This is a genomic window from Bradyrhizobium sp. (assembly GCF_047605465.1).
GTDB lineage: Bacteria > Pseudomonadota > Alphaproteobacteria > Rhizobiales > Xanthobacteraceae > Bradyrhizobium.
Map to the genome: position 1 here is coordinate 57,672 of NZ_JASGFS010000006.1, position 57,001 is coordinate 114,672.

General features: G+C 65.6%; 53 protein-coding genes, 1 tRNA gene and 1 pseudogene (2 of these 55 only partly in view). 30 read left to right on the plus strand and 25 right to left on the minus strand.

Annotated features, from left to right (window positions below; all coding sequences use genetic code 11):
* Positions 1-805, plus strand: partial view of an EAL domain-containing protein gene (locus tag QM712_RS08465; RefSeq protein ID WP_415022622.1) — the end only. The gene continues 1,862 nt to the left of window position 1, outside the view; 805 of the gene's 2,667 nt are visible here — the last part of the coding sequence; the start codon falls outside the window, past its left edge; its stop codon occupies positions 803-805.
* A 21-nt stretch (positions 806-826) separates the two neighbouring features.
* Here QM712_RS08465 and QM712_RS08470 read toward each other — a convergent pair whose 3' ends face one another.
* Positions 827-1,198, minus strand: coding sequence for a hypothetical protein (locus tag QM712_RS08470; RefSeq protein WP_415022623.1), 372 nt, complete (start codon positions 1,196-1,198; stop codon positions 827-829).
* Between the two features lie 353 nt (positions 1,199-1,551).
* Here QM712_RS08470 and QM712_RS08475 point away from each other — a divergent pair, with 353 nt between their 5' ends.
* On the plus strand, positions 1,552-2,151 hold the full coding sequence (locus QM712_RS08475) for a YqaA family protein (protein ID WP_415022624.1): 600 nt from the start codon (positions 1,552-1,554) through the stop codon (positions 2,149-2,151).
* A 48-nt stretch (positions 2,152-2,199) separates the two neighbouring features.
* On the opposite strand, the gene QM712_RS08480 is transcribed toward QM712_RS08475, so the two are convergent.
* From QM712_RS08480 to QM712_RS08490, 3 genes are all read right to left on the minus strand, one after another.
* On the minus strand, positions 2,200-3,060 hold the full coding sequence (locus QM712_RS08480) for a DMT family transporter (RefSeq protein ID WP_415022625.1): 861 nt from the start codon (positions 3,058-3,060) through the stop codon (positions 2,200-2,202).
* 75 nt (positions 3,061-3,135) lie between these two features.
* The gene (locus QM712_RS08485; protein ID WP_415022626.1) at positions 3,136-3,750 is read right to left on the minus strand and encodes a TetR/AcrR family transcriptional regulator; all 615 of its coding nucleotides are present in this window, start codon (positions 3,748-3,750) and stop codon (positions 3,136-3,138) included.
* 236 nt (positions 3,751-3,986) lie between these two features.
* Positions 3,987-4,109, minus strand: a complete 123-nt coding sequence (locus QM712_RS08490; protein WP_415022627.1) for a hypothetical protein — start codon at positions 4,107-4,109, stop codon at positions 3,987-3,989.
* A 342-nt stretch (positions 4,110-4,451) separates the two neighbouring features.
* On the opposite strand from QM712_RS08490, the gene QM712_RS08495 reads away from it, so the two are divergent.
* The 3 genes from QM712_RS08495 to QM712_RS08505 all read left to right on the plus strand — a co-directional run bounded on the left by QM712_RS08495 (position 4,452) and on the right by QM712_RS08505 (position 7,008).
* Entirely contained in the window at positions 4,452-4,589 is a 138-nt protein-coding gene (locus QM712_RS08495; protein ID WP_415022628.1) for a hypothetical protein, read from the plus strand.
* 115 nt (positions 4,590-4,704) lie between these two features.
* On the plus strand, positions 4,705-5,817 hold the full coding sequence (locus QM712_RS08500) for a lactonase family protein (protein ID WP_415022629.1): 1,113 nt from the start codon (positions 4,705-4,707) through the stop codon (positions 5,815-5,817).
* A gap of 300 nt (positions 5,818-6,117) precedes the next feature.
* Positions 6,118-7,008, plus strand: coding sequence for an efflux RND transporter periplasmic adaptor subunit (locus QM712_RS08505; protein WP_415022630.1), 891 nt, complete (start codon positions 6,118-6,120; stop codon positions 7,006-7,008).
* A 262-nt stretch (positions 7,009-7,270) separates the two neighbouring features.
* Here the strand turns inward: QM712_RS08505 and QM712_RS08510 are convergent, their stop codons facing one another.
* Positions 7,271-8,119, minus strand: a complete 849-nt coding sequence (locus tag QM712_RS08510) for a caspase family protein (protein ID WP_415022631.1) — start codon at positions 8,117-8,119, stop codon at positions 7,271-7,273.
* A 424-nt stretch (positions 8,120-8,543) separates the two neighbouring features.
* Here QM712_RS08510 and QM712_RS08515 point away from each other — a divergent pair, with 424 nt between their 5' ends.
* From QM712_RS08515 to QM712_RS08525, 3 genes are all read left to right on the plus strand, one after another.
* Positions 8,544-10,271, plus strand: coding sequence for a hypothetical protein (locus tag QM712_RS08515; protein ID WP_415022632.1), 1,728 nt, complete (start codon positions 8,544-8,546; stop codon positions 10,269-10,271).
* A 171-nt stretch (positions 10,272-10,442) separates the two neighbouring features.
* Positions 10,443-11,183, plus strand: coding sequence for a thermonuclease family protein (locus tag QM712_RS08520; protein ID WP_415022633.1), 741 nt, complete (start codon positions 10,443-10,445; stop codon positions 11,181-11,183).
* A 108-nt stretch (positions 11,184-11,291) separates the two neighbouring features.
* Positions 11,292-12,479 (plus strand): pyridoxal-phosphate-dependent aminotransferase family protein, encoded by a 1,188-nt coding sequence (locus QM712_RS08525; RefSeq protein WP_415022634.1) that lies wholly within the window; start codon positions 11,292-11,294, stop codon positions 12,477-12,479.
* 52 nt (positions 12,480-12,531) lie between these two features.
* On the opposite strand, the gene QM712_RS08530 is transcribed toward QM712_RS08525, so the two are convergent.
* A complete protein-coding gene (locus QM712_RS08530; protein ID WP_415022635.1) occupies positions 12,532-14,130 on the minus strand; it encodes an alpha-amylase family glycosyl hydrolase in 1,599 nt (532 codons plus the stop codon).
* Positions 14,131-14,303: 173 nt separating this feature from the next.
* On the opposite strand from QM712_RS08530, the gene QM712_RS08535 reads away from it, so the two are divergent.
* Complete coding sequence (locus tag QM712_RS08535; protein WP_415022636.1) at positions 14,304-14,984, plus strand: MBL fold metallo-hydrolase; 681 nt, start codon at positions 14,304-14,306, stop codon at positions 14,982-14,984.
* A gap of 81 nt (positions 14,985-15,065) precedes the next feature.
* On the opposite strand, the gene QM712_RS08540 is transcribed toward QM712_RS08535, so the two are convergent.
* Both QM712_RS08540 and QM712_RS08545 read right to left on the minus strand, forming a co-directional pair.
* The gene (locus QM712_RS08540; protein ID WP_415022637.1) at positions 15,066-16,247 is read right to left on the minus strand and encodes a PHB depolymerase family esterase; all 1,182 of its coding nucleotides are present in this window, start codon (positions 16,245-16,247) and stop codon (positions 15,066-15,068) included.
* Positions 16,248-16,386: 139 nt separating this feature from the next.
* A complete protein-coding gene (locus QM712_RS08545; RefSeq protein WP_415022638.1) occupies positions 16,387-17,799 on the minus strand; it encodes an MFS transporter in 1,413 nt (470 codons plus the stop codon).
* A gap of 146 nt (positions 17,800-17,945) precedes the next feature.
* Here QM712_RS08545 and sthA point away from each other — a divergent pair, with 146 nt between their 5' ends.
* From sthA to QM712_RS08560, 3 genes are all read left to right on the plus strand, one after another.
* On the plus strand, positions 17,946-19,337 hold the full coding sequence (gene sthA, locus QM712_RS08550) for a Si-specific NAD(P)(+) transhydrogenase (protein ID WP_415022639.1): 1,392 nt from the start codon (positions 17,946-17,948) through the stop codon (positions 19,335-19,337).
* 261 nt (positions 19,338-19,598) lie between these two features.
* Positions 19,599-20,834, plus strand: a complete 1,236-nt coding sequence (locus QM712_RS08555) for an LLM class flavin-dependent oxidoreductase (RefSeq protein WP_415022640.1) — start codon at positions 19,599-19,601, stop codon at positions 20,832-20,834.
* A gap of 132 nt (positions 20,835-20,966) precedes the next feature.
* A complete protein-coding gene (locus QM712_RS08560; RefSeq protein WP_415022641.1) occupies positions 20,967-22,316 on the plus strand; it encodes a cytochrome P450 in 1,350 nt (449 codons plus the stop codon).
* 74 nt (positions 22,317-22,390) lie between these two features.
* Here the strand turns inward: QM712_RS08560 and QM712_RS08565 are convergent.
* Positions 22,391-22,632: pseudogene (locus QM712_RS08565) on the minus strand (SDR family NAD(P)-dependent oxidoreductase); the annotation flags it as partial.
* Positions 22,633-22,811: 179 nt separating this feature from the next.
* On the opposite strand from QM712_RS08565, the gene QM712_RS08570 reads away from it, so the two are divergent.
* The 11 genes from QM712_RS08570 (at position 22,812) to QM712_RS08620 (ending at position 37,126) form a co-directional block, all read left to right on the plus strand.
* Positions 22,812-23,777, plus strand: a complete 966-nt coding sequence (locus tag QM712_RS08570) for a sensor histidine kinase (protein WP_415022642.1) — start codon at positions 22,812-22,814, stop codon at positions 23,775-23,777.
* Between the two features lie 219 nt (positions 23,778-23,996).
* Complete coding sequence (locus QM712_RS08575) at positions 23,997-25,733, plus strand: putative bifunctional diguanylate cyclase/phosphodiesterase (protein WP_415022643.1); 1,737 nt, start codon at positions 23,997-23,999, stop codon at positions 25,731-25,733.
* A 147-nt stretch (positions 25,734-25,880) separates the two neighbouring features.
* Positions 25,881-27,323 carry a sigma-54 interaction domain-containing protein gene (locus QM712_RS08580; protein ID WP_415022644.1) on the plus strand — a complete coding sequence of 481 codons (1,443 nt, stop codon included), beginning with the start codon at positions 25,881-25,883 and terminating at the stop codon, positions 27,321-27,323.
* A gap of 388 nt (positions 27,324-27,711) precedes the next feature.
* Positions 27,712-28,896, plus strand: a complete 1,185-nt coding sequence (locus tag QM712_RS08585) for a substrate-binding domain-containing protein (protein WP_415022645.1) — start codon at positions 27,712-27,714, stop codon at positions 28,894-28,896.
* A 170-nt stretch (positions 28,897-29,066) separates the two neighbouring features.
* Complete coding sequence (locus QM712_RS08590) at positions 29,067-29,843, plus strand: ABC transporter ATP-binding protein (RefSeq protein WP_415022646.1); 777 nt, start codon at positions 29,067-29,069, stop codon at positions 29,841-29,843.
* Positions 29,840-30,562 (plus strand): ABC transporter ATP-binding protein, encoded by a 723-nt coding sequence (locus QM712_RS08595; RefSeq protein WP_415022647.1) that lies wholly within the window; start codon positions 29,840-29,842, stop codon positions 30,560-30,562. Before QM712_RS08590 ends, QM712_RS08595 begins: the two co-directional genes overlap by 4 nt.
* On the plus strand, positions 30,559-31,569 hold the full coding sequence (locus QM712_RS08600) for a branched-chain amino acid ABC transporter permease (protein ID WP_415022648.1): 1,011 nt from the start codon (positions 30,559-30,561) through the stop codon (positions 31,567-31,569). The genes QM712_RS08595 and QM712_RS08600 overlap by 4 nt, the downstream gene beginning before the upstream one ends.
* A complete protein-coding gene (locus QM712_RS08605) occupies positions 31,566-32,651 on the plus strand; it encodes a branched-chain amino acid ABC transporter permease (protein WP_415022649.1) in 1,086 nt (361 codons plus the stop codon). The genes QM712_RS08600 and QM712_RS08605 overlap by 4 nt, the downstream gene beginning before the upstream one ends.
* 184 nt (positions 32,652-32,835) lie before the next feature.
* A complete protein-coding gene (locus tag QM712_RS08610; protein ID WP_415022650.1) occupies positions 32,836-35,946 on the plus strand; it encodes an EAL domain-containing protein in 3,111 nt (1,036 codons plus the stop codon).
* 1 nt (position 35,947) lies between these two features.
* Complete coding sequence (locus QM712_RS08615; protein WP_415022651.1) at positions 35,948-36,991, plus strand: diguanylate cyclase; 1,044 nt, start codon at positions 35,948-35,950, stop codon at positions 36,989-36,991.
* A gap of 58 nt (positions 36,992-37,049) precedes the next feature.
* Positions 37,050-37,126: transfer RNA gene (locus tag QM712_RS08620), tRNA-Arg, on the plus strand.
* A gap of 220 nt (positions 37,127-37,346) precedes the next feature.
* On the opposite strand, the gene QM712_RS08625 is transcribed toward QM712_RS08620, so the two are convergent.
* Both QM712_RS08625 and QM712_RS08630 read right to left on the minus strand, forming a co-directional pair.
* Positions 37,347-37,640 carry a hypothetical protein gene (locus QM712_RS08625; RefSeq protein ID WP_415022652.1) on the minus strand — a complete coding sequence of 98 codons (294 nt, stop codon included), beginning with the start codon at positions 37,638-37,640 and terminating at the stop codon, positions 37,347-37,349.
* Between the two features lie 214 nt (positions 37,641-37,854).
* Entirely contained in the window at positions 37,855-38,541 is a 687-nt protein-coding gene (locus tag QM712_RS08630) for a DNA-3-methyladenine glycosylase I (RefSeq protein ID WP_415022653.1), read from the minus strand.
* Between the two features lie 212 nt (positions 38,542-38,753).
* Between QM712_RS08630 and QM712_RS08635 the strand changes: the two genes are divergently transcribed.
* A complete protein-coding gene (locus tag QM712_RS08635) occupies positions 38,754-39,581 on the plus strand; it encodes a metallophosphoesterase family protein (protein WP_415022654.1) in 828 nt (275 codons plus the stop codon).
* Here QM712_RS08635 and QM712_RS08640 read toward each other — a convergent pair.
* The 5 genes from QM712_RS08640 to QM712_RS08660 all read right to left on the minus strand — a co-directional run bounded on the left by QM712_RS08640 (position 39,520) and on the right by QM712_RS08660 (position 42,566).
* On the minus strand, positions 39,520-40,005 hold the full coding sequence (locus tag QM712_RS08640) for a Crp/Fnr family transcriptional regulator (protein WP_415022655.1): 486 nt from the start codon (positions 40,003-40,005) through the stop codon (positions 39,520-39,522). The genes QM712_RS08635 and QM712_RS08640 overlap by 62 nt on opposite strands.
* Positions 40,006-40,127: 122 nt before the next feature.
* Positions 40,128-40,700, minus strand: a complete 573-nt coding sequence (locus QM712_RS08645) for a GNAT family N-acetyltransferase (RefSeq protein ID WP_415022656.1) — start codon at positions 40,698-40,700, stop codon at positions 40,128-40,130.
* A 116-nt stretch (positions 40,701-40,816) separates the two neighbouring features.
* Positions 40,817-41,557, minus strand: a complete 741-nt coding sequence (locus QM712_RS08650; RefSeq protein WP_415022657.1) for a di-trans,poly-cis-decaprenylcistransferase — start codon at positions 41,555-41,557, stop codon at positions 40,817-40,819.
* A 30-nt stretch (positions 41,558-41,587) separates the two neighbouring features.
* Complete coding sequence (locus QM712_RS08655) at positions 41,588-41,962, minus strand: transcriptional regulator (protein WP_415022658.1); 375 nt, start codon at positions 41,960-41,962, stop codon at positions 41,588-41,590.
* The gene (locus QM712_RS08660; RefSeq protein ID WP_415022741.1) at positions 41,949-42,566 is read right to left on the minus strand and encodes a hypothetical protein; all 618 of its coding nucleotides are present in this window, start codon (positions 42,564-42,566) and stop codon (positions 41,949-41,951) included. Before QM712_RS08660 ends, QM712_RS08655 begins: the two co-directional genes overlap by 14 nt.
* 200 nt (positions 42,567-42,766) lie before the next feature.
* Here QM712_RS08660 and QM712_RS08665 point away from each other — a divergent pair, with 200 nt between their 5' ends.
* Complete coding sequence (locus QM712_RS08665; RefSeq protein WP_415022659.1) at positions 42,767-44,014, plus strand: S1C family serine protease; 1,248 nt, start codon at positions 42,767-42,769, stop codon at positions 44,012-44,014.
* 187 nt (positions 44,015-44,201) lie between these two features.
* Here QM712_RS08665 and QM712_RS08670 read toward each other — a convergent pair whose 3' ends face one another.
* The 5 genes from QM712_RS08670 to QM712_RS08690 form a co-directional block, all read right to left on the minus strand.
* Positions 44,202-44,939: a DUF899 domain-containing protein gene (locus QM712_RS08670; protein WP_415022660.1), complete on the minus strand. Its 738-nt coding sequence runs from the start codon at positions 44,937-44,939 to the stop codon at positions 44,202-44,204.
* Positions 44,940-44,960: 21 nt separating this feature from the next.
* Positions 44,961-45,305: an SRPBCC family protein gene (locus QM712_RS08675; RefSeq protein ID WP_415022661.1), complete on the minus strand. Its 345-nt coding sequence runs from the start codon at positions 45,303-45,305 to the stop codon at positions 44,961-44,963.
* Entirely contained in the window at positions 45,305-45,748 is a 444-nt protein-coding gene (locus QM712_RS08680) for an ArsR/SmtB family transcription factor (RefSeq protein ID WP_415022662.1), read from the minus strand. Before QM712_RS08680 ends, QM712_RS08675 begins: the two co-directional genes overlap by 1 nt.
* A gap of 146 nt (positions 45,749-45,894) precedes the next feature.
* On the minus strand, positions 45,895-46,173 hold the full coding sequence (locus QM712_RS08685) for a DUF3551 domain-containing protein (RefSeq protein WP_415022663.1): 279 nt from the start codon (positions 46,171-46,173) through the stop codon (positions 45,895-45,897).
* Positions 46,174-46,367: 194 nt separating this feature from the next.
* Positions 46,368-47,342 carry a Bug family tripartite tricarboxylate transporter substrate binding protein gene (locus QM712_RS08690; protein WP_415022664.1) on the minus strand — a complete coding sequence of 325 codons (975 nt, stop codon included), beginning with the start codon at positions 47,340-47,342 and terminating at the stop codon, positions 46,368-46,370.
* Positions 47,343-47,452: 110 nt separating this feature from the next.
* Here QM712_RS08690 and QM712_RS08695 point away from each other — a divergent pair, with 110 nt between their 5' ends.
* Positions 47,453-47,863, plus strand: a complete 411-nt coding sequence (locus QM712_RS08695) for a VOC family protein (RefSeq protein ID WP_415022665.1) — start codon at positions 47,453-47,455, stop codon at positions 47,861-47,863.
* A 231-nt stretch (positions 47,864-48,094) separates the two neighbouring features.
* Entirely contained in the window at positions 48,095-49,675 is a 1,581-nt protein-coding gene (locus QM712_RS08700) for an AMP-binding protein (RefSeq protein ID WP_415022666.1), read from the plus strand.
* Between the two features lie 160 nt (positions 49,676-49,835).
* Here QM712_RS08700 and QM712_RS08705 read toward each other — a convergent pair whose 3' ends face one another.
* From QM712_RS08705 to QM712_RS08715, 3 genes are all read right to left on the minus strand, one after another.
* On the minus strand, positions 49,836-50,927 hold the full coding sequence (locus QM712_RS08705; protein ID WP_415022667.1) for an HD-GYP domain-containing protein: 1,092 nt from the start codon (positions 50,925-50,927) through the stop codon (positions 49,836-49,838).
* Positions 50,928-51,318: 391 nt separating this feature from the next.
* Positions 51,319-53,604 (minus strand): molybdopterin cofactor-binding domain-containing protein, encoded by a 2,286-nt coding sequence (locus tag QM712_RS08710; protein WP_415022668.1) that lies wholly within the window; start codon positions 53,602-53,604, stop codon positions 51,319-51,321.
* Entirely contained in the window at positions 53,601-54,092 is a 492-nt protein-coding gene (locus QM712_RS08715) for a (2Fe-2S)-binding protein (protein WP_415022669.1), read from the minus strand. The genes QM712_RS08710 and QM712_RS08715 overlap by 4 nt, the downstream gene beginning before the upstream one ends.
* Before the next feature lie 462 nt (positions 54,093-54,554).
* On the opposite strand from QM712_RS08715, the gene QM712_RS08720 reads away from it, so the two are divergent.
* The 3 genes from QM712_RS08720 (at position 54,555) to QM712_RS08730 (ending at position 56,515) form a co-directional block, all read left to right on the plus strand.
* Positions 54,555-55,319 carry an alpha/beta fold hydrolase gene (locus tag QM712_RS08720; RefSeq protein WP_415022670.1) on the plus strand — a complete coding sequence of 255 codons (765 nt, stop codon included), beginning with the start codon at positions 54,555-54,557 and terminating at the stop codon, positions 55,317-55,319.
* A 24-nt stretch (positions 55,320-55,343) separates the two neighbouring features.
* Positions 55,344-55,685, plus strand: a complete 342-nt coding sequence (locus QM712_RS08725) for a hypothetical protein (RefSeq protein ID WP_415022671.1) — start codon at positions 55,344-55,346, stop codon at positions 55,683-55,685.
* Between the two features lie 158 nt (positions 55,686-55,843).
* Positions 55,844-56,515 carry a dienelactone hydrolase family protein gene (locus tag QM712_RS08730; RefSeq protein ID WP_415022672.1) on the plus strand — a complete coding sequence of 224 codons (672 nt, stop codon included), beginning with the start codon at positions 55,844-55,846 and terminating at the stop codon, positions 56,513-56,515.
* Between the two features lie 151 nt (positions 56,516-56,666).
* Here the strand turns inward: QM712_RS08730 and QM712_RS08735 are convergent, their stop codons facing one another.
* Positions 56,667-57,001: the 3' portion of a polysaccharide biosynthesis/export family protein gene (locus tag QM712_RS08735; protein WP_415022673.1), read on the minus strand. The gene runs 367 nt beyond the window's last position; 335 of the gene's 702 nt are visible here — the last part of the coding sequence; its start codon lies beyond the right edge, outside the window — the gene reads right to left on this strand; its stop codon occupies positions 56,667-56,669.

The following is a 57,001-nucleotide window of genomic DNA, read 5'->3' on the forward strand; positions in this document are numbered from 1 at the left end:
CATCTTCATCCCCGAATACGACGCCAAGGCGCGGCAACGCCGGCAGCTCGAACTCGACCTGCGGCAGGCGCTCGCGCGCGGCGAATTCGAGGTGCACTACCAGCCGCTGGTCGACCTCGCCGCCAATGTCGTGACCGGCTGCGAAGCGCTGCTGCGGTGGCGCCATCCGGAGCGCGGCATGATTTCGCCGGCCGACTTCATCCCGGTCGCGGAAGAGACCGGCATGATCGGCGAGATCGGCGAATGGGTGCTCAAACAGGCCTGCACCGAAGCGGCAGGCTGGCCCGGCCAGATCCACGTCGCGGTGAACGTCTCGCCAGTCCAGTTCCGCGCCAAGACGCTGGCGCTCAAGGTCGCGGCGGCGCTTGCCGAGTCAGGCCTCGCGCCGGGACGGCTCGAGCTCGAGGTCACCGAGACCGTGCTGATCCGCGACGACGAGGAAGCTCTGACGATCCTGCAGCAGCTTCGCGAGCTCGGCGTGCGCATCGCGCTCGACGATTTCGGCACCGGCTATTCGTCGCTGAGCTATCTACACCGCTTCCCGTTCGACAAGATCAAGATCGACCGCAGCTTCATCAGCGACATCGGCGAGCCCGAGGATTCCTCTCCGATCGTCCAGGCCGTGGTGCATATGGCGGCTGCCCGCCACATGGCGACGACGGCGGAAGGCGTCGAGACGGAGGCGCAGCGCGAGGTGCTGCGGCAGCTCGGATGCAGCCAGATGCAGGGCTGGCTGTTCAGCCCCGCCGTGCCCGCGGCGAAGTTGAAGCAATTGCTGACGGCGCAAGCGGCAGCGGCCGCCTAGCTGACGCATCCGCTTCAGGCTTCATCGACTTTCGGCCGGCGCCTGCTCGCATCCAGCGCCGGCTCCCGGCCGCCATCCGACATCGACGACCGACATTTGTGCCTGCCGGTTGAACGCGATCGCATGGTCACGCATGGCCAGAATACCGCGCTCGTCGCTGCCGCGCGGACATTGCACGGAATCGACCGAGACGCCCGCGCGTGTGAGCGAGTTGCGGAGCATGCGCTCCAGCTTCGACATGTCGACGGCGCATTGAAACGGGCTGGACATGTAGACCCTGCGCGCGGCCTCGGACAGCGCGAGGCAATAGCGCCACTCTTCCGCCCGTGCCGAGCCTGCGAACATCATCAAGCCCAAAGACAGGAGGCAGGCCTTCAGTATCCCGATTCGCATGTCAGCTTCGCCGCGCGCTTTCGATCCGGCAGCGCTGCGCGACGCACGCCGCATCAATCTCATCCGCGCGGTGCGGCGCGGACGTGCGAGCGTGCCGCATCGGCGGCGGCTGCCACGCTTGCTCTCATACGCCCGGCGACTTACACCGTCCTTACCTGCGGCCGAATTTCGTGCGCCCCTATGCCGCAACATCGCGCTGCGTCTGCGGGCCTGTCGCGGCCGCGTCCGGACTATCATAGCTCCGATGATCGCGCCGGTTTCACCGCGAACGGGATGGCTGTAGGCTGGACGCGCCCGTCGTTTCTCGAGAGCGGCTGTCGCTGGCCGAGTCCGGCGAGCCGCGGGATCGGTGGATGATGCTTCTTCTGTCGGGGAGTCGCGACGTCTGGCGGCGCCGCGCCGAGGCCTTCTCGGACAGCCCGTGGGGGCTGGCCCTGCTCGCGTTGATCGCGTTTGCGGACAGCTCTGTCCTGCCCGTCTTGCCCGACCTGCTGCTGGTACCGATGTTGCTGATCCGGCCGGAGCGGAGCGTGCTTCTGTGCACGGTCTGCGTCGCCGCGTCGTCCATCGGAGCTCTCGTCGGCTATGGCATCGGCCATCTCGCCTGGGCCGCGGCCGGACAAAGGCTGGTCGAGATCTATGGGCAAGCCGACAATTTTCGGCGCTATCAGCAGCTCGTCGAGAATTGGGGCGTGTGGATCATCATCGCCAAGAGCTTCACGCCGATCCCGTTCAAGTTCATTGCCATTGCCGCCGGCGTCGCGTCGATGAACTTGTTCAGCTTCACGGTCGCGGCCGTGCTGGGCCGTTTCCTGCATTTCGCGATTGTCACCGCGCTCGTCGTGCTCTGGGGAACGCGGTTCGTGCGATGGGTCGAGACATATCACCGATGGTTCGTCGGCATCGGGCTTGCCGCGGCGATCGGCCTCGGCCTCGCCTATGCGCTGCGCTGACGACGACATCGCGGGCCGGATCGGGAGGCTCCCGCGCAACGTCCGCGGTCAGGCTGTTCTCGTGCGCGGCCGTACCTGGGTCAAGGCAACGCCGGAGATCGCGAGCAACCCGCCGACGATCAGCTTCGGGGTCATTCTGTCGCCGAGGAACAGCACGCTTGAAATCAAGGCGAACACGGGCAGCAGCAGACCGAAGGGCGCAACGCGCCCCATCGAGCAGCGGGCGATCAGCCAGAACCAGAGGCTGAAGCCGACAATGCCTCCGATGAAGATGGTGTAGGCGAGCGCCAGCCATCCGCGCTGGTCCGCCGTCGCCAGGCTCGCGAGCTGCCCGTGTTCGAAGAGCAGCGACATCAGCAGGACTTGCGGCACCGTGAGCAGCGACGACCATCCCATCAAGATCAGGGGATCGAAAGGACCGTAACGTTTGGTCAGGACGTTGGACACGGCGAACGCGAAGGCCGCACCGATCACGAGCAGCAACGGGAGAGTGTTCGCCGACGCGCCCGGCTCCACCGCCAGAACGACCACACCGACGAATGCGAGGACCACGCCGGCCGACGTGGTGAGAGTGGGCCTCTCCGCGAGCAGCGGCCACGCGAGCAGGACGGTGAACGGCGTGGCGAGCTGATAGGCGACGGCCGACATGCTTCCAGAGCCGAGCCCGAGGCCCACATAGAACAGCCCGAAATTCAGGCCGCCAAGGAACAGCGAAATGGCCGCGATCGGGCCGAGCTGTTGGCGCGTCGGCCGCTTGACGAACGGAACGAGCAGCAGCGCGATGACCAGGAAGCGCAACGCGAGGAAGAACAACGGCGGAAACTCCGCGACGCCGACCTTGATGGCGACGAACTGGTAGCCCCAAAGCAAGGGAACGGCGACCGCGCAGACGATCTGGATGGGGGACACGCGGCACGTCCTTTCAAGACCGATCAGTCCAAATATCAACGCGGCAGGAATGGGCGAAGGCGCTCATGGAGTTTCCTACCTGATGAAGCGGTCGAGCAGCGCGTCGACGGCGGCTTGCGAGGTGGCCCGGGCCGGCGCGGTCTTGCCGACCACGCGCAGCCCTTCGACGAAACAGACCAGAATTCGGGCGGCACTCGCGGGCTCGACGCCATCGGCCAACCTGCCCGCCGCCTTGGCGCGGGACAGCGCATCCGCGATCCTCGCCTCCATCGCCTTGAAGAAACTCGCCACGCGACGGCCGACATCGGCATCCTGGCCGGCCAGTTCCATCGCTGTCGCCACCAGCAGGCATCCCCGCCGGCCATTGGCGCCGGAGGTGCGGTCGACATAGCCGGCAAGACACGTCCGCAGGCCGTCGACCGGCTCCTGCCGGGACTCGAATTCGACATCCATCCGCGCCAGCGCATCGGCGATGTAGCGATCGAGGGCGCGCAGGAACAGCGAATGCTTGTCGCCGAAGGCGGCATAGAGGCTGCCACGCGAGAGCTTCGTCGCACGAAGCAGGTCCGGCAGCGCCGTGGCGTGATAGCCGCGCGACCAGAACACGTCCATCGCCCGCGCAACGGCTTCGTCTTCATCGAAGCTTCGGGGCCGACCACGCGGCAATTGCAGTGAGGTCTGGCGGCTCATGGCCGATATATAGACCAATCGGTCGTTAAATAGCAAGCGGCCCTTTGGGGCTCGAGGTCCGATCCCCGGGGGACGTCTGTCGCGGGTCAAGATGAGAGGGGGCCGGGCTTCCAGCGCGATCGCCCCGGAAAAACGAGGTCCGGAAACGGAGGCGAATCCAAACCGGACCTCGGACCGCGAACTCCACCGAAGTGAAGCAGCGATCGGGCGACTAACGCCTCAAGAAGGCCGAAAGTTCACATCAATCGTCTTGCGGCGCGCACTTCGGCGAATTCGGCGTCGGGATGGCTCACGATGGTGGCGAACATGATGCCGCCGACGATCAGCGACCAGGCGGTGTCCCAATAAATCCAAAACATGTGCCGGCCTCCGGTTCAGTCCTCCGCTCGCGGGATCAAGGCAACGGCAGGGTGAGCCCGCCGTTCCCTGGCGATCGTAGCTCGGTGCAACCAGACCCGACGACGCCCCGCGGTCTTTTTCTTGGTCGGCGGCGGCGGCGATCGGTTTGACCGGTGTGGCGCTTTGCCACGACGCTCCTGTCCTACTTAGGTGACGGGCGGGTCCGGCTCACCCGGGACCGGTTCGCAATTACGTGAGCCCAGCCGCGCGTTGTGAACGATTTCATAGGATCGTCGCGGTTTGCAGTGCACGATCGTCTCGCGCGGCGGCGCATGATCTTCTCGGCGAACGGATCTGGCCTGATGCACAAGCGTCTCATCGCCTGGACTATCCTCACGTCCGCCCTGGTCGCGATCGCGGTGTGGACGCTGCTCGGGCCGCCCGATCAACCCGGCGGGCCGCATCTGCCCTCGCGCAGCGTGACCGCGGCATCGCGGTAGGCATCCCGCGCAAGCGATACGATTTCAGCATCGATCGATCTCAACTGGCGCTTGGTGCCGCGACGGATTGGCCGCTATCCTCCACCGCAACACGACCGGGGTGGAGGAGGCCATATTGAGATCGACGAGCCGCATCGCGCCACGCGCAGCGATCGCCACCACCCTCGCCTTCCTTGCCTTCATCTCCGGAGCTTGCCCCGGCATGGCCGCGACCTTCGCCTATGTCGGCAACGCCGACAGCAACGACATCAGCGTGTTCGAGATGTCCGATAACGGAGAGATGACTCCGGTGCAGACGGTCACGCTCGCGGGCGTCGAGAAGCCCGGCTCCTCGACACCGCTCGCGATCACACCGGACCATCATGTGCTGATCGCCGGCGCCCGCGCGCAGCCCTACCTCGCGGTGAGCTTCTCGATCGATCACCGAAGCGGCCGGCTCAGCCACATCGGCAACGGGCCGCTGGCCGACAGCATGGCCAATATCGCGAGCGATCGCGCCGGCAAATTCCTGTTCAGCGCGTCCTTTGGCGGCAACAGGGTCGCGGTGAATCCGTTGCTCGCAAATGGCGTCGCCGGCGCGCCGACGCAGGTGATCCCGACCGGGCCGAACGCGCACGCCTTCCTGCCCTCGCCGGACAATCGCTTCGTGTTCGCGACCAATCTCGGCTCGGATCAGGTGCTGGCCTTCGCGTTCGACGCGGCGACCGGCGCGCTGACCCCCGCCGATCCGCCGGCGATCAAGGTGCCGGAGAAATCAGGACCACGGCACTTCGTTTTCCATCCCAACGGCAAGTTCGTCTATCTCGTCCACGAGTTGAACGGCGACGTCGCCGTTTTCGCCTATGCGGCCGGTAGCGGCGCATGGACCGAGATCCAGCGCACCACCGCGATGCCCGCAGGTTCCAATGCCAAGCCGTGGGCCGCCGACATCCACATCACGCCGGACGGCCGCTTCCTCTACGCCTCCGAGCGCACCACCAGCACGCTCACCGCCTACAAGGTCGACGCGGTGGCCGGCAGACTGACCACGATCGGCAGCGTGCCGACCGAAACGCAGCCGCGCGGCTTCAACATCGATCCCGGCGGGCGCTACCTCGCCGCGGTGGGCGAAACGTCCGACGGCATGACCGTCTATGCCATCGACCAGGACAGCGGCGCGCTCGCCAGGCTGAAATCCTACCCCACCGGCAAGAGACCGAACTGGGTGGAATTCTTGAGCCTGCCGTGAGGGCGTTCTGTACCGCTCCCACTGCCCTGCTCCCTCCGTATCGTCATGGCCGGGCTTGACCCGGTCATCCACGTGTTCCGCGCAAATGGGCGGGGGTCGGGGATGCCCGGGACGAGCGCGAGTGTGACGCGCGCGCCGAGGCGATCGTCCGCGAACCTTCCCTGCGGTCCGGCAGACTAATTCAACGGGCGGCAACGCGCCGCCCGCGCTGCTGCGGCATTCTCATCCCGGCCCGCCCATGGCCCGCCGCATCCGCTTCTGCTATCGATGAGGCCGTCAAGGCCCCAACCGGAATGACCGATGCGTCCATTGCCTGCGCGTTCCTTTTCCCAAAAGCTCGTTGCTCTCGCCGGACTGCTCCTGATGTCCGCCCATCCTGCGCTCGCTGCCGATGACGACGCTCCCAAGGGACCGGCGGTCACGGTGCTGAAGGCGGCGAAATCCTGTTTCTCCGACATCGTCGAGGCCACGGGCTCGATCATCGCGCGCGAGGAGACATCGGTGCGGCCCGAGCGTCCCGGCCTGAAAATCATCGACGTGCTGGCCGAGGCCGGCGAAACCACCACGGCGGGCCAGGTGCTGGCGCGTCTTTCGCTGCCGGAAGGCGGCACGCTTCAGGTCACCGCACCAGTGGCCGGGGTCATCGCCACGTCGACCGCGCAGATCGGCGGCCTCGCCTCGGCCAAGGGCGAAGCGCTGTTCACGATCGTGGCGCGCAGCGAATATGATCTCGTCGGCCTGGTGCCGACCACCGACATGCGCAAGCTCGCGGTCAACCAGCCCGCGACCGTGCGTATCGCGGGCGCCGGCGACATCGACGGCAAGGTGCGCCGCATCGGCCCCACCATCGAGCCGAACATTCAGCAGGGCATGGTCTATATCGGCATCTCCTCGCAGAAGCGGCTGCTGCTGAACGCGAGCGGGCGCGCGCTGATCAAGACCGGGCAGAGCTGCAACGTCGCGGTGCCGCTCACGGCCGTGCAGTATTCGTCCGCCGGCACCGTGGTGCAGGTGATCCGGCGCAACCGCGTCGAGACCAAGCGCGTCGAGGTCGGCCTGATGTCGGGCGGCAATATCGAGGTGCGCGAAGGTCTCAACGAAGGCGACATCGTGGTCGCCCGCGCCGGTTCGCTGCTCCGCGAGGGCGATCCCGTCCGCCCGGTGATGGCGAGCGCCGAACCTGCGAAGTAGGTTTCACCACACGCGCCATTGCGAGGCGCGAAGCGACGAAGCAATCCGGAGTCCTTCCGCAAGAGGATTCCGGATTGCTTCGCGGAGCCCGTCATCGGGCCGCCTCTTGCGCGGACCCGCCGGCTCGTGACGGAGTGAGGGCCGTGTGCGTCGCCTGCATCGTCCGCAAGGGATCCGCGCAAAACGAAGCCCCGGCTCAGCGTCACATCATCGGATGATGCGACGCGTCCGGGGCTCGGGACACGCTTGATCTGGGAAGAAACTAGCCGCCGGCTTGGCTGATGCGGATGTCCTCGAGCAGCGAGGAGGAAACGGTCGGGACCTGGTCGCCTTCGGACGCGCGGGAGATGGCGACGCGGGTCTTGTTGAAGACGCTTTCGGCGCTGCCCTGGGCGTCGAGATTGTTGAGGAGCTCGCTGACCAGCACGCTGTGCTCGCCCTTGCCGTCGTCGGCGACCTTGCCCGGCGACGCCGAGGACAGGATCAGCGCGTTGTCGGGCGCGCTGATCGGCGCAAGCCCGTGGCTGTAGGAACGGAAGCGGCGCTCATAGGGATTGCGGCGGGAGGCGTCGACCACGACGAGCTTGGCCTTGGCGCCCTGCTGCTTCATCATGTCGAGCACGCCGTCGATCGACACGCCGTTGCGGCGAACGTCGCTCTCCTTCCAGATCACGGCATCGACCGGCAGCATGTAGCTCTCACGGCCGGCCTGCACACCGTAACCACCGAAGAACAGCATGACGACGCTGTCGCGCTTGATCCTGGACTTCAGGCGGTTGACGGCGCGGACCATGTCGTCCTTGCTCGCGTCTTCCACCATGTCGACGTCGAAACCGTTCTTGCGCAGGGTCGAGGACAGCGCGCGGGCGTCGTTGATCGACTGCGTCAGCGGCGCGCTGGCGTCGGGGTAGTGACCGTTGCCGATGACGAGCGCGAGGCGCGAGGTCTGTCCGATCGTGCCCGTGATCTGGTCGGTCGAGACGGCCTTGGCGGCATCAAGCGTGCGCATGTTGAGAGCAGCATGCGCGCCGATCACGAGCGACACCGTGCCGATGAGGGCTGCGGCGACTGCGATCGTGCGGCGGGAAATGTCGAGCTGCCTTACATTCATCTCGGTTCATTCCTGTCAGTGCCAAAGACCGACCAAGCGCGCGCACACTGCTTGAGTAGCGCGATGGCGTCTTTAGGTTTGAGGGATTGGCCGGGGGAGTGCCCCCGAATTGCGCGCAATTTGCGGCGCCGCACCAAACAAACCCTTAACCGGATATCCATGGCCCGGCAATAGATCGCCCCAAATTTGATCTAAGCAACTGAATATATTAGCTAAATTAGCTCGCAGAATTTGCGTATTTTTTCGTCCCGGGGGCCCTTTCGGGCCTTGACTGGGCCGCCTTCAGACAGGCTTTTTATGTGACTTCAATCACGTTTGTATTTCCCGCGAATCCGGGTAGCCTTTTCAACGACTTGGAGGGGGTGGCGCACGGATGGGAGCGCGCCGGCCGGCCCCCGGCCAAGGCCCCGCGACCAGGTATTTCATGAGCTTTCATTATTTCGCCGGCGCCGCCTGCCGGGCGCTGACGGCGCGGAAGGACGGCCCCTCTCTTTATGATGTCTGCGACCCCGTGTTGGCGGGCGCGTCCAGCGGCGACCCGCATCTGGCAAAATTCTACAAGACCGCGCTCGGCAATCCGGCGCTGCGGGTGCTGCTCCGCCGCGCCGGCCTGCCCGAACTGCGCGACCCGGCGAAGCTCGCAAGCCTGCGCGAGTCCCTGGTCCGCGCCCGAGACGACGCCGAGCCCGATTGGGCGGTGGTCGGCCAGCCCGTCGCCGACCTCGTCGACAGCATCGCGCTCGACCATCCGAAGCCGCCGCCGGTGCCGTTCGCCGGCACCATGCCGGCGCAGGCGCAGATCGACGGCGTGATCCGCGACTGCGCGCAGCATCTGCTCGGCTCGTACCGCAAGAACGGCTTCCTGCCGACCTATGCCGTGTTCAACCTGATCGGCGATCCCGACTTCCGCGGCCGCGAGCTGATCATGGCGCTGAGCGGCCTGAACGCGCGCGGCTACAAGAACTCCTCGCTGCTGTTCAACCTCGCCCGCGTCTTCATCGCGCGCTCGAAGGCATCAGCCGTCGTCAATCCGCCCTGGAAGGGCATCGCCGAGCCGATGTGGGAGCCGGTGCAGATCCGGCACCGCTCAGCCTATTACGATGCCTTCTTCATCGAGGCTCTGCTGAGCTATGTCGAGACCGGGCTCGCCTCGCCCGCCGACACGGCGGCGGCGCAACGCGCCATCGCCGACATGGTCGATTTCTGCATCCGGATCAGCCGCGAACAGGTCGCGGGCACCGACGGCGCACGCTTCGACGTCATCACCGCGCTCGCGCCGGCTCCGCATCCGCGCTTTTCGCGCTTCTTCGCGCAGATCAAGCAGGATCTCGGCTTCGGCGTCTACGTGCCGGACTGCGACACCACGGCCTGCTCGATCTCCGCGGCGGCGCAGGCCGGCTCCGCCGACCCGATCCTCGACCAGCCGCTGCTGGACTTCTATGCGGGCTACCAGGTGCGCGCCGGCGTCAACGAACCGCGCGTGACGGTGCCGCTCAACGACAACATCGACTACGAGGGCGGGGTCGCGACCTGGATCGACAATCTCGCCGGCGAGCGGCCCTACGGCAACGACCTCGATCCGACGCTCAATCTCGACATTCTCGAAGTCAGCTTCCGCAATCTCGCGCGCTGGAAAGTGCTGGAGACACCGGCACGGCTCGCCACCGTGCGCCGCATCATCGGCTTCCAGAAGCGGCTCGCGGCCTCCGGCGCTTTCGCCAATCCGCGCTCGCACATCTACTATCTGCCGGAGCTCTACAGCGCCTATTTCGGCCGCTGCTATGCGACCTTCCTGTCGCTGCCGCTGGCCGCGCAGGCCGCGATCGACCCCGACGGCGATTTCGACTTCATCCGCCACCGCGTACTCTCCTACGTCAAGGGCGAGTTGATGGCCGGCGAGATGAACGTGTTCGACGCCGCGCTGGCGCTGATCGCGCTCGGCCATCTCGGTGCCGACCCGCGCGCCTTCGCGCCGGCGCTGAACGTGATCGTCACCCAGCTCGGCGAGGGCGGCCGCCGCGGCCCGTTCCGCGCCTATGAGTGGAACAAGATGAAGACGCCAACCCGGATCCTGGTCGGCGGACCGGAGGTGACGTCGGCCTTCGTCCTGATGGGGCTTGCGGTCGCGAAGCGGGCGATGGCACGGGGGTGAGGCGAAGCTCTCGTGGGCCGCGCGGCAGTGGGCCCACGCCGCGGCGCGGGACACCCAAGCGGTGAATGACGGGAAGTTGAAAGCCTATCTGTTAGGCAGACGCTGGCCCGCCGGACAAAAGCCGACCACAATTGCGGGGTTTATCGAGCCTTTCATCCCACGCGGACCGGCATGTTGCGAAAACTCCTGATTGCGCTGTCTTTGCTCGGCTTCTCCCTGCTCACTTTGCCGTCGCTGGCGCAGGCCGCCGACATCACCGGCACGGCGAAAATCCGCGACGGCGATTCGGTCGCGATCGGAAACACGCGGATCCGGCTCGGCGGCATCGACGCGCCGGCGGTCGACCAGCTCTGCCTCAATACCAACGGCGAGCGCTGGACTTGCGGCGCCGCCGCCCGCGACGAGCTCGCCAAATACGCCGAGGGCAAGACCTGGGTCTGCCATGCCCGCTCGGTCGACCGGCGCGGCCGCACCGTGGCGCGCTGCGAGGTCGGCGGCGAGGACATCCAGAAATGGCTGGTCCGCAGCGGCTGGGCGCTGGCCTATACCCGGGTGTCGCATGATTACGAGGCCGACGAGGCCGTCGCGCGCGAGGCCAAGGCGGGCATGTGGCAAGGCGCCTTCATCGCGCCATGGGACTGGCGCGTGCGCAACAAGAAGACCCCGATTCTCGGCGCCGCCAAGCCGCCCGAGGGCGCCCACGCGGTGCTGCTCGCCTCCGCCTCGGGGCCGGTCGCGCCGTCGCCGGACTGCACCATCAAGGGCAACGTCAACAGCGCCGGCGAGTGCATCTATCACACCCCGACCAGCCGCTGGTACACGCAGATCAAGATGAAGATCAGCAAGGGCACCCGCTGGTTCTGCTCGGTCGAGGAGGCGGAAGCCGCCGGCTGCCGAGAGACGAAACGATAACCCAGCTCAGACCTGCATTTTTACGTGCTTTTCCGAGGCCCCAGCGGCGCGTAGAAGTGTGACCCAGCAACCCAACAGCCTGTTCTCAAGCAACAAGGACCAACACCAATGACCGTTCGCGCGGGCCGGGAATTTCTGGCCATCCCCGGGCCCACCACGATGCCCGACGAGGTGCTGCGGGCGATGCATCGTCCGGCGATAGACATCTACTCCAAGCAGATGACCGATCTGACCGACAGCCTGCTTCGCGACATCTCCAAGCTGTTCGCGACCAAGGGCAAGTCCTACATCTACATCTCCAACGGCCACGGCGCCTGGGAAGCGGCGCTGAGCAACGTGCTGTCGCGCGGCGACAAGGTGCTGGTGCTGGAAAGCGGCCGGTTCGCGGTCGGCTGGGGCAACGCCGCGGCCCTGATGGGCGCCGACGTCGAGGTGCTCAAGGGCGACTGGCGCCGCGCGGTACGGCCGCACGAGGTCGAGGAGCGCCTGCGCCGCGACAAGGAGCACAAGATCAAGGCGGTCGTCGTCGTCCAGGTCGACACCGCGTCCGGCGTGCAGAACGACATCGAGGCGATCGGCAAGGCAATCAAGGCGAGCGGCCATCCGACGCTCTACATGGTCGACACCGTCGCCTCGCTCGGCTGCATGCCGTTCGAGATGGACAAATGGGGCATCGACGTCGCGATGTCCGGCTCGCAGAAGGGCCTGATGACGCCGCCCGGTCTCGGCTTCGTCGCCGCCAATGACCGTGCGCTGGAGGCGCAGAAGAAGGCCAATATGAGCACGCCCTATTGGAGCTGGAGCGAGCGCGAGGGCAGCGAGCATTATCGCAAATATGCCGGCACCGCGCCGGTGCATCTCTTGTTCGCGCTGCGCCAGGCCATCGACCTGCTCCATGAGGAAGGGCTGGAGAACGCCTTCCGCCGCCACAGCCTGCTCGGCGAAGCGGCGCGCCGCGCGGTCGCCGCATGGTCGGAGGGCCAGGTGCTCGGCTTCAACGTCGCCGAAGCGAGCGAGCGCTCCAACACCGTCACGACAGTGACCATGAGCAACGGCCATGACCCGGCGCTGCTGCAGCGCTACTGCAAGGAGAAGTGCGGCGTCGTGCTCGGCACCGGCATCGGCGATCTCTCCGGCCAGGCCTTCCGCATCGCCCATATGGGCCACGTCAACGCGCCGATGCTGCTCGGCACGCTCGGCGTGATCGAGGTCGGTCTCAACGCGCTGAAGATCCCGCACGGCAAGGGCGGCCTCGAAGCGGCGGTCGCCTATCTCGGCGACGAAGTCGCGGCGTAGGCCGGGCCGCAAGCTGCACCAGCGTTCCGGCGAAAGCCGGGACGCATGCCGGCTAGGGCAACGCCACCACGACGCCCTCATTGCCGCGCAGATCCAGCACGCCCTCGAGCCGCTCGCCCTCGCGATCGAGGAACGTCGACAGCAGGATCTCGCTGCCGAAACGGATGGCGCTGGTGGTGACGGCGATCGGATCGGCGCCGAGATTGAGCGCCACGATCAGCGATCTGCCGTCCTTCTCGCGGCGATAGATCAGCAGATCACCCTGCGCCGCGATCGGATGATAGTCGCCGGAGATCAGCGGCGGGCAGCCGCCGCGCAAACCGATCAGCCGCTTGTACAGGGTCAGGATCGAGCGCGTGTCGGGCTCGAGATTCACGACGTTTTCGTGGATGTGATCCTCCGGCAGCGGTAGCCACGGCTTCACCTGGGAGAAGCCCGCGAAGTCGGAGGAATCCCACTGCATCGGGGTGCGGCAGCCGTCGCGGCCGACGCCGATGCCGGGAACGTTGCGCTCGAAGGGATCGCGCACGTCGGCCGGTGCGATCGCGACCTGATGCATTCCGATCTCGTCGCCGTAGTAGAGCGTCGGCGTTCCCCGCAGCGTGAGCAGCAGCATGGCGGCGACGCGGGCCTGCTCCGGCCCGACACGGCTCGCCACGCGCGGGCGATCGTGATTGCCGAGCACCCAGTTCGGCCAGGCGCCCCTCGGCAGCGCCTTCTCGTAATCGTCGATGATCTTCTCGATCGACCGCGCGCTCCAGAAGGTCGATAGCAGCGCGAAGTTGAACGGCATCTGCGCGCCGGTGAGATCGTTGCCGTAATAGGCCATGAGCCGATGCAGCGGCAGATAGACCTCGCCGATCAGCACGCGCGCGCGATACGCATCGGTGACACGCCGCATCTCGGCGATGACGTCATGCACCTCCGGCTGGTCGGTGGAATATTGCGTCAGGATCTTCTCGTGGGGCGGGCGTCCCTCGACATAATGCGGGTTGGGCGGATTGTCGCGAAACTCGGCGTCCTTGATCAGATGCCAGATCACGTCGACGCGAAAGCCGTCGACGCCCTTCTCCAGCCAGAACCGCATCACATCGTAGATCGCCTCCCGGACGGCGGGATTGCGCCAGTTGAGGTCCGGCTGCTGGGCGAGGAAGGCATGGTAATAGTACTGCCCCGTCGTCTCGTCGAACTGCCACGCGCTGCCGCCGAACTCGGACAGCCAGTTGTTCGGCACGCTGCCGTCCGGCTTCGGGTCGCGCCAGATGTACCAGTCGCGCCTGGGATTATCGCGCGAGGACCGGCTCTCCACGAACCACGGGTGCTGATCGGAGGTGTGGTTGGGCACGAGATCGAGGATCAGCTTCAGGCCCTTCTCGTGCGCCGCGGCGAGCAGCGCATCGAAATCCGCCATCGTGCCGAACACGGGATCGATGCCGGTATAGTCGGAGATGTCGTAGCCGAAATCGGCCATCGGCGACGGGAAGATCGGCGACAGCCAGATCGCGTCGACGCCGAGCGATCTCACATAGGGCAACCGCCGCAGGATGCCGGCGAGATCGCCGACGCCGTCATCGCCGCTGTCCTGAAACGAGCGCGGATAGATCTGATAGAAGATGCCCTCGCGCCACCAGTTCTCGCCGCCCTGAGCCATGTCGAAATCGTCACCCTGAAATCTGCCCCGCGCGTAAGAACGCCGCAGGAGCGCCATGGTTCAGACCTGTCGGCCAATTGGGACAGCCGTGTGACGGATCCGGCCACCTGTTTCCGGCGCGCGGGGACGAATCTTTTGCTTGGCGGCATGGCAAAAATCGGCATTGTGAGGCCATGACCGAGCAAAATGACTCCCAGGACTCCCAACAGGCCAAGGCCGGCGCGATCATCGTTCCGGTGACGCCGTTCGAGCAGAATTGCACCATCATCTGGGACGAGCCCGGCAAGAAGGCCGTGGTGATCGATCCCGGCGGCGACGTGCCGAAAATCCTCGAGGCGATCAGGCAGACCGGCGTCACCGTGGAGAAGATCTGGCTGACGCATGGCCATATCGATCACGTCGGCGGCGCGGCCGAGCTGCGCGATGCACTGAAGGTGCCGATCGAGGGCCCGCATGCCGCCGATAAATTCCTGCTGGACAACGTGGTGGAGAGCGGTGCGCGCTTCGGCATGACCGGCGGGCGCAATTTCGAGCCCGACCGCTGGCTCGATGAAGGCGACACCGTATCGATCGGCGGCCTGCGCTTCGACGTCCTGCATTGCCCGGGCCACTCGCCCGGCAGCGTCGTGTTCTTCAACAAGGAGCTGCGCTTCGCCCATGTCGGCGACGTTCTCTTCAGCGGCTCGGTCGGGCGCACCGACCTGCCGGGCGGCAATCATGCGACGCTGATCGACTCGATCAAGACCAAGCTGCTCCCGCTCGGCGACGACGTCGGCTTCATCTGCGGCCACGGCGCCGGGTCGAGCATCGGCCAGGAGCGGATGACCAATCCGTTCATCGTCGGCGAGCTGTAGATTTCATTCGGCGTCCCCGCGAACTCCGCTGACCTCGCGCGAGGCCAAGCGCCGTTCCCTGACGACCCAGCGAGGCCGGAGCTACTTGATCAAGCCGGCCGCGGTCAGTGCGCGCGTGATGATCTGGCCGAGGTCGAAGCCGTGGGCCTCCTCGCGCTTCGGCTCCGGCTGATCCTCCCCGGCAACCGCGGACCGGATCGAGCGGGCGAGATGCGGCGCGGGCGAGCGCGCGGGCACAGGCTTCTGCGCGGGCTTCGCCGCCGTCTTCTTCCTGGCGGCGTCCGGAATCCAGTTGGTCAGGCCGAAGAACTTCGCGATGTGATAGGACGATGAAATCCCGGCCTCGATGAGGAAGGCACCTTCCGCGCCGTAGCGCTGCTCGTTGTCGGCGATGCCGAGCGGAGTGCCGTGCGCCATGTCCGTGATGGTGTAGGATTCGACCAGCGTCTCACCGTTCCTGTTCCACCAGGCCTGGCGCGGATAGCCGTCGACATTGGTCTCCGCCATCGGCACCGCAGGCAGATCGTGCAGATCGAGCCACTGCTTGACGATCTCGTTGGCATTGCCGGGATTGACGGTGCGGTCGGCGCTGCCGTGCCACACCGAGATTCTCGGCCATGGGCCGCGATGATCCGATGCATTCCGGACGAGATTGCCGAGTTCGCGCGCGTCCCGCGCCGGTGAATGGAACATGCCGTCCAGCGCCTCGCGCAGATTCGAGGCGATGCCGTAAGGCAGGCCCGCGATGACGGCGCCGGCAGCGAACACGTCCGGATATGTGGCGAGCATCACCGACGTCATGCCGCCGCCGGCGGACAGGCCGGTGATGAAGATGCGGCGCTCGTCGATGCGACAGGCCTCGGCCAGATGCGCGATCATCTCGCGGATCGAGCACGCCTCGCCGCTGTCGCGCGCGGTGTCCTCTGGAGAGAACCAGTTGAAACAGGTGTTGCCGTTGTTGACGCGCTGCTGCTCGGGCATCAGCAGCGCGAAGCCATAGTGCTCCGCCAGCGTCGACCATCCCGCGCCGAGATCGTAACCGGCCGCGGTCTGGCCGCAACCATGCAGCACCACGACGAGCGCGCGCGGCTTCTGCAATTGCGCAGGCACGAACGCGAACATGCGCAGGTTTCCGGGATTGGTGCCGAAGCCGGTGACTTCCTGCAGCGGGCTCGATCCATCAGCGCCGCGGCCCGGCTCGAAGTGCAGACCGTCGAGCCTTGGCAGACGTCTGAGGAGATCGACATTCCTGGCGAGCGACACGGCAACTCCTGGTGGGCGACATTCAACGTTCACCCAAACCAAATAGTTGCTGCAGTGCAAAATAAAAAGACCGTGTGCTGTCAATCCCGTAGGAATCGCGGGAAAACCCGCGGAAAACGCAAATATTAACGGCACTGCCTCAACTTCGTGCAGAGCCGCGGCGCATCCACGACAGAAAAGCGGCGCAGATCATGATTAACGCCGCAAACAATGCGAGCGAAACGAGAAATCCTGCGCGCGATGATTGCAACGCCTCCACGGCGAAGAACACCGCGCCGATTGCGGCCACTCCGGCCGCATTTCCGATCTGTGCCGTGGTGCCATAGGCGCCCGACGCCGAGCCCGCAGCCGCGGGCTTCACCGTCGACAGCACCACGCCGGAGAGCGGCGCCATGACCAGGCCCTGGCCATAGCCGAAGACGATCATGGTGAGCGCGAGCAGCAGCGGCGACGGCGCATCGACACGGCCCGCAACGAGCGCGAGCGCTGCGAGGCCCGCGATCTGCAGCACGCAGCCTTCGATCAACACCCCCGTGCCGCGATGCCGGGCCCGCACGCCGCTGTGGCGCGACGCCACCACGAAGGACAACGCAAGTGGAATGAACGCGAGGCCGGCCGCGAGCGGCGCGATCTTCAGGCCCCTCTGCATGAACAACGTCATGATCAGGTAGAACGAGAGATTGGCGGCGAAGAAGAAAAAGACCGCGCCCAATCCGCGCAGGAAGATTGCGTCCGACAGCAGTGTCAAATCGATCAGCGGCATGCCGCCGGCGCGCGCAACCGCATGCTCGAGCCTCACGAACGCGACGAGGATCGCGCTGCCGACTGCCATCACTGCCCATAGCCAAGGCGCCCAGCCGACGTCGTGGCCGAACAGCAGCGGACCGATCAGGCACAACAGGCCCGCGAACAGCACGACGCTGCCGATGATGTCGAGCCTCGTGCCGCTCCGTCGCGGCACCGAAGGCATGATGCGCCATGCCGCTGCCGCGATGACGAGGCCGCACGGCACGTTGACGAAGAACACCGAGCGCCAGCCGGTGCCCGCCAGATCGATCGTGACCAGCAGCCCGCCGAGCAGGAAGCCGGCGGCGCCTGCGAGCCCGAGCACGATGCCATAGATGCCGAAGGCGCGGCCGCGCGTTTCGTCCGTGAACAGCAGGTGCAGGGTCGCCAGCACCTGCGGCACCATCAGCGCCGCGGTACCCCCCTGCGCCAGCCGGGCGATGATCAACTCGATGCCGGATTGCGCGAGCCCGCACCACAGCGACGTCAGCGTGAAGCCGAGCACGCCGGCGAGAAACACGGCCCTCGTGCCGTGGATATCGCCGAGCCGGCCGCCGGTGACGACCAGCGTCGCATAGGCGATCAGATAGATCGCGATGACGGATTCGATCTGCGCCGGGGTCGCATCGAGATCGACCGCGATGGTGGGAATGGCGACGTTCACGATGAAGGCGTCGACGCCGAACATGAATTGGGCGGCGACGACAATCGCCAGCACCCACCAGCGGCGCGACGAATCGATCTGCTTTGTGACGGTTTGATGCATCGGCACACGCGCCCCGGAGTATTTATTTTCGCGCGAAGATCGCAGATCGGCGTCATCCGCGCGATTACCTCGGAGGTAGGACTTGCTGCCTTGGCCCGATTGCTGCATGTGAATTTCCGCTGATTTCGCGGTTCGGAAGCCTCCCGATGTACGATTACGACATGGTGGTGATCGGCTCAGGCCCATCTGGGCGCCGGGCCGCGGTGCAATGCGCCAAGCTCGGCAAGGCCGTCCTGGTGGTGGAGAAGGGCCGCCGGGTCGGCGGCGTCTCCGTTCACACCGGCACGATCCCGTCGAAGACCCTGCGCGAGACCGTGCTCAACCTGTCCGGCTGGCGCGAGCGCGGCTTCTACGGCCGCTCCTACCGGGTGAAGCAGGACATCGTGGCGAGCGATCTCATGACGCGGCTGCAGAAGACGCTCGACCACGAGGTCGAGGTTCTCGAGCACCAGTTCAGCCGCAATCTGGTGCGGACCGCCAATGGCGAGGCGCGGTTCGTCTCGCCGCATCAGATCGAGATCACCAGCGCGATCGGCGAGACCAAGGTGGTGTCGGCCGCGTTCATCCTGATCGCCTGCGGCACGCGTCCGTTCCGCCCGGGCGACGTGCCGTTCGACGGCGAGACCGTGCTCGACAGCGACGAGATCATCGAGCTGCCAAAGCTGCCGCGCAGCCTGGCGGTGATCGGCGCCGGCGTGATCGGCGTCGAATACGCGACGATCTTCAGCGCGCTCGACGTACCCGTGACGCTGATCGAGCCGCGGCAGACCTTCCTCGATTTCATCGACAAGGAATTGATCGACGAGTTCATGCACGAATTGCGCGACCGCAACGTCGCGCTAAGGCTCGGATCGAAGGTCACCGCGATCGAGAAGACCGCGCAGGGCAGCATCGTCACGCACCTGTCGGACGGCCGGCATGTCACCACGGACATGCTGCTGTTCGCCGCCGGCCGCGTCGGCGCCACCGATCGGCTCAATCTCGGCACGGCGGGCATCGCGGTCGATCACCGCGGCCGCATCCAGGTCGATCCCGTGACGCTGCAGACCAGCGTGCCGCACATCTACGCGGCGGGAGACGTGATCGGATTTCCGAGCCTCGCCTCCACCTCGATGGAGCAGGGCCGCGTCGCGGCGTGCCACGCGCTCGGCATGGAGCCGATGGCGCCGCCGGAGTTCTTCCCCTACGGGATCTATTCGGTTCCTGAGATCTCGACCGCGGGCCTCACCGAGGAAGAGGTCCGCACGCGCGGCATTCCCTACGAGGTCGGCATCGCGCGCTTCCGCGAGACCTCGCGCGGCCACATCATGGGACTGAACAGCGGCATGATGAAGATGATCTTCTCGACCAAGACGCGCCGCCTGCTCGGCGTGCACATCCTCGGCGAGGGCGCCACCGAGCTGATCCATATCGGCCAAGCCGTGCTCAATCTCAAAGGCGGCATCGACTATTTCATCCAGAACACCTTCAACTATCCGACGCTCGCCGAGGCCTACAAGATCGCCGGGCTGGACGCGTGGAACAGGATGACGCGCTAGCCGCGGAATTCCTCCCGCTTGCGTCGTACCCCGGCTTGTCCCCGGCACTCACATTCCCGGTGCTCTGCTGAAGACGTGAATGGCCGGGACAAACCCGGCCATGACGAGATCGGAAGCGTCTGCACGCAAGTCTGGCGGGATGGCGAAGAGGCACGCATGCCTGCATTCCGCCGGACGGGACATCGCGCGATTGCGTTCGGGCTGTCCGGCACGTAGCCTCACGCCACCAACAAACAGAAAATCAAAGCCGGAGAGAACGCCATGGCGCGCCTGAAGTTCGGAGCCTTCCTTGCCCCGCATCATCCGATCGGGGAGCATCCGATGCTCCAGTTCCGGCGCGATCTCGACCTCGTCGAGCAGCTCGATGCGCTCGGCTATGACGAATTCTGGTGCGGCGAGCACCATTCCTCCGGCTGGGAGATGATCGCCTCGCCCGAGATGTTCCTCGCGGCGGCGGGCGAGCGCACCAAGCGGATCAGGCTGGGCACCGGCGTGGTGTCGCTGCCCTATCATCATCCCTACAACGTCGCCCAGCGCATGGTGCAGCTCGACCACATGACCGGCGGCCGCGCCATCTTCGGCTCCGGCCCCGGCGCGCTGGCCTCGGACGCGCACACGCTCGGCATCGATCCCATGACCCAGCGCGACCGCCAGGACGAGGCCATCGGCGTGATCCGCCGCCTCTTCAACGGCGAGCGCGTCACCGCGAAGAGCGACTGGTTCACCATGAACGACGCGGCGCTGCAGATCCTGCCGTTGCAGGAGGAGATGCCGTTCGTGGTGGCCTCGCAGATCTCGCCTTCCGGCATGACGCTCGCCGGCAAATACGGCATCGGCATCATCTCGCTGGGATCGATGACGACGCAGGGCCTGATGTCGCTGCAGCAGCAATGGCAGTTCGCCGAGGATGCCGCGAAGAAGCACGGCACCACGGTCAACCGCGCCGACTGGCGCGTGCTGCTTACCTTCCACATCGCCGAGACGCGCGAGCAGGCCCGCCGCGAGGCCGGCGCCGGACTGATGCGCTGGCACAACGAATACAATGTCGGCACGCTGCAACGGCCGGGCCTCACCGCGTTCGCCTCGCCCGACGAGGCCGTGGACAAGACCGCCTTCGTCGAGGGCGCGGCCTCCACCATCGGCACGCCCGACGATCTCGTCAAAACCATCAAGAACGTGATGCAGGTCTCCGGCGGCGTCGGCGCCATCATCGGCTTCGTGCACGACTGGGCCAATCCGGAAGCCACGCGCCGGAGCTGGGACATGGTCGCGCGCTATGTCGTGCCGGAGATCAACGGCTATATCGACGGCCTGCGCAAGTCGCAAAAATTCGTGATCGAGAACCGCGCGATCTTCGAACGTGCAGGGCAGGCCGTGATGGCCAAGATCCTCGAGAACGACAAGGCCGCCGAAGCGCTGAAGGTGACGGGCCCCGGCCGCGTCGCCATTCCCGCCGTCAACGCGCCGGATCTGCAGAAGGAAGCGGCGAAGCGATAGGCCGCCTCGCCGCCTGTGACGACATTCACAAGCGAGACATTCCCGCCCGTGCTATGCTGAAGCAGCGTGGCGCGGGCGCACGATGTTGCCGCGCGCGCGATTTCCGTTCGCTCAACAGCCGGGGCAGCCGTGATGTCGATCCAGAAGGGGCCCAAGCGCAACGAGCTGACGCATATCCCGGGCGACGAAGGCTGGCCGTTCATCGGCAGGACGTTCGAGGTGCTCGCCGATCCCAAGGGGTATGTCGAAGCGAACGGCGCCAAATACGGCCCGGTCTACCGCACGCATTTCTTCGGCGAGACGAATGTCGTTCTGCTCGGACCCGAGGCCAACGAGCTCGTGATGTTCGACCAGCAAAAGCTGTTCTCATCGGCCCATGGCTGGGAGAAGGTACTCGGCCAGCTGTTCCCGCGTGGATTGATGCTGCTCGATTTCGACGAGCATCGGCTGCATCGCAAGGCGCTGTCGGTCGCGTTCAAGTCGGGGCCGATGAAGTCCTATCTCGGCGATCTCGACCGCGGCATCGCGAGCCGGATCGCGCAGTGGAAGGCAAGGCCGGGCACGATGCAGCTCTACCCGGCGATGAAGCAGCTCACGCTCGATCTCGCCGCGGCGTCATTCCTCGGCGCCGACATCGGGCCGGAAGTCGACGAGATCAACCGTGCCTTCGTCGACATGGTCGCCGCCGCCGTCACGCCGGTCCGCCGCCCCCTGCCGTTCACGCAGATGGCGCGCGGCGTGCAGGGACGCGAACGCGTCGTCGCCTATTTCCGCGAGCAGATACCGCTCCGCCGCGCCAGGGAAGGCGGTGAGGATCTGTTCTCGCAACTCTGCCACGCCACCCACGAGGACGGTGCGCTGCTCTCCGAGCAGGACGTCATCGACCACATGAGCTTTCTGATGATGGCGGCGCACGACACGCTGACCTCGTCGCTGACGTCCTTCATCGGCGAGCTCGCGGCCAATCCGGACTGGCAGGAGAGATTGCGCGCGGAGGTTCTTGCGCTCGACCTTCCCGCCGACGCGCCGATGACCTTCGACGATCTCGAGAAGATGCCGCTCTCGGAGATGGCGTTCAAGGAGGCGCTGCGGATCAAGCCGCCGGTGCCCTCGATGCCGCGCCGCGCGACGCGCGATTTCACCTTCAAGGGGTTTGCGGTTCCCGGCGGCACGGCCGTCGGCGTCAATCCGCTCTATACGCACCACATGAAGGACATCTGGCCGGAGCCGGACCGGTTCGATCCGCTGCGCTTCTCCGAGGAAGCGCAGCGCAGCCGCCATCGCTTCGCCTGGGTGCCCTTCGGCGGCGGCGCGCATATGTGTCTCGGCCTGCACTTCGCCTACATGCAGGCCAAGTGCTTCGCGCGGCACTTCCTGCAGAACATCGAGGTGTCGCTCGAAGACGGCTACAAGCCGGACTGGCAGATGTGGCCGATCCCGAAGCCGCGCGACGGACTGCGGGTGCAGGTGAAGGCGGTGTGAACGCGCCGCAGCCGAAAGCCTCATCCTGAGGAACGCGGTACGCGCGTCTCGCAGGGGTGCGGCGCAATGAGGACGATCCTGCCGAATCTGTCCACCGCGAGCGCGATCGGTTCCTGCATCTGCGCCTCGATCGTCACATCGGTCCGGCGGAGGACGCAGTCGGCGCCGAGTCGCTTCGCCAGCGCCTCGCCTTCAGGTATGCGCCGTCCCGCGATCACAATTTTGGCACCTTCCGCAACGAAGACTTCCGCGGTACGCAATCCGATCCCGCTCGTCGCACTGCGATCACCGCAACCGTGCCGTCGAGCTTGCCCACGCAATGTTCCCGGTTTCAGACGATACGATGTTAAATGGCCCACACCGGTCGATGACGGCGGCGCAACGATCACGATCCCTGCCGACTGCGGAAAGGGCAAGCTATGCTTGCGCCGACGACATGCGTAACATGCCCGCCTGTGGCTCGATTTTCGAACCCAGATCGCAACCGGGCAGTCCATGGGCAAGTTGATCGAGGAATTCCGCAGAAGCTGGGAGGGCATCGCGCCGCCATCGCTGGGCCTGAGCATCGCCTTCGCGGTCGCCTGCCTGTTGCTCGCGACGCTGGCACGCTGGGGCCTCGCGCATATGCGCCCCGACGTCTATTTCACGCCCTATTTCCCGGCGGTGTTCTTCGCCACCGCATTCGGCGGCTTTCGGATCGGCGTGGTGACGGCGCTGATCGGCGGCGTGCTCGGCGTCGTCCTGAATTTCGGTGATGCCTTCGCCGACCGCGCGCGATTTGCCCTGCTGGCGCTGTATTGGGGCGTCTCGGCGCTCACCATCTGGGGCGTCGAGCATTATCGCTCACTGCTGATCGAGCAGCGCCGGATCTCCAAGCGCCTGATCGAGGAGGAGGAGTATCGCAAGCTCCTCGTCGACGAGCTGCAGCATCGGCTGAAGAACAAGCTTTCGACCGTGCATGCCGTGATGCACCAGGTGCTGCACGACCAGCCGCAGATCTGGAGCAGGATCGATCCGAGGCTGCGGTCGCTGGCCGCGACCGACGATCTGATCTCGCAGATCGACAAGTCCGGCTGCGACATCCGCGATCTCCTGATCTCGGAGCTCGGACCCTACGGCCACGTCCGCTTCACGCTCAACGGCGAGCGCTTGTTCCTGCCGGCGAAGCTCGCGGTCACGCTGTCGCTGATGTTTCACGAGCTCGCCACCAATGCCGGCAAGTATGGCGCCTTCTCCTCGCCGCGCGGCCTGCTGCAGGTGTCGTGGACCATCAGCGATGATCGCCTGGTCGTCACCTGGGACGAAACCGAGGGACCGAGCATCGACGACGTCCAGGCGCCCGGCTTCGGCACCAAACTGCTGAAGTCGGCGCTGATGGCCTTCGACGGCAAGACCGAGGTCGCCTATCTCAAGACCGGGCTCCATTGCATCATGCAGTGTCGCATTCCCAAGGGCGAGTAGCGCTCGGTCAAATGAAAGCGAACCGCGCGCTTCGCTCGCACTTTGGCAAGCGCCGTTGACGCTCTGTTAATGACGATCGATTGCCCGTGTCGCATCGCCGCAAGTTTCCAACAAAACACCCTCGTATTTCTGCGGACCCCTTAACCAAACCTAAGAGGGAACCGCGCGAGATTGTGTCGATTGCAAAGGCGCCTTCGAACAACAAGATTCATGACTTCTATGAACGACACCAAATACTCCGGCGCGAGTGAGGCCGAACTCGGATTTCTGAAGGAAATCGTTAAACTACTCCCGGCCGGCGTGACCGTGCAGGACGCGCATGGCGAACTTCTGCTGGTTAACGACGCCGCCGCGGCACAGCTCGGCCTGGACGGCAGCCGTCCTGCCCCCGATCTCGCGCAGCGCCGCGAAGCCTGCCGGCAGGCGCTGACGGGCGGCCAGGCGGTCGTCACCGAGGAAGCGCTCCATGATGGAGCCGCACGTCAGGTGCTGCTGACCACTCATCACCCGGTCCGGCTTGCCGGCCGCGAACTCCTGATCTCGGCCTCCTCCGACATCACCGAGCAGAAGAATTTCGAGGACCAGCTCTTCCGTTCGGCCTATTTCGACGAGCTGACGGGGCTGCCCTCGCGGCGCGTGATCGAACATCACGCCAACGGCCTGCTGTCGCGCGATCGCAGCGGCGAACGTTTCGCCCTCGCCTTCCTCGACATCGACAATTTCAAGCATATCAACGACTATTACGGCCATGCCGTCGGCGACGAACTGCTGGTCGAGCTGTCGAAGCGTCTCGGTCGCGGCCTGCGCGACTCCGACATGCTGTCGCGAATCTCGGGCGACGAATTCCTGTTGCTGCTGTCGCCGATCCAGAGCCAGCAGGAGGTCGCGGACTTCATGCAATCGACGCTGGAACGGTTGACCGCACCATTCTTCATCGGCAATTCGGAGGTCTTCGCTTCCACCTCGGTCGGCGTCAGCCTCTATCCCGATCACGGCCGCAGCTTCGAGATGCTGCGCCAGAATGCCGACATCGCGATGTATCGCGTCAAGAACAGCGGCAAGAGATCGGCCGCCTTCTTCGACGCCAGCATGGAGCGCGAAGCGCTCGCGCGCACGAAGATCGAGCAGTCGCTTCGGCTCGCGATCCTGGACAAGCGGTTCTGCTGCGCCTTCCAGTCCAAGGTCGACATCAGGACGCAGGAGGTGAAGGGCATCGAGGCCCTGGTGCGGCTGCGCGACGACGAAGGCGTGATCCAGGCGCCCGGCTCGTTCATCAACCTCGCGGGCGAACTCGGCCTGATCGACGAGCTCACCCATCTCGTACTCGCCGAGATCGTGAAATCGATCGACCTGATCAACGAAACGTTCGGCGCGGAAGCGACCATCAGCATCAACGTCGCCGCCAAGCAGGCCAACAATCCCGAATTCATGCGGTCCTTCGCGCAGGCACTGGACCAAACCGGCTTTCCCCAGCGCTTCATGATCGAAGTGACGGAAGACGCCTTCGTCGCCACCAATCATTTCCAGGCCGAGATCCTGCCGATGTTCCGCAAGCTGGGCATCGGGATCTCGATCGACGATTTCGGCATCGGCTATTCCTCGCTCTCGGCGCTCGCCGACATCACCGCCGACGAGATCAAGATCGATCGCTCCTTCATCACCGACATCCATAAGCGCCCGCGCAGCCAGGGCATCCTGCGCGCGATCGAATCCCTGAGCGAAGCGCTCGGCATGACCGTGATCGCCGAAGGGCTCGAGACCTTCGAGGAACTCGCCTATCTCCAGGCCGCGACCAAGATCCGCTACGCGCAGGGCTATTATTTCTCCCGGCCGATCTTCCTCGAGGAACTTAAGCTCGCGACCCCCGCCGCCAGCGAGGCACGCGTCAGCGTGGCAAGCCGCCCGCTGGCGCAGAACCGGCAGGGCTATTCGAGGGCCAGCGGGTACCGGCGATAAGCCGGCAGCGGCACGACACCCTCGGCGTCGTCCTGGCGAAAAAGCCATGATCCGGCCCCGGGGAAGCGTGCGGCTCCTCGCACCGATTTCCCTTTGAAATTGCTGCGCTTTTGGTAATAGACAAGCGGACCTCCCCTGGGGCACACCATGTCCGCTAATTCCCTCGATGTCAGCGATCCCGCCTACGTCCGCGCGCGGGCGATGGTCACGCTGTTCGAGCGGCTGGAGCATCTGTGCGAGGGTGCGATCGCGATCGATCGCGACGGGCGGGTCATCTACGTCAACGAGAAATACCTCGCCGCGCTCGGCCTCAAGCAGACTTCCCAGGCGATCGGCCGGCCGATCGAGGAGATCATTCCGAACAGCATGATGCGGACGGTAGCCGAAACCGGCGAGCCGATCCTGCTCGACATCATGGAGCTCGGCGGCGAGCAACTCGTCGTCACGCGCATGCCGATTGAGGACGAGGATCGCAACGTCATCGGCGCGATCGGCTTCGTGCTCTACGATCATCTCGAAAGCCTGCGGCCCCTGCTCGCCCGCGTGACCCAGCTCGAGAACGATCTGCGGCTGGCGCGCCGGCAATTATCGGGCGCACGTGCGGCGCGGTTCACGCTCGCCGATTTCGTCGGGGCCACGAAGCCGATCGCGCAGGCCAAGGAATTCGCGAAGCGCGCGGCGCGGCAAAGCGTGACCGTGCTGCTCACCGGCGAAACCGGCACCGGCAAGGAGCTGCTGGCCCAGGCCATCCACAACGCGTCCTCGCGTGCGGAAAAGCCGTTCGTCAGCGTCAACGTCGCCGCGATCCCGGAGACGCTGATCGAGTCGGAATTCTTCGGCACCGCGCCGGGCGCCTATACCGGCGCCGATCGCAGGGGCCGCGAGGGAAAATTCAGGCTGGCCGACGGCGGCACGCTGTTTCTCGACGAGATCGGCGAGATGCCGCTGCAACTGCAGGCCAAGCTGCTCCGCGTGTTGCAGGAGCGCGAGATCGAGCCATTGGGCTCGGACAAGATCACCAAGGTCGACGTGCGCGTGATCGCGGCGACCAATGTCGACTTGCGCAAGCGTGTCAGCGACGGCGCCTTCCGCGCCGATCTCTACTATCGCCTCAACGTGCTCTCGATCGACCTGCCGCCCTTGCGCCAATGCCTCGACGATCTGCCCGACATCTGCGCGCGGCTGATCGAGGACATCAGCGCCTCCGGCGACTATTTGAACGCGAAGATCACGCCGAGCGGATTGGCGGCGCTTGCGCGCTACGACTGGCCCGGCAATGTCCGCGAGCTTCGCAACGTGCTGGAACGCGCCTTGATCCTGAGTGATTCCGGGCGCCTGACCGGCGACGATTTCGTGCACATCCTGCCGGTCCGCGCGGATGTCACGACACCGCCACGGCAGCGAATGACCGGATCGGTCGTGCCCTATGCGGAGGCGGAAGCCGAGTTCGAGAAGCAGACGCTCGAACACGCGCTCGCAGCCAGCAACGGCCAGATCTCGGAAGCCGCCAGGATGCTCCGCATCTCGCGCGCGACGTTCTACAAGAAGCTCGCCAAGTTCGGCCTCGCTGCGGGATCGCCACCCGTCTGACATTCGAGACGGAACCTGTCCGAAGTCTCGGATTCCTGACACCACGGCGCCGGTGCCCGCCGCCGGCGCCGGCAGCGTTTCTGCCGCATTTTCAGCCATTCCGGCGCAAGGCTGCGGATCTGGCGCGGAGCTTGCTCCAGGCCGCCCCGAGGAAACGCATGGGCTGATGCGGGACGCTGCATTGCGCGGCTTCGCCGAAGCAGCGGACGCCGTCATGTCGAGGGATCGTTAACCCGATTTCGCCGAGCTGCGACGATCGGGCACGCGTCCGTCAAACCACTGTCACATGCGTTGCCTCATGCAAGCTCCGCCGGAAGGTGGAATTGCTTTGTTTGTCCGGCTGTGCAAATCGCTGTTGCCCAAGGTAGTTGAACAAGGAGGGACCATCGTGCGTCGATCACTCATCATAACAGCAGCCATCCTCGGCTTGGCGGCGAGCACCTCCGCGCGAGCCGACGATCTCAAGGTTGCGCTGATCTACGGCAAGACCGGCCCGCTGGAAGCCTATGCCAAGCAGACCGAGATCGGCCTGCAGATGGGCTTCGAATACGCCACCAAGGGCACCATGACGGTCGACGGCCGCAAGATCGTCGTCATCACCAAGGACGACCAGGGCAAGCCGGACCTCGCCAAGGCCGCGCTCGCGGAAGCCTATCAGGACGACAAGGCCGACATCGCGATCGGCACGACCTCGTCGGCCGCGGCCCTCGCCATTCTCCCCGTCGCCGAGGAAAACAAGAAGATCCTGATCGTCGAGCCGGCGGTTGCGGACCAGATTACCGGCGAGAAATGGAATCGCTACATCTTCCGCACCGCGCGCAATTCGTCGCAGGACGCGATCTCGAACGCGGTCGCTATCGGCAAGCAGGGCGTCACCGTCGCCACGCTGGCGCAGGACTACGCCTTCGGCCGTGACGGCGTTGCCGCCTTCAAGGAAGCGCTCGCCAAGACCGGCGCAACGCTCGGCGCCGAGGAATATGCCCCGACCAACACCACCGACTTCACCGCCGTGGGCCAGCGCCTGTTCGACGCGCTGAAGGACAAGCCGGGCCGCAAGATCATCTGGGTGATCTGGGCCGGCGCCGGCAATCCGCTCGCCAAGCTCCAGGACATGGATCCGAAGCGCTACGGCATCGAGCTGTCGACCGGCGGCAACATCCTGCCGGCACTGGCGGCCTACAAGAGCCTGCCCGGCATGGAAGGCGCGACCTACTACTACTACGACATCCCGAAGAACCCGGTGAACGACTGGTTCGTCGCCGAGCACCAGAAGCGCTTCAACGCACCGCCAGACTTCTTCACCGCGGGCGGTTTCGCCGCCGCGATGTCCGTCGTCACCGCCGTCACCAAGGCGAAGTCGACCGACACCGAGAAGCTGATCACGGCGATGGAAGGCATGGAGTTCGACACGCCGAAGGGCAAGATGGTGTTCCGCAAGGAGGACCATCAGGCGCTCCAGAGCATGTATCACTTCAAGGTCAAGGTCGACCCGAACGTCGCCTGGGCCGTGCTCGAGCCCGTGCGCGAGCTGAAGATCGAGGACATGGACGTTCCGGTTCGCAACAAGCGCTGAGCGCTCGTGCTTCACCTCCCCCGCTTGCGGGGGAGGCCGGGAGAGGGCCTTATCCTCTCGGGGAGTCCTGGTCGCGGAAACACCCTCTCCCCCATCCTCCCCCGCAAGCGGGGGAGGGAGCGCAGCGTGACCGCGGATAAATCTTCATCTCATCATTCGCCAGACTTCCAATGACGCTCTCTCTCGAAACCCGCGACCTCACCATCCGCTTCGGCGGCCATGTCGCGGTCAACAACGTGACCTGCAGCTTTCGCCCCGGCGAGCTCACCGCCATCGTCGGCCCGAACGGCGCCGGCAAGACCACCTATTTCAACCTGATCTCGGGCCAGTTGCGCGCATCCGGCGGCAGCATCCTGTTCGACGGCACCGACATCACGCACCACTCCGCGCCGATGCGCACCCGCGCCGGCCTCGGCCGCGCCTTCCAGCTCACCAACCTCTTTCCGAATCTCACCGTGGAAGAGAACGTTCGCCTCGCGGTGCAAGCCGCCAGTGGCACCCATTACGACATGCTGCGGCCCTGGATGGTACGCCGCGACCTGATCGCGCGCGCCGATGCCATCCTCGACCAGGTCGCGCTCGGCGGCCGCCGCGGCGTCGCCGCAACCGTGCTGTCGCATGGTGACCAGCGCAAGCTTGAGGTCGCGCTGATGATCGCGCTGGAGCCGAAGGTGTTCATGTTCGACGAGCCGACCGCCGGCATGAGCATCGACGAGGTTCCGGTCGTCCTCGATCTGATCGCGCAGCTCAAGCAGGACAAGAGCAAGATCATCCTGCTGGTCGAGCACAAGATGGACGTGGTGCGCTCGCTCGCCGACCGCATCATCGTGCTCCACAACGGCCAGCTCGTCGCCGACGGACCGCCGGCCGAGGTGATCGCTTCGCCGATCGTGCAGGAAGCCTATCTCGGCATCGCTCCCAAGACGGCCGCGGAGGGCGCAGCATGACCGATCTTCTCAAGCTCTCCGGCGTGCATACCCACATCGGCCGCTATCACATCCTCCAGGGCATCGACCTCGCCGTCGCGCAGGGGCAGACTACGATGCTGCTCGGCCGCAACGGCGCCGGCAAGACCACGACGCTGCGCACCATCATGGGCCTGTGGCAGGCCTCCAAGGGCGAGATCAGCCTCGCCGGCGAGCGCATCGAGAGCCGCGCCACGCCCGACATCGCGCGGCTCGGCGTCGGCTACGTGCCGGAGAGCATGGCGGTGTTCTCCGACCTGACGGTGAAGGAAAACCTGGTGCTGGCGGCCCGCGACGGCCCGCTCGACGACGCCCAGCTCGACTGGATCTTCGGTTTCTTCCCGGCGCTGCGCCGGTTCTGGCTGTCACGCGCGGGAAGCCTCTCCGGCGGGCAGAAGCAGATGCTGTCCATCGCACGCGCGATCATCGAGCCGCGCAAGCTGCTGCTGATCGACGAGCCGACCAAGGGCCTCGCGCCTGCCATCGTCATGGCGCTGATCGAGTGCCTCAAGGAGATCAAGCGCAAGGGCGCGACCATCCTGCTGGTCGAGCAGAATTTCTTCGCCGCCCGCGAACTCGGGGACAATGTGCTGGTCATGGACAACGGCACCATCGTCCATCGCGGCGAGATGGCGGCGCTGGCCGCCGACGTGCCGCTGCAGGAGCGGCTGCTCGGCCTGAGCCTGGAGGCGCATCAGTGACTGAACTTGCCGCAACCGATCCGTTGCCGAAGCCGAAGCGCGACATCGCGCCGATCCTGCTGCCGATCGTGCTCGCCCTGATCATGATCCCCCTGATCGGCTCGACCAGCTCCTGGCTGACCCTGACCGCCGCGAGCTTGGCGATGGGCATGATGATCTTCATCATGGCGTCCGGCCTCACGCTGGTGTTCGGCCTGATGGACGTGCTCAATTTCGGCCATGGCGCCTTCATCGCCGTCGGCGCCTATGTCGCGACGCTGGTGCTGGCGCCGTTCGCGGCATCCATCCAGGCGGATTCGCTCTGGATGAACCTCGCGGTGCTGGCGCCGGCCGCGCTGCTCTCGATGGCGGTGTCCGGCGCGCTCGGCCTGATCGTCGAGCGCGTGCTGATCCTTCCGGTCTACGGCCAGCACCTGAAGCAGATCCTGATGACGACCGGCGGCCTGATCGTCGCCGAACAGGCGCTCTACGCCCTGTGGGGACCGCAGATCATCCCGATGCCGCTGCCCGCCTCGCTGCGCGGTTCCTTCATCCTCGGTGACGTCGCGATCGCGAAATACCGCGTGCTGGCGATGCTGATCGGCCTCGCCGTCTTCATCGCGATCCAGCTCGTGCTCAACCGCACCAAGCTCGGCCTGCTGATCCGCGCCGGCGTCGAGAACCGCGAGATGGTCGAGGCGCTCGGCTATCGCATCCGGCGCCTGTTCCTCGGCGTGTTCATGACGGGATCGGCGCTGGCCGGTCTCGGCGGCGTGATGTGGGCCCTCTATCGCGAGCAGGTCCACGCCTCCATGAGCGACGATCTCACCGTGCTGATCTTCATCGTCGTCATCATCGGCGGCCTGGGATCGATCGGCGGCTGCTTCATCGGCGCCATCCTGGTGGCGATGGTCGCAAACTACGGCGGCTTCCTGGTGCCGAAACTCGCTCTCGTCTCCAACATCCTGCTGATGGTCGCCGTTCTGATGTGGCGGCCGCGCGGCCTCTATGCGGTGACCAGCCGATGATGATCCTGTCAGGCGATCCGCCGCGCAGCCGTGTTCTCACGCTCGTTCTCGTCCTCATCATCCTGGCACTGGCGGCAACGCCGTTCCTGTTCCCCGGTGCCAAGGCACTGAACGTCGCGGCCAAGATCTGCGTGTTCGCGGCGCTGGTCGCATCTTACGACCTGCTGCTCGGCTACACCGGCTCGGTGTCGTTCGCCCACACCATGTTCTACGGCATCGGCAGCTACGCGATCGCCATCGCGCTGTACGGGATGGGCCCGAACTGGGCCGCGGTCGCGACCGGCATCGTCGTCGGGCTGCCGCTCGCCGCACTGCTGGCGCTTGCGATCGGCCTGTTCTCGCTACGGGTCGCCGCGATCTTCTTCGCCATGATCACGCTCGCGGTCGCCTCCGCCTTCCAGGTGCTGGCCTCGCAGCTCTCCTGGCTCACCGGCGGCGAGGACGGGCGCAGCTTTCAACTGCCCGAATTGCTGCGACCCGGCACGGTGCTGATCTCCAAGAACCTGTTCGGCTTCGAAATCAACGGCCGCATCCTGACCTTCTATCTGGTGTTCGCCATCTCGGCTCTGATGATCCTCGCCTTGTTGCGCGTGGTGAACTCGCCGTTCGGGCGCGTGCTCCAAGCGATCCGCGAGAACCGCTTCCGCGCGGAGGCGCTCGGCTTCCGCACCGTGTTCCACCTGACCTACGCCAACTGCCTCGCCGCGCTGGTGGCGGCCAGTGCCGGCATCCTCAACGCGCTGTGGCTGCGCTATGCCGGCCCTGACACCTCGCTCAGCTTCTCGATCATGCTGGACATCCTGCTGATGGTGGTGATCGGCGGCATGGGCACGATCTACGGCGCGATCATCGGGGCAACCATCTTCATCCTCGCCCAGAACTATCTGCAGACGCTGATGGGCGTGGCCTCCAAGGCGGCCAGCGAGGCCGGCCTGCCGCTGCTGCCGGGGCTCTTGCACCCCGACCGCTGGCTGCTCTGGCTCGGGCTGCTGTTCATCGCCAGCGTCTATTTCTTCCCGACCGGGGTGGTCGGACGGCTGCGCAACGGCCGCGGCGAGAAAAGCGCGGGTGCCGCGCATTAGGCTCTCGTTAATGATGCAGCGCACCGCTAAGTGACGGCTTCTTACAACCAGCGCGCGATGCGCCAGCTGCTCGCGTTCCCCGATATATCCGTAGAACTGCGCAACCGGCTTAAGCCTTGGCTAACCGGCTTTCCTAAGCTTTGCGCCATTTGTCCGGTGTATTTCTGCTCGTTGGGGAGTGGGAATGCGCCGGGTGTTTTCAGGGATCGCCGCGAGGATGTCCGCAGCCGCAACAAGCGGCCGCGAGGCTTTCGCTTGGCGTGGTCCCGTGCTCTGGCTGACCCTGTCCGGTGCCCTGCTCGTGGCCGGCATCTTCGCCGTCACCGCGATGGCCGTCGGCGAGTTTCGCGAACGCACCCTGGCCAACCGCGAGCGCGAGCTGGAAAACACCGTCCGGCTGATCGCGCGCCATTTCGACCAGCAATTCGAGGACGCCGACATCGTCGCGGCCGAACTGATCGGACAGATGCGTCTGCCGGAGATCATCTCGCCCGGGATGTTCCGCGAACGCATGTCCGGCCCCGCGGCGCGCCAGATGCTCCGCGACAGGATGAGCGCCGTGTCCTATCTCGGCGACATCGCGATCTACGATGCGGACGGCGAACTGATCAACTGGTCGCGCGCCCAGCCAGTGCCCAAGGTCAACATCTCCTCGCGCAGCTATTTCCGGACCTTCAAGTCGAATCCGCTGTCCGAACCGATGCTGCTGGAATCGGTGCGCAGCTACCTGATCGGCAAATGGACCACGGTCGTGGCGCGGCGGCTGACGCTGCCGGACGGCACGTTCGTCGGCGCCATGGTCCGCCGGATCGACCCCGACAGCTATCAACGCTATTTCGCTTCGGTCGCCCTCGCCGAGGGCGCGGCCATCTCGCTGTTCGATCGCGAGGGCAAGATGCTGACGCGCTATCCGCATGTCGAGGATCTGATCGGCAGGAGCTACAAGGACGCTCCGCTGATGCAGAAGGTGCTGGCGCGCGGCGGACAGCAGACGCTTCGTGTCAGGAGCCCGGTCGACGGCGAGCAGCGGCTCGGCTCCGCCGCCTCGCTCGCGCATTTCCCCCTCGTCATCGTCGCGACCAACACCATGTCGGCCGCACTGGCGGACTGGCGCCAGCAGACCGGCTTCATGATCACCACGGCCACGCTTTCGGCCGGCGTGATCGCGCTGATCCTCTATCTGATCATCCGCCAGATCAACCGGCAGAACCGCGAAGCCCAGGAGCGGCTGAGAGCGGAGCGGCAGCGGCTCGACACCGCCTTGAACAACATGTCGCAAGGGCTCGTGCTGTACGACGTGTCGGGGCGCCTCGTCATCTGCAACCAGCGCTATCTCGAAATGTGCCATGCCGCGGCGGACGTGGTGAAGCCGGGCTGCTCGTTCCGCGACGTGCTCCAGCACCTCAAGGACCACGGCTCGTTCAACGGCGACGTGCAGGAGATGTTCGCGAAGGTCACGAGCGACGTCGCGCGAGGCTTGTCGGGCCAGGCCATCCTCGAGTCCCGAGACGGCCGCGTGTTCCAGGCGCTCTACCGGCCGCTGGCGAAGGGCGGCTGGATCACCACGATCGAAGACATCACCGAGCGGCGCAACCTCGAACAGGAGCGCGACCGCACCCAGACCTTCCTGCGCGAGATCATCGACCACATCCCGTCCCAGATCACGGTGAAGGACGCGCGCACCCGCGAATATCTGCTGATCAACGGCGTCGCCGAGCAGCAGTTCGGCCGGTCGCGCCGGGACGTCGTCGGCAAGACCGCCTTCAGCATCTTCCCGGACGCGTCCGCAAGGCTCGTGACCGAGGACGACGACGAGGCGCTGCAATCGACCAGGGGATTGTTCAAGGACGAGCACCCCTGGCAGACCCAGGCGATGGGGCTGCGCTACATCACCTCGACCCGGATCGGAATCCGCGACGACACCGGCGAACCGCGTTATCTCATCCACGTCGTCGACGACGTGACCGAACGGCGCCGCGCCGACGAGAAGATCGAGCATATGGCGCATTACGACGCGCTGACCGACCTGCCGAACCGCACGCTGTTCCGCGAACAGATCGAGCGCGAGCTGGCGAAGGTCGCGCGCGGCGGACAGTTCGCCCTGCTCTACATCGACGTCGACGAGTTCAAGGGCATCAACGATTCGCTCGGCCATCACGTCGGCGACGAACTGTTGAAGGCGATCGCGGGCCGCATCCGCGGCTGCCTCAGGAAAGGCGACCTGATCGCGCGGCTCGGCGGCGACGAATTCGCGGTCATCCAGACCGGCGTCGAATCGTCGGAGGATGTGCTGGCCTTCGTGACACGGATCCACGAGGCGATCCGCCGTCCCTATCACTGCCTCGGCCATCAACTCTCCACCGACGCGAGCATCGGTATCGCGCTGGCCCCGCAGGACGGCACCGACCTCGACCAGCTCGTCAAGAACGCCGACCTTGCGATGTACGGCGCCAAGGCCGAGGGCCGCCGCACCTATCGTTTCTTCGTGCCGGAGATGGATGCGAGCGCCAAGGCACGCCTCACCATGGAGCAGGATCTGCGGCAGGCCCTGGTGGACGGCGGTTTCGAGATTCACTACCAGCCGCTGGTCAACCTGCGGACCAACGAGGTCTCCGGCTGCGAGGCGCTGCTGCGCTGGCGCCATCCCGAGCGCGGCATGGTCTCGCCCGCCGAATTCATTCCGATCGCCGAGGACACCGGCCTAATCAACGAGCTCGGCGACTGGGTGCTGCGGACAGCCTGCAGCGAGGCCGCGACGTGGCCCGCGCATGTGCGGCTCGCGGTCAACGTTTCGCCGGTGCAGCTCAAATGCGACACGCTGGCGCTCAGGATCGCCGGCGCGCTCGCCACGTCCGGGCTCGATCCGCGCCGGCTCGAGATCGAGATCACCGAAGCCGTGCTGATCCGCGACGACGAGGCCGCGCTCTCGATCCTCCACCAGCTCCGCTCGATCGGCGTGCGCATCGCGCTCGATGATTTCGGCACCGGCTATTCCTCGCTCAGCTATCTGAAGCGCTTCCCGTTCGACAAGATCAAGATCGACCGTTGCTTCGTCGCCGACATCGCCGAAGCGAGCGGCGCGCCCGTCATCGTGCAGGCGGTGGTCAACATCGCCACCGCCAGCAGGATGACCACGGTGGCCGAGGGCGTCGAGACCGAGGCCCAGCGCGAGATGCTCCGCGCGCTCGGCTGCACGGAAATGCAGGGCTATCTGTTCAGCGCCCCGAAGGCGGCGGCCGAGGTGCGGAAACTGTTCGGCACGGGAGATACCGGGCCGGTGGCGGCGGTGGCCTGAGATGGCAAAGCCGGCCAAGACCGTCGACGTCGCGGATTCCTATGCGGTGCGGCTGATGCAGCATCTGGTCGTGCCGACCTTCGTGATCGATCCCAGGCGCCGCGTCGTGATCTGGAACAGGGCCTGCGAGCGGCTGACCGGCGTCGCCGCCGCGGAGGTGATCGGCACCACGAAACACTGGCAGGCGTTCTACGAGACGAGGCGGCATTGCCTCGCCGATCTCGTCGCGCTCGACATGCCGGAAAGACTGCCGGAGCTCTATTCGGAATACGCCGCGCGCGGCCATAACGGGCTCGGCTTCAGCGCGGAGAACTGGTGCGTGATGCCCAAGCTCGGCAGCCAGCTCTATCTCGCCATCGACGCCGGCCCGATCCACGACGAGGCCGGCAACCTGATCGCGGTGGTGGAAACGCTGCGCGACCTCACCGGCCAGAAGCGCGCCGAGACGGCGCTGAAGGAGCTCGCCACCAAGGACGGATTGACCGGGCTCTCGAACCGCCGATCGTTCGACCAGATGCTGATGACCGAATGGGCCCGCGCCCAGCGGACGCAGAAGCCCCTGACACTGCTGTTCGTCGACGTCGACCATTTCAAGCTGTTCAACGACCGGCACGGTCACCAGACCGGCGACGAGTGCCTGCGCGCGATCGCCGCCGTCGTCAGCCGGCACGCGGTGCGTCCGCTCGACCTCGCCAGCCGCTACGGCGGCGAGGAGTTCGCGCTGATCCTGCCGGACATGACCTGCGACGCCGCCTGCGCCGTCGCCGAGGACATCCGCGGCGCGGTCATGGCCCTGCAGATCGTCCATGGCGCCATCGGCGCCGGCGACTACGTCACGCTCAGCGTCGGTGTGGCGAGCCATGTCCCCGGTGAAAGCGACGGAGCCCCCGACCGGCTGCTCGGCGCGGCCGACCAGGCGCTCTACGCGGCCAAACGCCTCGGCCGCAACCGCGTCATCTGCGCCGACCGGATGCTGGCCGAGTTCGCCGCCCTTGGCCGCGAGCCCCCGCCGGTTCCGGCACCTTCCCGGAGCAAATCCGCCTAGACCGGCGCGGCGAGAAGCGGTTGCCCACCACCCGCCAATCGGCTAAATGAACCCCACTGCACCCGTAGCTCAGCTGGATAGAGCGTTGCCCTCCGAAGGCAAAGGTCACACGTTCGAATCGTGTCGGGTGCGCCAGCTGCCATCAAAGCCCTCCCTGATCGCGCGTTTTGGATCGCGGTTTCCCGGTTTGCGCCGAAGACGGGCGTGAACGACGTGTTCGAATCCGGCCTCGTGACCGAGAGACCAGCGCATCGAACCCGCAACCTGCCGATCATTGAGGCGGCTCGCCACACTGCCGCTGCGGCAGCATGGCGAGACCCAGCCGTTGCGAGCGCGATCGCGCCCTCCCGATCATTCAGTGCCTGACGTGCTCGAACACGACGATCACGCCGGTCGGCTCCGGCTCGTGCGCCATCAGCCGCGTCAGATCCGCATCGCTCCAATGTGCGAGGCTGACGACCTCGCCGGTATGGCGTTCTGCTCCGGGAGACTGGGCGGGCTCGAGCACCTTGAGTCCGCTTTCATCGACGAAGAACGTGTGCTCGCCGAACATGCTGTTGAGCTGCGGCATGGCCGGATGCTCGTCGGGCAGAACCTGTGCGCCGAGTTGATTGACGGTCTGCGTCACCTGCGCGGATGTAAGTTTCATGAGCTGTTCCGATTCTGGCTTTCCGTTTCGTGGATAGCGGCCAAGGCAGGTGTTCCCCGCACCTTGTTCACCCCGCTCAGGCTCCGAACGAGTGCTGCGGACAAACGTTCCGATGGGATGCAATTCGTGATCGATGGTTGCATCTGCCGCGTTCGCGGCACGAGATCGCCACGGTGTGCACATCATTGGAAGCGGATGCGCAGCGGCGGGAGCGCTACTCGTTCCGGTTCTCTCCGACCGACAGCGCGCAGATGCGTGACAGATATGTGTAGGGCAGGCCGGTCTCGTCCGACCACGCGTTGAACTGGGCCTGCACCTTGGCGAGGTCGCGCTTCGATTTCACGTCCTCGGCGACGTCGAGGCCGGCATCGCGCAAACACGCGACGACATCCCGCGACGTGACAAAGCCGTCCCAGCCGACGAAGCGAAGCAGCATCTGCCCGGTGTTGCCGCCGAGCCGGCTGCCGCGTCTGGTCAGGAGATCGAGCAGGCCGATCTGGTCGGACGACGGCCATTTCGCCAGAAACCTGCCGAAGCTGCCGTGCTCTTTCGCTATGTCCCGAACGAAGCCGGCGTTGTCGCGCACCGACATGATCTTGGCGCCATTGCGCACGATGCGCACATCGCGCATCAGGCCCTCCCAATAGTCTTCGGGCTGGAAGGTCAGCTTGGACGGAACGAAGCCGAGGAAGGCGTCCTCGAAGCCGTCCCATTTCGCCTCGATCACGCTCCAGGTGAAGCCGGCGCAGAACACCCGCCGGGCCATCTCCGCGAGGATGCGATCGTCGCCGAGCTTGGCCAGGCCCTTCAGGTCGGGCCTGTCAGGCATCAGCTTGTCCAGCGCCTTCGGCCCGCCCTTGCGCTTCTCGGCACGGGCACGAATGGTCTTGAAGGAGGTCATGGGGTCCCCAGGTTCGGGCGACCCACGACACCAGAATTCGAAGAGCCGGTCCAGCCCTGATCCCTTTCCAGTGGCACCCGGACGATCGCGCGCCAATGCGCCGCAGCCTGCTCGTCATCGGATCGGCAAGCCGGCGGCCGTGATGGTCTGCTTCTTGCTTCGGGAAACCCTGGATTTTTGGGCATTTTCAGTTTTTCACGAATGGATATTCCATGCGCTGCCTGGTCGTGGCCGACCTGCATTATTCGCTGCCGCAGTTCGACTGGCTGGTCAGCGCCGCGGCGCAATTCGACCTGGTGATCTTTGCCGGCGATGCGCTCGACATCGGCTCAGCGGTGGATTTTCGCGCGCAGATCGTGGTGGTGAAGAAGTACCTTGCCCTGCTCAGCGCCCAAACCCGCGTGATCCTCTGCTCCGGCAATCATGATCTCGACGAGCGCAACGCGGAGGGCGAGAAGGTCTCGCGCTGGATCGCGGAGGTGCGCGAGCTCGGAATTGCCTGCGACGGCGACAGCCTCACCATCCGCGATACGCTCTTCACGGTGTGCCCATGGTGGGATGGCCCGCTGGTCAAGCAGCGGCTCGCCGACCAGCTCCGGGAGGCGTCGACCCACCGCCCGCCGCGCTGGATATGGGCGCATCACGCACCACCGGCCAATTCGCCGACGAGCTGGGGCGGGAAGCGCTTCTTCGGCGATGTCGAGCTCGTGCAGTGGATCATGCAGTATCAGCCGTCGATGGTGATCTCCGGCCATGTGCATCAATCGCCGTTCATCCGTGACGGTTCTTGGTTCGACCGCGTCGGCCAGACCTGGGTCTTCAACGCGGGGCTGCAGCCGGGACGGCCGCCGACGCATATCGTGCTGGATTTCGATGCGCACCAGGCATTCTGGCTCGCGGCCGGCGAGGCGCAATGGATCGACCTTGCCGCGCCATTGAAGCGACCGGCCCTGCCGGTCGAGGACACGCCGGACTGGCTCAGATCCTTGGATCGGATTGCCGATCCGAGCCTGGCGAGACCTCAAGCGGCGGCAGGTTGATCATGCTCTGGAGCACCTCGCCGACCATCGCGAGGTGCGTACCGTGCCCGGCATATTGCCGCTTGAGGTCGGCAAGATAGGTGTTGGCGACATTGAGCCGCTGCGCCAGCATGCGCGCCAGCAGCAGGGCGACATCCGGCTCCCGCCGCAGAAATGATGCGGCGTCCTCGAATTCGTAGACCACCGCGTCCGAGCAGGCCCGCACGGTTGCGGTGTGCGGCTGTCCGAGCAGCACGGACATCTCGCCGAGCACCGCGCCGGGCTCGGTGACCGTGGCGACCACCATGTCGCCCTTGGTCACCTCCAGCTTTCCCTCCATCAGGACGTAGAGATGGCCGGTGGTGCCGCCCTCGGTCACGACGAGCGTGCCGGCGGCAACCCGCCGCTCCGTTCCGCCGGTGCAATAGTCCAGAACCGCGCGCATCGCCGAAAACTCCTGTCACAGGAGCCAGTAGAGCACGTTACATGCCAACGCGCAGCCGCTTGTACGGGTTTGCTCAAATTTTCCGCACACCGGCGAAGGCCGCGGTGCGCGCGGCGTTCGACCTACATCCTCGGCGTCAGGTGCTTCACGAAGTGGACCGATTGCCAATCGTTGGGTTCGGCCGGGCTGAACCCGGCCTTTCTCGCAAGGCCGCGCATCTCGGCATTCGTCCGCGCGGCATCGCCTGCGATCATCTCGTGGCCGAGATCGATGGCGCGCATCTCCATCGCGGTCATCAGCGAGAGGCCGAGCCCTCTGCGCTGGAATGCATCGGCGACCGAGATCGCGAATTCTCCCCATCCCGCGGCCGCATCATAGGCGTATCGCGTCTCGCCGACGATCGTGCTCCGCCCTTCCCCTCCGACCTCCGCGAGCAGGGTGAAATGATCGGGGCGGCCGGCATCCGGCAGGCACTCGGCCGCGACGGCGGCAATGTCGGCGCGCGCGCCCATGAAGCGCTTGTTGCGCGATGTCGTGGAGAGACCAGTGAAATAAGCCGACAGGCCCGCCACATCCGACACGCCGGCGGCCCTGATGCAGATCGCCCGCGCGGTGTCGCCTGGCGAACGAGTTTCGCTTTCGCCTGGCGGTAAAAAAGCCGGGTCGACGAGCGATTCCGGAAACATGTGTGACATGCGTGACGCCTTCGGCAGGTTGCGTGAGAGCGCAGACCTAACCGAAGCCGCGCACGCGCCGCTTGGACGGCGCCGCCAATGATGCGGCTGAAAACGAACAGAAGGAGCTGTGCCGATCACGCTCGCGAGAGCGACGGCACCTCCGCCGGGACGATCGCCTGCAGGCCGCCGAAGCGGCGTTCGCGACCGTGGAACGAGGCCAACGCCTCGGCGAGATCGGCCGCATCGAACTCGGGCCACATCCGCTCGGTGAAATGCAGCTCCGCATAGGCGCCTTCCCACAGCAGGAAGTCCGACAGCCGCTTCTCGCCGCTGGTGCGGATGATGAGGTCGACGTCGCGCAAGCCCACCTCGCCGGTGACGAGTTGCGAGAACGCTTCACGCGTGAGGCTCGTCAACGCGGCCGCCTTCGCGGCGGCGTTGAGGATGGCATCGCGCGCGGAATAATCGACGGCGATGCGCAGATGCAATGCGCGGCCGTCCGACGTCGCAGCTTCGGCACGCGAGATCGCGGTGGCGATGCCCTCCGGCAGCCGGTCGCGGCGGCCGATCACGGAGAGGCGCACGCCGTTCTTCACCAGGCTCTGCACTTCATTGGCGAGATAGAAGCGCAACAGCGTCATCAGCGCGGCGACCTCCGCCCTCGGCCGCCGCCAATTGTCGGTCGAGAAGGCATAGAGCGTCAGCGTGCCGATGCCGTGCCTCGGCGCGATCTCGACGATCCGGCGGATCGCCTCGACGCCGGCTTCATGACCGCGCGCGCGCGACAGGCCGCGCCGGGTCGCCCATCGTCCGTTGCCGTCCATGATGATGCCGACATGAAGCTTGTCGTCGGGGGGCGTGACATCACTTTGCATTGCAAAGTCTCCGGTCAAAAAAGGGGACGATCAAGTCGAGAGGATACCGAGGCGGCCGAGCGGTGGCGCCTCGCGGCCCGCGGCCTTGGCGGCGTCGCGCACCAGCCGCTCCAGCACGGCAAGGTAGTCGAGGAAGCGGCGGCGGCCCGCCTTGGTGAGGCGGCACGTGGTGTGCGGACGATTGCCCTCATAGCCCTTGATGACGTCGACCAGTCCGGCCTCCTGCAGCACGGCGAGATGCCGGCTGAGATTGCCGTCGGTGAGTCCACAGAGCTGCTTGAGGTCGGCGAATGCGAGCCCCTTCGGATGCGCCATCAACGAGGTCAGGAGCCCGAGCCTCGCTTTCTCGTGGATCACGCGATCGAGCCCTTCATAGGAAAAGGGCGCACTCTCAGTCTTCGACATCATTGTCTCCGGACGCGAAATACAAGATCGCCGTCATCACCGACTGCCCGATCACGAAAGGCAGGCCCATGGTCCACGGCGACAGCGTGTGGGTCTGGCTCGCCAGCAGCACGACGGCAAAGCCCGAAATGAAATACCAGGCACCGGCGAGCGCCACGGTGCGCGGCAGCGAACGCACGGACGCGAAAATACCGAGCGACACCAGGATTTGCCACAGGCCGGGCAGCAGCCACAGCGTCTCGGCCGCGAACTTCCACATCACCACCGCGAGCAGGACGCCGGCGACACCTGCAGGCAGGAACTGCTCGGCCGCCTGATGAATCATGGCGTCGGCCAGGCCCGAATGATGGCGGCGCGAGCGCGCGCGCATCTCGATCCAGATCATCAAGCCGGAGAGCGTGGCGGCGATGAACCAGCCCAGAAAGAAGCCGAGGGGCTCGCTGGTGGGATCGCCGAGCAGCCAGAATTGCAGGATTGCCGTGATCAGCGCGACGCCGCCGGTCGCAGCCATCGTCGCCGGTCCGTAGCCGCGAAACGCCGTCCCCGCCGCGATCTGGCTGCGGATCGCACCGATATCAGCCAGCGCCTTGTCGAGATCGTGCATCGGCAATGCCAAGCCCCGCTCCGCCCATCTTGTCGGGGTTACACGCCCCGTCACTTTGTATCGCAAAGCATATCGCGTCGCAAAGCAAAGGCAAGTCGGAAAGTCAGCCCGTGGGGATCGGCCCCCGTCTGACAACTGCCGGTTGCGTGGCGCCCGCCCATCCAGATAGGATGGACACAAAAGGGTTCCGGGGGGCTGTTATGTGGCTTAAATCGTTGGTCGTCGCGTCCTTGTTGCAGGTTGGTGCCGTCGGGACTGCGGCCGCGGCCGGGCCATTCGGCTCCGTCAATGTCGGCAATTGGATCGGGGGCGCGTTCAGCAACGACGAGACGGGCGCCTTCTCGCATTGTGCGGCGACGACGCCCTACGGCAACGGCGTCATCCTCGTCGTCGGCCAGAGTGCTGCCGGCTTATGGACGTTGAGCTTTGCCAGTCCCAGCTACCGCTTCAAGCAGGGCGAGAACGCCGCGATCGACGTCATCTTTGACGGGCAGGAGCAGGCGAGACTGTTCGCGACGGCCAACCAGACGAACATGCTCACATCCGTCATGCCCGCCAACGTCGTGCGAATCTTCCAGAGAGCAAGCCTGATGGTCGCGACGAGCGGCCGCACCGTCCTTAATTTCGATCTCAACTCGGCCGGGCCCGTGATCGCGGCATTGACCAATTGCGTGACCCGAGTGAAGGCGGACGGACTCAGCAAGGCCGGTGATTTCACCAAGGGCGCCGGCAAGCCACAGGTCGCGCAAGACAAGCAGGCCTCTCCGCCCGCCGGCCGCAAATCGGCCAAAGCCCAGGCCGGCACCGGATTCGTCGTAAGCGCCAACGGACACATCATCACCAACCATCATGTGATCGACGGTTGCGTCGGCGACATCAAAGGCAATCTCACCGGCGAGGCGGGCATGACGTTGCGCGTCGTGTCGAGCGATGCCAACAACGATCTCGCCTTGCTGCAGGCGCCGTCGACCGCGACATTCAAGGACTTCGCCCGGATCCGCGACCGTTCGATCCGCTCCGGCGATTCCGTCATCGCGATCGGCTTCCCTTTCCATGGACTCCTGAGTTCGGACTTCACCGTAACGACAGGCATCGTCAGCTCGCTCAGCGGCTTCAGGAACGACTCACGCTTCCTGCAGATCACCGCCGCGGTACAGCCCGGCAACAGCGGCGGCCCGCTGTTCGACACCACCGGACAGGTCGTCGGCGTCGTGACCGGCAAGCTCGACGGTCTGCGCTTCGCCGCCGCGACCGGCAACATTCCCGAAAACATCAGCTTCGCCATCAAGACCGGCGCGCTGCGCGACTTCCTCGACAATTCTGTGGTGCCCTACCAGACCGCCGAGCCGAAGGGCGAAATCAAAACCACCGACATCGCCGGCAACGCGCGGCCTTATACGATGTACATCTTGTGCAACCGCGCGGAACAGGCCGACGCGAAGCGTTGAACCGCGCCGTCGCGCCGATTGCCGCCGTCATTTTCCGCGCCAGAGCTCGCCTTGCACGACGGGTGACGGGCTCCTGCGGGAAGCCCGGCAGGCGGCTTCTCCGTAGCCTCGCATCGTTTGCGGACGACCGGATCGCCCGCTCCAGGCTCGCAATCGCGAAGGCGGGCGATGACCCCGTCGATGCCCTTCAGCCGTGACAGCACGCGCCTTTTGCCGCTTGCGGCTCATACTGATCGCGCAGCCGCACCCAGTCCATCGGATAGGGCAGGCCCTGCTCGTGGCGGCCAAGCGGCGTGAGGTCGAGATATTGATAGGCGGCATTCATCATGTCGAGGCCGCGGGCGAAGCACGAATAGGTGTGGAAGATCTCACCGGCCTCGTTGCGGTAGAACACGCTGATGCCGGGGAGTTCGGCGCCGTAGATCTGGGTGGTGCCGAAATTGTACATCGGCTCCCCGGTGGCGATCTGCTCGGCCGAGAAGGTCACACCGTATTCCGAGTTGAAGTCGTTGCCGCCCGAGGACACCCAGTCGAACGTCCAGCCCATCCTCTTCTTGAACGCATCGAGCTTGTCGACCGGTGCCAGCGAGACCGCGACCATGGTGGTTTCGCGCGCTGCGAGATGCGGCACCATGCGCTCGAACCCGTCGGCCCAGAACGAGCAGCTCTTGCACGCGGCGTCCCAGTCCGGCGCAAACATCACATGCTGGACAACGAGCTGTGGACGCCCCTTGAAGAGGTCGCCGAGCGTCACCTTGCCCTCCGGTCCGTCGAAGACGTAATTCCTGTCGACCTTCACCCAGGGCAATTGGCGGCGCTCCTCGGCGAGACGCTCGCGCGCCTCGGTGAGTTGCTTCTCGTGGGCAAGATGGGCCTTGCGTGCGGCGATCCACTGCTCCCGCGAGACGATCTGATGTTGTTGCATGGCGTTCTCCCTGGACGGAAATCAGGCGACGAAGGCGTCGAGCTTGTCGAAGAAGGAGTTCCAGCCGCGCTGATGATTGTCGCGCGCGGTCTCGTCGAAGAACTGGGCATGGTGGAAGATCATCAGCGTGCCGACGCTGTCCGGCTTGAACGTGATGGTCACCAGCGATTCGCGCTCGGGCGTCGAATGCCAGGCCCAGGTGAACACCAGCCGTTCATTCGGCAGGACCTCGCGGTAGGTTCCGCTGGCTTCGAAATACTCGCCATCGTCGCGGGTGAAGCTGATGCGATAGCGCCCGCCGGTGCGGACATCGAGTTCGGCATCGAGCGACGCCGGCTTCATGTTCGGTGGCCCGAACCATCGCACTAGCTGCTCGGCTTGCGTCCAGGCGGCATAGACCTTTTCGGGCGGCGCGCGGAGCCGTCGCGTGAGCGTGAGGCTCGGACGCTCTGTCGCGTGCTCGGCGGCGCGGGGATCGGCGTTGACGGCTGCATTGGCCATGGGTTGTCCTCCACGAAAGCGGCAAGTCGATCGAGATTGTCGGACCAGAACTGTGCGTAGCGATTGAGCCAGTTCATCGCCTGCTCCATCGGCTGCGCGGTGAGGCGACAGGAAACCGTGCGTCCGGCCTTCTCCCGCACGATCAGACCCGCATCCGACAGCACGTCGAGATGCTTCATGATCGCCGGCAGCGAGATCGGAAACGGCGCGGCCAATTCGCTCACCGACAGACTATCCTGCTCGCCGAGACGTGCCAGCATGGCACGCCGCGTCGGATCGGACAGCGCTGCAAAGGTTCGATCCAGCATCTCGTTCTTATACTTAACCATATGGTTTAGTATAAGCTCGCGCATCGGGTCGTCAAGCAGGAACCCGCACCTGAGGGTCCGCACGACCGCGTGATCAGGCCGCGGCGAAGCCGCTTCCCAGGGATATCGGCGTCGCGCCGTCGCGACTAGTTCGGCGCGACCGGCCGTGCGCGGCGGTGCGGCCGCGATTGCGGCTGCGGCGCCTGGCCATAGGCAGCCATCGGATTGGGACCGCAGTACAGCAGGCGGCCGGAAACGCTGGCCTGGCACTGTTCGTAGGTGCTGTAGGCGCATTCGCCGGGATAGTCGTATTCCCCGCCCTGCGCGCACCAGGGGTAATCGCGCGCCACCGCGGGAGTGACGTTGGCGGAACCGGCAAGGACCGTCGCACCCAGCGTCAGCAGCGCCAATTGCATCTTGCGCATGATTCCAACTCCTCTCTTCAGCCTGCGCCCCGAGACACGCGCGCGTCCCAAGACAAGCTCGCGTCCAGGGCGCGCTCACGTCTCATGCAACATCAGGTCTCGCCACTTCGTTTTATTCCAGCTCGAAAGGGCAAGCCACGCAAGAAAAAGCCCTGCCATGCGGCAGGGCTCCATTCCGCGCAATCACAAGCGCGCTACTCGACCTTCAGGCCGGCGAACTCGACGACCTTCTTCCACTTGGCGGTCTCGGCCTCGATCTCCTTGCCGAACGCCTCGGGCGTCTGCACCAGTGGATCACCGCCAAGCTCGACCAGGCGCTTGGTCATGTCGGGCTCCTTCATCAGCGCGTTGATCTCGTTGTTGAGCTTGGCGATCATGTCCTTGGGCATGTTCTTGGGTGCGCCCATGCCGAACAGCGCGCTCGCCTCGTAGTCCTTCACGGTTTCGCCGATCGCCGGCACGTCGGGAAGCTGCGGCGAGCGCTGCGCGGTGGTGACGCCGAGCGCGCGAAGCGAACCGGAGCGGATGTGCTGGATGATCGAGGGCATGTTGTCGAAGATCACCTGCACCTGGCCGCCGAGCATGTCGGTGATCGCGGGCGCCGCGCCGCGATAGGGCACGTGCTGCATCTTGCAGCCCGTCATCGACATGAACATCTCGCCGGACAGATGCACCGAGGTGCCGTTGCCGGACGAAGCCATGTTCACCTTGCCGGGGTTGGCCTTCACGTAGTCGATGAACTCGGCCACCGTCTTCGCAGGCACGTCCTTGTTGACGGTCATCACGTTCGGCGTGCGCTGGAACGAGGCGATCGGCGCGATGTCGCGGACGAAATTGAATTTGAGGTTCGAATAGAGCGTGGCGTTGATGTAGTTGGCCGGATTGACCAGCAGCACGGTGTAGCCGTCGGGCTCGGCATTGACGACGGATTCGGTGCCGATATTGTTGCCTGCGCCCGGCTTGTTCTCGACCACGAATTGCTGGCCGAGCCGCTCCGACAGGCGCTGACCGATCAGCCGCGCCAGAATGTCGGTGGCCCCGCCCGGCGGATAGCCGACCACGAATTTCACCGGACGGGTCGGATAATCCGCGGCAAGGGCCTTCGACAAAGGGGTAGCTGCAAACGGACTGGCAGCGAGCAGGCCCAGCGCGGTACGGCGAGTGATCATCTCAACGTTTCTCCCAGTTTGTTGTTCTTGAACGCGTCTTGGACGGCGTTGTAACAAAGCCCGCAGCATGCGGAAAGTGCGCACCTCGTACCGCGACGAAAGGATGAGGCATGGCGATCAAGGTTGAGGCTCTCGACCATCTCGTGATCAACGTCACCGACGTCGCGGCGACCGCCGAATGGTATCGCAAGATCCTCGGCATGGAGGTCAGGGTGTTCGATCCCGGCGGCGGCAGAGCGCCGCGGACGTCGCTTCAATTCGGCAACCAGAAGATCAACGTCCGGCCGCGCGATGCCGACAAGGTGGAATGGTTCACCGCCGACCACCAGACCGCCGGCAGCGAGGATCTCTGCTTCCTCACCTCCGCCACGCCCGATGAGGTGGTGGCGCATTTGAAGGCACATGGTATCGCGATCGAGGAAGGCCCGGTTTCCAAGCAGGGCGCCCGCGGCACGCTGCGCTCGGTCTATTGCCGGGATCCCGACGGCAGCCTGATCGAGATTTCATCGTACGAGGATTGAAGGCCGGCCAAGCCGCACCGCGCGAGCGCCGTCATTGCGGGCTAAGCGATACAGGCCGTCTTCGCGGGAACAGCTTGGATGGCTTGGTCGCTTCGTTCCCCGCAATGACGAACGAGGGCGCGCGGACAGCCCAACGCGCCTCGCGATTTGCTCCCCGCGCCATCCGGTGGCAGGAAGACGCAATAATCGACAAGCGGCCGCGCGCAAGATGCAGGCCGCACGGGAGGACACATGCCGAATTCGCAAACCGCCGCTGGAATCGTGGGTCCCTTCGCAGGCCTGGACGTCCCCTGGCTGCTCAGGATGCGGGCCGAGATACGCCGCGATCATCCGTTCCTGATCTGGGCGCCGTTCGATGCGCCGGCGCGGCACTGGAGCTATGGTGAGTTTCACGATCGGGTCGGCGCGCTCGCGGCGGGGCTCGCAAAGCGCGGCGTCAGGCCCGGCGAATATGTGCTGATCCACCTGGACAATTGCATCGAGGCACTCCTCGCCTGGTTCGCCTGTGTCGAGCTCGGCGCCATCGCGGTCACCACCAACACCCGCTCGGCGCCGGCCGAGATCGAATATTTCGCGGATCATTGCGGCGCGGTCGCCGCAATCACGCAGCCGGCCTATGCCGAGATCGTCGCGCAGAACTGCCGCAAGCTGCGCTGGATCGCCGTGACCGCGCATGACGCAGGCGCCGCGCCTGCACAGGCTGTCGCGCGCGGCGACAGTTTCGAGGCGCTGTTCGCCGACAGCGCCGACCGGCCGCGGCGCGCCGCCGATCCGCTCGCCCCGTGCAGCGTGCAATACACCTCGGGCACGACGTCGCGTCCCAAGGCGGTGCTGTGGACCCACGCCAATGCGCTGTGGGGCGCCAAGATCAACGCTGCGCATGAGGACCTGCATGCCAGCGACGTGCATCAGATCTACCTGCCGCTGTTTCACACCAACGCGCTCGCCTATTCCATGCTGGCGACGCTGTGGGTCGGCGGCACATGCGTGATCCAGCCGCGCTTCTCGGCCAGCCGGTTCTGGCGCGTGGCGCGCGAGCACGGCTCGACCTGGACCTCGACGATCCCGTTCTGCATGAAGGCGCTGCTCGAGCAGGAGATCCCCCGCGACCACAAGTTCCGCCTGTGGGGCACCGCGATCAACGAGCCGCCGGCCTTCGCCGCGTTCGGCGTCAAGATCATCGGCTGGTGGGGCATGACCGAGACCATCACGCACGGCATCATCGGCGAGGTCGACCAGCCCAACATCCCGATGTCGATCGGGCGCGCGGCGCCCGAATACCAGATCCGCGTCACCGACGACGACGGGCGGCCGACCGAGGTCGGCGACACCGGCAACCTCTCGATCAAGGGCATTCCCGGCCTGTCGCTGTTCGCCGAATACCTGCACAACGAGAAGGCGACGCGCGAGAGCTTCGACGCGCAGGGCTTCTTCATCACCGGCGACCGCGTCGTGCGCCAGGAGAATGGCTACATCCGCTTCGGCGACCGCGCCAAGGACATGCTGAAGGTCGGCGGCGAGAACGTCGCGGCGTCCGAGATCGAGCAGGTGATCGCGGTCGTCCCCGGCGTGCGCGAGGCGGCGGTGGTGGCCAAGAAGCATCCGATGCTGGACGAGGTGCCGGTGGTCTTCATCATCCCGCACGGCGGCGTCAACGGTGCGCGGCCCGACCTGCACGACAGCGTGATGACCGCCTGCCGCGCGGGCCTCGCCGACTTCAAGGTGCCGCACGAGATCAGGTTCGTCGACGACATGCCACGCTCGACGCTGGAGAAGGTGGCGAAGGCGGAGCTGCGGAAGCTGGTGGGATGAGGCTGTCGTCCCGGCGCAGGCCGGGCCCATGCCGCGTGATCCGGCGATGGCGCGCGATGCCCATACCGGACCACGGGTCTTCGCCTAACTACTTCCCGGGGCTATGGGTCCCGGCCCACGCCGGGACGACATCGGAGCTTCGCAGCGGCGCCGAATTGCGTCAGAACGAGCCCAGCGCCACCGGGCGGAACGCCTGCAGCAATTGCTGATCGAGCTTGCCGCCCATGCCTTCCATCATCGTGAAGGCGCGCGCATGAGTGAAGGGCATGCGGTAGGCACGCTTCTCCACCAGCGCGGCGTAGATGTCGACGATCGTGGTCAGCCGCACGATGTCGCTGATCTGGTTCGACGACAATCCGTTCGGATAGCCGGTGCCGTCAAGGAATTCGTGATGGTGCAGCACCACGTCGAGCATCTCCGGCGGGAAGCCGCCCTGCGCCGCGAGCGCCTCGTAGCCGCGCCGCGGATGCTGGCGGACCTCGTCCATCTCCTCGTCGGTGAGCTTGCCCGGCTTGTCGAGCAGCGCGGTCGGAACGAAGGCCTTGCCGACGTCGTGCAGGAGCGCCGCACGGGTGAGCCGGCGCTGGTCGTCCTCGCGCATGCCGAGATGCTGCGCGAAGGCGACCGCGAAACCGGTGACGAACAGGCAGTGGCGGTAGCTACCGACATGGTGGCAGCCGACCGTCGTCAGCCATTCGCGCAGCGAAGAATGCTTGATCGCCTTCAGGATCTTGCTCTCGGTGGCGACGACGTCATCGAACGTCAGCGCGACGCCGAGCGGCATCTTGTTGAACATTTTTGTCAGGACGGCATGCGCCGCCTCGACGCCGCGATTGAGCGTCTTGCCGCGATCGGTCGCGTCGTAGGTCGCGGTGTCGGGGAATGCGGCGCGGATGCGCTGCAGGATCGCCTCGGGCTGCAGCGGGCGCGAGATCGTGTCGGTCGCGCCCAGCGCCCAGGCCTGCATGGTGCCGTGATGCAGGGCGTCCGCAAGCACGAACAGTCGCGGCATCGTGCGATAGGCATCGGCGCGCAGCTTGTTGCGCACCCGCTGCACGCTTTCGGGCGAGCGCAGGTTGATGTCGACCACGATGCCTGAGAGATCGCGCGACGGCTGTTCGGGGATCTCCTGGGTCGACACCATGGAGACGTCGCCCACGGCCTTCAGGATGCCGGCGAGCTCGCTGCTCTGGTCGCTGCGATCCGAGGCCAGCAGCAGCTGGCGCTTGGCGGTTTTGGCTGACGCGGTCATGGCTTCCCCGGGAGCACGGAACTCTATTCGGCGTCAGCCTAAGCCGGTTCAGGTTCCCCGGCCCTTAAGAGGCGTGCTCAACGCAACCCTGCGGAATTGCGAGCAATTTTACGGATTTCGGTGTCCATGCCGGCCTCCCGGCAAAAGTCGCGAAAACAACCCCATGCACAGTAGGACGCCCATTGACGACAAAGGAGATTTTTCGCCGACCTGGCATCGCCGCCCGAGGGACGGCGTCGCTTCCGCTCGCGCATGCCGCGGTGGTCCATGCCTTCAACGGCGCTCCGGAGAACGTGGATGCCTGGGGCGAGCCCGGGCCTGACCACCTCGAAAACAATCCGCCGGAGGCAAGCCTCCGGCGGATCGTCTCAGGTCACAATCGCGATCGACCTTACGCCTTCATGTTCGCCTTCACGGCTTCGGCCGTGATCGGCAGCGCCCGCACGCGGGCACCGGAGGCGTTGAAGATGGCGTTGCCGATGGCGGGAGCCACCACCGTCACCGCCGGCTCGCCGACGCCGGTGGCCTTTTCGCCATTGGCGATCACGGCGACCGCGACCTCCGGCACCTGGCTCATGCGCAAGGGCGTGTAGCTGTCGAAATTGGTCTGTTCGATGCCACCGTCCTTCAGCGTCGCTTTCTCGTAGAGTGCCAGCGACAGGCCCCACAGCGCCGCGCCCTCGACCTGGGCACGGATGTTGTCGGGATGCACCTGGGTGCCGACGTCGGTCGCGACCGTGAGCTTCTTCACGGTCACCTCGCCCGACGGTGCAACGACGACGTGGGCGACACAGGCCGTCCAGCTCGCCGTGGCGCGCTCCTGCGACGAGACGCAGGCCACGCCCATGCCTTCGCCCTTCGGGAGCTTCTTGGTGCCGTAGCCGGCCAGGCCCATCGCGGCGAGCAGCGTGTTGCGCAGACGCTGCGCGCCGCCGTCGTTCTTGCCCTTGCCGTCCAGCAGCGAGATGCGGAACTGCGCGGGATCCTGGCTGGTCGCCACCGCGATCTCGTCGATCATGCTTTCGATCGCCCAGAAGGTCCAGCCGGGGGCCACCGAGCGAAGCTGGCCCGACGGCGTGGCATTGTGCGCGAGCTCGTTCTTGATCGCGCGCACATAATGGTTGGGCACGGTGTAGAAGAAGTCGGCACCGTTGACCGTGAAGGCATCGAGCGGGCCCTTCTTGTCGACCGAGGGCGAGAGGAAATCGGGGATCCCCCAGCGCGCGGTCGGCCACGCCGAGACCACGTCGTGACTGAGCGCGACGAGCTTGCCGTCGCCGTCCACGCCGGCCTTCACCTTCTGGTAGGTGAGCGGGCGCGAGAAATCCATCGTCATGTCGTTCTCGCGCGAATAGATCACCTTCACCGGCTTGCCGACGGCCTTCGCCGCCTGCACCGCCGGCACCATCATGTCCGCGTCCAGTCGGCGGCCGAAGCCGCCACCGAGCCACATCTGGTGCATGACGACGAACTTCGGGTCGATTCCGGCGGCGCCCGCCGCGATCGCGCCGGAGCGCGTCGCGAACTGGTTGCCGGAATAGACGTGCAGGATGTCGCCCTTGAACTCCGCCGTGGCGTTCATCGGCTCCATCGGCGCATGGATGTTGATGCTGGTGGTGTATTCCGCCTCCAGCACCTTGGCCGCCGTGCCGATGGCGGCGGCGGGATCGCCGTCCTTGACGAAGAACTGCCCGGAATCGTCGAGCCCCTGCAGCCGCTTGGCTTCGTCGAGCAGCGACTGGCTCGACAGCTTGGCGTTCGGACCGCCGTCATAGGCGATCTTCAGCGCCTCCGCTGCCTTCCTGGCGTTGGCATAGGTGTTGGCGACTGCGACAACCCAGCCCGACGTGGTCTGCGTCTTGTCATCGAGCGTGACGGCCTTGATGAAGCCGGGCACCTTCTTCGCACCGCTGTCGTCGACCGATTTCACCGAGGCGCCGAAGCGCACCGGCGGCGTCACCAGCGCGCCATAGACCATGCCCGGCAGCATCACGTCGATGCCGTACTTGGCCGTGCCGTTGGTCTTGGAGGGGATGTCGAGCTGCGGCACCGACACGCCGATCATGGTGTATTGATCCGGCGTCTTCAGCTTGATCGCCTTGAGCTCGTCCGGCGTGAAGGTCTTCGTCGCCTTGCCGCTCTTGACGATGTCGGCGAACGACATCTGCTTCTTCGACTTCGCATGCGCGACCACGGAATCGCGCACCACGAGCTCGGACGCCGGCACGCCCATCGCGGCGGCCGCGCCTTCGGTCAGGGCCATGCGGCCGGCCGCGCCTGCCCGGCTCATCGCCTCGAAGTTCATCATGGTCGACCAGCTTCCGCCGGTGATCTGCGCGCCCAGCACGGGGTCGTTGAACTTCGGATCGTTCGAGGCGAGCGCGACGCGCATGTCGCTCCACTTCGCGCCCAGTTCCTCGCAGACGATCTGCGCCATGGTGGAGGCGATGTGCTGGCCCATGTCGGCCTTGCCGCAGGTCACGGTGACGAGGCCATCCGGCGCGATCGCGTACCAGACGCTCGGCTCGAAATTGGCGGGAGCTGCAGCGACCGCGTGGTCGATGCCGGGCACGCCGGCATAGCCGAGCACGAGACCGGTCGCGGCCGTGCCGACGAGGAAGGAGCGGCGGCTGAGATCGGTTGCCTCGGGTGTGATGTTCTTGACGTGCTGATTCATGTGGGCCTCCGCTCGTTGCCGGCGGCGGACGCGGTGCGCATCTCGGTTGCGGCGCGCATGATCGCCTTCTGGATTCGCGAATAAGTCATGCAACGGCAGAGATTGCCGTCCATATGCGCCACGACCTCTTCCTTGGTCGGGTTGGAGTTCTTGGCGAGCAGCGAGGCCGCCTGCATGATCTGCCCGGACTGGCAGTAGCCGCATTGCGGCACCTGCTCGGCGATCCAGGCCTTCTGCAGGGGATGATCGCCCTTAGCGGAGAGGCCCTCGATGGTGGTGATCTTCTTGCCGGCGACGTCGCCGACCATGGTCTGGCACGAGCGCACGGCTTCGCCGTTGACATGCACGGTGCAGGCACCGCACAGCCCGGCACCGCAGCCGAATTTCGTGCCGGTCATCTGCAACTGTTCGCGGATGGCCCAAAGGAGCGGCGTATCGTTCGCCGCATCCACGGGCATACTCCGCCCGTTGATGGTGAGAGTTGGCATAGGCGTCTTCCCCTGCCGGTGCATGAAGCCGCTTACGGCGGCAACTTGAGTCGCGAACGCCCACCGGGCCGACGCCCGCATCGGCCGCAAGAATGATCGCGTTCAAGCGCAGAGGCAAATGCAATTTGGAATCGATCGAAACTATCTCGGCATCTGTTCGTTGTGCGCTGCGACAACGGCGTTGGCATAGCGACTGAACGCAACGGAGGCGCTTCCGGCATGCATGCCATCGCGTTCAGGCAGTTTCTTCGGGGTAACCGGTCACGCTAGGGTACGATCAAGCCAAAGAGAGATCGCCGTGATTTCGGATGCACCTACGCGCCTCGTGGGAGAAGGTGGCGCTAAGCACAGATGAGGTGTTCTCTTCGTATGTTCAGATGAGAATGGGACTCGCGGACAGAACCTCTCACCCGCAAGAGGAGAGGGTGCAGCGGCGGGAAGAAGAACGAAAGGACGGGAGATATGCCGAAGATCGATCGGGACGGTGTCGGGATCTACTACGAGGTTCATGGCGAGGGTCCGCCGTTGCTGCTGACCCACGGCTACTCCTCGACCTCGGCGATGTGCCATGGGCAGGTCGATGCGCTCGCCAGGGACCACAAGCTCATCCTGTGGGACATGCGCGGCCACGGCCAGTCCGACTATCCCGATGACCCCGCGGCGTACAGCGAAGCGCTGACCGTCGGCGATATGGCGGCGATCCTCGATGCTGTCGGCGCCGAGCGCGCGATCATCGGAGGGTTATCGCTCGGCGGCTACATGTCGCTCGCCTTCTATCGCGCCTCGCCGCAACGCGCCCGCGCGCTGCTGATCATCGACACTGGCCCCGGCTTCAAGAAGGACGATGCGCGCGAGGCCTGGAATGCACGCGCGCGCGCCACCGCCGACAGGCTCGACCAGGAAGGCCTCGATGTCCTGAAATCGGCAACGCGCGAACGCGCCGCCGCCCGCCATCGCAACGCCGAGGGACTGGCACTTGCGGCACGCGGCATGCTGACCCAGCGCGACGCGCGCGTGATCGAGCTGTTGCCCGACATCAAGGTGCCATCGCTGATCGTGGTCGGCGCCGACGACACGCCGTTCCTGGCGGCGTCCGACTACATGGCCGCCAAGATCCCGGGCGCACAAAAGGTCGTGATTCCCGACGCCGGACACGCCGTCAACATCGATCAGCCGCAGGCTTTTGTTGACGCGGTGGTGCCTTTCCTGAAGAACTTGCCGCGATAAGCGGGCTTGACGGGAACCTGGACCATGAAGCGAGCGATGTTGGCTGCGGGCGCGATGGCGACACTCCTCTCCGCGTCCGCGCGGGCCGAGCCGTTCAACACCGTGCCGCCGCGCCTGCCCTTCGTCGCGACATTGTCGAACAACACGCCGCTCGCCTTCGGCATGGACGCCGAACAGACCGCGCGAGCGCTGGGACAGCCGCTGCAATATGTGCGCGGGCGTCCCGGCAACGAGATCTACCTCGCGCTTCGTGACATCGGCGGCAGCGGATTGATCCCCTACCGCCACCGCCTGTTCCTGCAATTCCGTCACGGTCGGCTGGCAGGATGGAAAGAGGATCACGGCGAGAACTGGATGTGGGAGTGAGTTCTTTTCCTTCATCCTGAGGAGTTTGCAAGGCAAGCGTCTCGAAGATGAAGGCCCGCCTCCGGCATCCCGGTTTTTCATCCTTCGAGACGCGCCGACGCGCTCCTCAGGATGAAGAGAGAGCCCCGATCGATGACCAACCAAGAAGGACAACCCGCGTGGGACAAGACATCAAACTGACGGCCTCCGACAATTTCCAGCTCGGCGCCTATCGCGCCGATCCCGGTGGCAGCCCGAAGGGCGCGGTGGTGGTGATCCAGGAGATTTTCGGGGTCAATCATCATATCCGCTCGATCTGCGACCGCCTCGCCGGGGAAGGCTATGTCGCGATCGCGCCGTCGATCTTCGACCGCACCTCGCCCAACTTCCAGTCGGGCTATTCGCCCGACGAGATCGCCGAGGCGCGCAAATTCGTCGCCAGCCCCGACTGGGACGCAATGCTGCGCGACACGCAGGCGGCAATCGATGCCGTGAAGAATGCCGGTCCGGTCGGCATCATCGGCTTCTGCCTGGGCGGCAGCATCGCCTTCGTCGCGGCGACGCGGTTGTCGGGCCTGAAGGCCGCCATCGGCTATTACGGCGGCGCGGTGGTGCGCTTCGCGGACGAGAAGCCCAAGGTGCCGACGCAGCTGCATTTCGGCGAGAAGGACACCGGCATTCCGCTGACCGACGTCGAGACCGTCAAGGCGAAGCGACCGGATGTCGAGGTCTTCGTCTATCCCGGCGCGCAGCACGGCTTCCATTGCGACGAGCGGCCGAGCTACGACAAGGCCAGCTCCGATATCGCCTGGCCGCGCAGCCTGGATTTCTTCGCCAAGCATCTGAAATAAGCGCGCCCGTCGCTTTGCACGGTCATCCCGGGATGCGCCGCGAGGCGCGGGCCCGGACTCCATGATGCGACAGCGTCGGTGGAGACATGGATTCCGGGTTCGCGCCGGCGCGCGCCCCGGAATGACGCGTGACGAGAGTTGGGCTGAAAGCCTAGAACCAGCGCTCGCCGACGAACACGGTGTCGCCCGGGCTCAAGGGCGTGCCGAGCGGGACGACCGCGCGCATGGAGGCGCCGGCTTCCGTATGCGTGATGGTGACCACGTCGCGCTTGGCGCGCGGCGAGAAGCCACCCGCGATCGCGACCGCGCTTTCGACCGTCATGTTAGGCACGTAGGGATATTGGCCCGGCGCCGACACTTCGCCGAGAATGAAGAACGGGCGATAGGCTTCAATCTCCACGGCAACCGAGGGTTCGCGGATATAGCCGTTGCGCAGGCGCGCGGCGATCTCGCCGGCCAGTCCAGCCGTGGTGCGGCCACGCGCCG

Bases quoted from the DNA above. Each gene is read 5' to 3' on its own strand.
- QM712_RS08655 (WP_415022658.1), bottom strand. From the start codon at position 41,962: ATGTCGAAGACTGAGAGTGCGCCCTTTTCCTATGAAGGGCTCGATCGC.
- QM712_RS08525 (WP_415022634.1), top strand. From the start codon at position 11,292: ATGACCGTTCGCGCGGGCCGGGAATTTCTGGCCATCCCCGGGCCCACC.
- QM712_RS08665 (WP_415022659.1), top strand. From the start codon at position 42,767: ATGTGGCTTAAATCGTTGGTCGTCGCGTCCTTGTTGCAGGTTGGTGCC.
- QM712_RS08495 (WP_415022628.1), top strand. From the start codon at position 4,452: ATGCACAAGCGTCTCATCGCCTGGACTATCCTCACGTCCGCCCTGGTC.
- QM712_RS08680 (WP_415022662.1), bottom strand. From the start codon at position 45,748: ATGCTGGATCGAACCTTTGCAGCGCTGTCCGATCCGACGCGGCGTGCC.
- QM712_RS08635 (WP_415022654.1), top strand. From the start codon at position 38,754: ATGCGCTGCCTGGTCGTGGCCGACCTGCATTATTCGCTGCCGCAGTTC.
- QM712_RS08630 (WP_415022653.1), bottom strand. From the start codon at position 38,541: ATGACCTCCTTCAAGACCATTCGTGCCCGTGCCGAGAAGCGCAAGGGC.
- QM712_RS08595 (WP_415022647.1), top strand. From the start codon at position 29,840: ATGACCGATCTTCTCAAGCTCTCCGGCGTGCATACCCACATCGGCCGC.
- QM712_RS08535 (WP_415022636.1), top strand. From the start codon at position 14,304: ATGACCGAGCAAAATGACTCCCAGGACTCCCAACAGGCCAAGGCCGGC.
- QM712_RS08515 (WP_415022632.1), top strand. From the start codon at position 8,544: ATGAGCTTTCATTATTTCGCCGGCGCCGCCTGCCGGGCGCTGACGGCG.
- QM712_RS08705 (WP_415022667.1), bottom strand. From the start codon at position 50,927: ATGACCGCGTCAGCCAAAACCGCCAAGCGCCAGCTGCTGCTGGCCTCG.
- sthA (WP_415022639.1), top strand. From the start codon at position 17,946: ATGTACGATTACGACATGGTGGTGATCGGCTCAGGCCCATCTGGGCGC.
- QM712_RS08645 (WP_415022656.1), bottom strand. From the start codon at position 40,700: ATGTCACACATGTTTCCGGAATCGCTCGTCGACCCGGCTTTTTTACCG.
- QM712_RS08650 (WP_415022657.1), bottom strand. From the start codon at position 41,557: ATGCAAAGTGATGTCACGCCCCCCGACGACAAGCTTCATGTCGGCATC.
- QM712_RS08715 (WP_415022669.1), bottom strand. From the start codon at position 54,092: ATGCCAACTCTCACCATCAACGGGCGGAGTATGCCCGTGGATGCGGCG.
- QM712_RS08590 (WP_415022646.1), top strand. From the start codon at position 29,067: ATGACGCTCTCTCTCGAAACCCGCGACCTCACCATCCGCTTCGGCGGC.
- QM712_RS08520 (WP_415022633.1), top strand. From the start codon at position 10,443: ATGTTGCGAAAACTCCTGATTGCGCTGTCTTTGCTCGGCTTCTCCCTG.
- QM712_RS08555 (WP_415022640.1), top strand. From the start codon at position 19,599: ATGGCGCGCCTGAAGTTCGGAGCCTTCCTTGCCCCGCATCATCCGATC.
- QM712_RS08510 (WP_415022631.1), bottom strand. From the start codon at position 8,119: ATGAATGTAAGGCAGCTCGACATTTCCCGCCGCACGATCGCAGTCGCC.
- QM712_RS08685 (WP_415022663.1), bottom strand. From the start codon at position 46,173: ATGCGCAAGATGCAATTGGCGCTGCTGACGCTGGGTGCGACGGTCCTT.
- QM712_RS08475 (WP_415022624.1), top strand. From the start codon at position 1,552: ATGATGCTTCTTCTGTCGGGGAGTCGCGACGTCTGGCGGCGCCGCGCC.
- QM712_RS08625 (WP_415022652.1), bottom strand. From the start codon at position 37,640: ATGAAACTTACATCCGCGCAGGTGACGCAGACCGTCAATCAACTCGGC.
- QM712_RS08660 (WP_415022741.1), bottom strand. From the start codon at position 42,566: ATGCACGATCTCGACAAGGCGCTGGCTGATATCGGTGCGATCCGCAGC.
- QM712_RS08485 (WP_415022626.1), bottom strand. From the start codon at position 3,750: ATGAGCCGCCAGACCTCACTGCAATTGCCGCGTGGTCGGCCCCGAAGC.
- QM712_RS08725 (WP_415022671.1), top strand. From the start codon at position 55,344: ATGAAGCGAGCGATGTTGGCTGCGGGCGCGATGGCGACACTCCTCTCC.
- QM712_RS08580 (WP_415022644.1), top strand. From the start codon at position 25,881: ATGTCCGCTAATTCCCTCGATGTCAGCGATCCCGCCTACGTCCGCGCG.
- QM712_RS08695 (WP_415022665.1), top strand. From the start codon at position 47,453: ATGGCGATCAAGGTTGAGGCTCTCGACCATCTCGTGATCAACGTCACC.
- QM712_RS08545 (WP_415022638.1), bottom strand. From the start codon at position 17,799: ATGCATCAAACCGTCACAAAGCAGATCGATTCGTCGCGCCGCTGGTGG.
- QM712_RS08470 (WP_415022623.1), bottom strand. From the start codon at position 1,198: ATGCGAATCGGGATACTGAAGGCCTGCCTCCTGTCTTTGGGCTTGATG.
- QM712_RS08615 (WP_415022651.1), top strand. From the start codon at position 35,948: ATGGCAAAGCCGGCCAAGACCGTCGACGTCGCGGATTCCTATGCGGTG.
- QM712_RS08570 (WP_415022642.1), top strand. From the start codon at position 22,812: ATGGGCAAGTTGATCGAGGAATTCCGCAGAAGCTGGGAGGGCATCGCG.
- QM712_RS08490 (WP_415022627.1), bottom strand. From the start codon at position 4,109: ATGTTTTGGATTTATTGGGACACCGCCTGGTCGCTGATCGTCGGCGGC.
- QM712_RS08610 (WP_415022650.1), top strand. From the start codon at position 32,836: ATGCGCCGGGTGTTTTCAGGGATCGCCGCGAGGATGTCCGCAGCCGCA.
- QM712_RS08670 (WP_415022660.1), bottom strand. From the start codon at position 44,939: ATGCAACAACATCAGATCGTCTCGCGGGAGCAGTGGATCGCCGCACGC.
- QM712_RS08700 (WP_415022666.1), top strand. From the start codon at position 48,095: ATGCCGAATTCGCAAACCGCCGCTGGAATCGTGGGTCCCTTCGCAGGC.
- QM712_RS08710 (WP_415022668.1), bottom strand. From the start codon at position 53,604: ATGAATCAGCACGTCAAGAACATCACACCCGAGGCAACCGATCTCAGC.
- QM712_RS08690 (WP_415022664.1), bottom strand. From the start codon at position 47,342: ATGATCACTCGCCGTACCGCGCTGGGCCTGCTCGCTGCCAGTCCGTTT.
- QM712_RS08505 (WP_415022630.1), top strand. From the start codon at position 6,118: ATGCGTCCATTGCCTGCGCGTTCCTTTTCCCAAAAGCTCGTTGCTCTC.
- QM712_RS08530 (WP_415022635.1), bottom strand. From the start codon at position 14,130: ATGGCTCAGGGCGGCGAGAACTGGTGGCGCGAGGGCATCTTCTATCAG.
- QM712_RS08720 (WP_415022670.1), top strand. From the start codon at position 54,555: ATGCCGAAGATCGATCGGGACGGTGTCGGGATCTACTACGAGGTTCAT.
- QM712_RS08605 (WP_415022649.1), top strand. From the start codon at position 31,566: ATGATGATCCTGTCAGGCGATCCGCCGCGCAGCCGTGTTCTCACGCTC.
- QM712_RS08560 (WP_415022641.1), top strand. From the start codon at position 20,967: ATGTCGATCCAGAAGGGGCCCAAGCGCAACGAGCTGACGCATATCCCG.
- QM712_RS08575 (WP_415022643.1), top strand. From the start codon at position 23,997: ATGAACGACACCAAATACTCCGGCGCGAGTGAGGCCGAACTCGGATTT.
- QM712_RS08640 (WP_415022655.1), bottom strand. From the start codon at position 40,005: ATGCGCGCGGTTCTGGACTATTGCACCGGCGGAACGGAGCGGCGGGTT.